The 57,671-nt window shown below is 56.5% G+C and carries 50 protein-coding genes and 1 pseudogene (1 of these 51 running past the window's edge); 26 read left to right on the top strand and 25 right to left on the bottom strand.

From position 1 onward, the window contains the following. Window positions 1-1,000: the 3' portion of an ROK family transcriptional regulator gene (locus tag I9182_RS00255; protein ID WP_209504344.1), read on the top strand. Its footprint begins 218 nt before the window's first position; the window shows 1,000 of its 1,218 coding nt (coding positions 219-1,218); its start codon lies off the left edge, out of view; it ends in the stop codon at window positions 998-1,000. Beyond that, entirely contained in the window at window positions 990-2,501 is a 1,512-nt protein-coding gene (locus tag I9182_RS00250; protein WP_209595780.1) for a CRTAC1 family protein, read from the top strand. Before I9182_RS00255 ends, I9182_RS00250 begins: the two co-directional genes overlap by 11 nt. On the opposite strand, the gene I9182_RS00245 is transcribed toward I9182_RS00250, so the two are convergent. From I9182_RS00245 to xylB, 3 genes are read right to left on the bottom strand one after another with little or no spacing between them, the layout of a single operon-like run. Continuing rightward, on the bottom strand, window positions 2,502-3,800 hold the full coding sequence (locus tag I9182_RS00245) for a cytochrome c peroxidase (RefSeq protein WP_209595778.1): 1,299 nt from the start codon (window positions 3,798-3,800) through the stop codon (window positions 2,502-2,504). After that, window positions 3,797-4,744 carry an aldose epimerase family protein gene (locus I9182_RS00240; protein ID WP_209595776.1) on the bottom strand — a complete coding sequence of 316 codons (948 nt, stop codon included), beginning with the start codon at window positions 4,742-4,744 and terminating at the stop codon, window positions 3,797-3,799. Before I9182_RS00240 ends, I9182_RS00245 begins: the two co-directional genes overlap by 4 nt. Next, complete coding sequence (xylB, locus tag I9182_RS00235; RefSeq protein WP_209596694.1) at window positions 4,744-6,201, bottom strand: xylulokinase; 1,458 nt, start codon at window positions 6,199-6,201, stop codon at window positions 4,744-4,746. The genes I9182_RS00240 and xylB overlap by 1 nt, the downstream gene beginning before the upstream one ends. Before the next feature lie 343 nt (window positions 6,202-6,544). On the opposite strand from xylB, the gene I9182_RS00230 reads away from it, so the two are divergent. Together I9182_RS00230 and I9182_RS00225 are read left to right on the top strand one after the other, a co-directional pair. After that, on the top strand, window positions 6,545-8,974 hold the full coding sequence (locus tag I9182_RS00230) for an FAD-dependent oxidoreductase (RefSeq protein ID WP_209595775.1): 2,430 nt from the start codon (window positions 6,545-6,547) through the stop codon (window positions 8,972-8,974). A 28-nt stretch (window positions 8,975-9,002) separates the two neighbouring features. Continuing rightward, window positions 9,003-10,016 (top strand): Ldh family oxidoreductase, encoded by a 1,014-nt coding sequence (locus tag I9182_RS00225; protein ID WP_245222448.1) that lies wholly within the window; start codon window positions 9,003-9,005, stop codon window positions 10,014-10,016. 167 nt (window positions 10,017-10,183) lie between these two features. Here I9182_RS00225 and I9182_RS00220 read toward each other — a convergent pair whose 3' ends face one another. Further along, window positions 10,184-12,109: an FAD-dependent monooxygenase gene (locus I9182_RS00220; RefSeq protein WP_209595773.1), complete on the bottom strand. Its 1,926-nt coding sequence runs from the start codon at window positions 12,107-12,109 to the stop codon at window positions 10,184-10,186. A 135-nt stretch (window positions 12,110-12,244) separates the two neighbouring features. On the opposite strand from I9182_RS00220, the gene I9182_RS00215 reads away from it, so the two are divergent. The 12 genes from I9182_RS00215 to speB all read left to right on the top strand — a co-directional run bounded on the left by I9182_RS00215 (window position 12,245) and on the right by speB (window position 25,108). Next, the gene (locus I9182_RS00215) at window positions 12,245-12,688 is read left to right on the top strand and encodes a MarR family transcriptional regulator (protein WP_209595771.1); all 444 of its coding nucleotides are present in this window, start codon (window positions 12,245-12,247) and stop codon (window positions 12,686-12,688) included. Window positions 12,689-13,026: 338 nt separating this feature from the next. Further along, window positions 13,027-14,067, top strand: coding sequence for a TRAP transporter substrate-binding protein (locus tag I9182_RS00210; protein ID WP_209595769.1), 1,041 nt, complete (start codon window positions 13,027-13,029; stop codon window positions 14,065-14,067). Between the two features lie 58 nt (window positions 14,068-14,125). After that, window positions 14,126-14,710 (top strand): TRAP transporter small permease, encoded by a 585-nt coding sequence (locus I9182_RS00205; protein WP_209595766.1) that lies wholly within the window; start codon window positions 14,126-14,128, stop codon window positions 14,708-14,710. Beyond that, a complete protein-coding gene (locus tag I9182_RS00200; protein WP_209504353.1) occupies window positions 14,707-16,020 on the top strand; it encodes a TRAP transporter large permease in 1,314 nt (437 codons plus the stop codon). The genes I9182_RS00205 and I9182_RS00200 overlap by 4 nt, the downstream gene beginning before the upstream one ends. A 91-nt stretch (window positions 16,021-16,111) precedes the next feature. Next, a complete protein-coding gene (locus tag I9182_RS00195; RefSeq protein ID WP_209595764.1) occupies window positions 16,112-16,876 on the top strand; it encodes an SDR family NAD(P)-dependent oxidoreductase in 765 nt (254 codons plus the stop codon). A gap of 10 nt (window positions 16,877-16,886) precedes the next feature. Next, entirely contained in the window at window positions 16,887-17,654 is a 768-nt protein-coding gene (locus I9182_RS00190) for a crotonase/enoyl-CoA hydratase family protein (RefSeq protein WP_209595754.1), read from the top strand. A 4-nt stretch (window positions 17,655-17,658) separates the two neighbouring features. After that, a complete protein-coding gene (locus I9182_RS00185) occupies window positions 17,659-18,141 on the top strand; it encodes a MarR family transcriptional regulator (protein WP_209595752.1) in 483 nt (160 codons plus the stop codon). A gap of 2 nt (window positions 18,142-18,143) precedes the next feature. Beyond that, window positions 18,144-19,961 (top strand): feruloyl-CoA synthase, encoded by a 1,818-nt coding sequence (locus I9182_RS00180; protein WP_209595750.1) that lies wholly within the window; start codon window positions 18,144-18,146, stop codon window positions 19,959-19,961. 15 nt (window positions 19,962-19,976) lie between these two features. Beyond that, a complete protein-coding gene (locus I9182_RS00175; protein ID WP_209595748.1) occupies window positions 19,977-20,852 on the top strand; it encodes an amidohydrolase family protein in 876 nt (291 codons plus the stop codon). A gap of 100 nt (window positions 20,853-20,952) precedes the next feature. Next, a complete protein-coding gene (locus tag I9182_RS00170; protein WP_209595738.1) occupies window positions 20,953-22,482 on the top strand; it encodes an acyl-CoA dehydrogenase family protein in 1,530 nt (509 codons plus the stop codon). Between the two features lie 69 nt (window positions 22,483-22,551). Continuing rightward, window positions 22,552-23,832, top strand: coding sequence for a flavin-dependent oxidoreductase (locus I9182_RS00165; protein WP_209595736.1), 1,281 nt, complete (start codon window positions 22,552-22,554; stop codon window positions 23,830-23,832). Between the two features lie 298 nt (window positions 23,833-24,130). Continuing rightward, a complete protein-coding gene (gene speB, locus I9182_RS00160) occupies window positions 24,131-25,108 on the top strand; it encodes an agmatinase (RefSeq protein WP_209595735.1) in 978 nt (325 codons plus the stop codon). A gap of 32 nt (window positions 25,109-25,140) precedes the next feature. Here the strand turns inward: speB and I9182_RS00155 are convergent, their stop codons facing one another. From I9182_RS00155 to I9182_RS00115, 9 genes are all read right to left on the bottom strand, one after another. Next, entirely contained in the window at window positions 25,141-26,361 is a 1,221-nt protein-coding gene (locus tag I9182_RS00155; protein WP_209595734.1) for an aminopeptidase P family protein, read from the bottom strand. Between the two features lie 162 nt (window positions 26,362-26,523). Next, window positions 26,524-27,735, bottom strand: a complete 1,212-nt coding sequence (locus tag I9182_RS00150) for an ABC transporter permease (RefSeq protein ID WP_209504363.1) — start codon at window positions 27,733-27,735, stop codon at window positions 26,524-26,526. A 5-nt stretch (window positions 27,736-27,740) separates the two neighbouring features. Continuing rightward, window positions 27,741-29,015 carry an ABC transporter permease gene (locus tag I9182_RS00145; protein ID WP_209504364.1) on the bottom strand — a complete coding sequence of 425 codons (1,275 nt, stop codon included), beginning with the start codon at window positions 29,013-29,015 and terminating at the stop codon, window positions 27,741-27,743. 70 nt (window positions 29,016-29,085) lie between these two features. Continuing rightward, window positions 29,086-30,177 carry an extracellular solute-binding protein gene (locus I9182_RS00140; RefSeq protein WP_209504365.1) on the bottom strand — a complete coding sequence of 364 codons (1,092 nt, stop codon included), beginning with the start codon at window positions 30,175-30,177 and terminating at the stop codon, window positions 29,086-29,088. A 103-nt stretch (window positions 30,178-30,280) separates the two neighbouring features. After that, window positions 30,281-31,381, bottom strand: coding sequence for an ABC transporter ATP-binding protein (locus I9182_RS00135; RefSeq protein WP_209595733.1), 1,101 nt, complete (start codon window positions 31,379-31,381; stop codon window positions 30,281-30,283). A 139-nt stretch (window positions 31,382-31,520) separates the two neighbouring features. Beyond that, the gene (locus I9182_RS00130) at window positions 31,521-32,228 is read right to left on the bottom strand and encodes an aspartate/glutamate racemase family protein (protein ID WP_209504367.1); all 708 of its coding nucleotides are present in this window, start codon (window positions 32,226-32,228) and stop codon (window positions 31,521-31,523) included. After that, complete coding sequence (locus I9182_RS00125) at window positions 32,225-33,370, bottom strand: Xaa-Pro peptidase family protein (RefSeq protein ID WP_209595732.1); 1,146 nt, start codon at window positions 33,368-33,370, stop codon at window positions 32,225-32,227. The genes I9182_RS00130 and I9182_RS00125 overlap by 4 nt, the downstream gene beginning before the upstream one ends. Then, the gene (locus tag I9182_RS00120; protein ID WP_209504369.1) at window positions 33,367-34,410 is read right to left on the bottom strand and encodes a pyridoxal-phosphate dependent enzyme; all 1,044 of its coding nucleotides are present in this window, start codon (window positions 34,408-34,410) and stop codon (window positions 33,367-33,369) included. The genes I9182_RS00125 and I9182_RS00120 overlap by 4 nt, the downstream gene beginning before the upstream one ends. Window positions 34,411-34,489: 79 nt before the next feature. Continuing rightward, entirely contained in the window at window positions 34,490-35,362 is an 873-nt protein-coding gene (locus I9182_RS00115; RefSeq protein ID WP_209504370.1) for a LysR family transcriptional regulator, read from the bottom strand. A 107-nt stretch (window positions 35,363-35,469) separates the two neighbouring features. Between I9182_RS00115 and I9182_RS00110 the strand changes: the two genes are divergently transcribed. Genes I9182_RS00110 through I9182_RS00090 form a run of 5 tightly spaced genes read left to right on the top strand, consistent with a single transcriptional unit; the run spans window position 35,470 to window position 40,269 of the window. Next, window positions 35,470-36,069 carry an amino acid synthesis family protein gene (locus I9182_RS00110; protein ID WP_209595731.1) on the top strand — a complete coding sequence of 200 codons (600 nt, stop codon included), beginning with the start codon at window positions 35,470-35,472 and terminating at the stop codon, window positions 36,067-36,069. Further along, window positions 36,041-36,829: an alpha/beta hydrolase gene (locus I9182_RS00105; protein ID WP_209595730.1), complete on the top strand. Its 789-nt coding sequence runs from the start codon at window positions 36,041-36,043 to the stop codon at window positions 36,827-36,829. Before I9182_RS00110 ends, I9182_RS00105 begins: the two co-directional genes overlap by 29 nt. Beyond that, complete coding sequence (locus I9182_RS00100) at window positions 36,826-37,743, top strand: flavin reductase family protein (RefSeq protein WP_209595729.1); 918 nt, start codon at window positions 36,826-36,828, stop codon at window positions 37,741-37,743. The genes I9182_RS00105 and I9182_RS00100 overlap by 4 nt, the downstream gene beginning before the upstream one ends. 3 nt (window positions 37,744-37,746) lie before the next feature. Beyond that, a complete protein-coding gene (locus tag I9182_RS00095) occupies window positions 37,747-38,781 on the top strand; it encodes an LLM class flavin-dependent oxidoreductase (RefSeq protein ID WP_209595728.1) in 1,035 nt (344 codons plus the stop codon). Window positions 38,782-38,790: 9 nt separating this feature from the next. Beyond that, window positions 38,791-40,269, top strand: a complete 1,479-nt coding sequence (locus tag I9182_RS00090) for an aldehyde dehydrogenase (protein ID WP_209595726.1) — start codon at window positions 38,791-38,793, stop codon at window positions 40,267-40,269. A gap of 83 nt (window positions 40,270-40,352) precedes the next feature. Here I9182_RS00090 and I9182_RS00085 read toward each other — a convergent pair whose 3' ends face one another. Together I9182_RS00085 and I9182_RS00080 are read right to left on the bottom strand one after the other, a co-directional pair. Next, a complete protein-coding gene (locus I9182_RS00085; protein ID WP_209595724.1) occupies window positions 40,353-41,060 on the bottom strand; it encodes an amino acid racemase in 708 nt (235 codons plus the stop codon). A gap of 3 nt (window positions 41,061-41,063) precedes the next feature. Next, the gene (locus I9182_RS00080; protein WP_209595722.1) at window positions 41,064-42,077 is read right to left on the bottom strand and encodes a D-cysteine desulfhydrase; all 1,014 of its coding nucleotides are present in this window, start codon (window positions 42,075-42,077) and stop codon (window positions 41,064-41,066) included. A gap of 122 nt (window positions 42,078-42,199) precedes the next feature. On the opposite strand from I9182_RS00080, the gene I9182_RS00075 reads away from it, so the two are divergent. Further along, window positions 42,200-43,105: a LysR substrate-binding domain-containing protein gene (locus I9182_RS00075; RefSeq protein WP_209595720.1), complete on the top strand. Its 906-nt coding sequence runs from the start codon at window positions 42,200-42,202 to the stop codon at window positions 43,103-43,105. A gap of 133 nt (window positions 43,106-43,238) precedes the next feature. Here I9182_RS00075 and sulP read toward each other — a convergent pair whose 3' ends face one another. From sulP to I9182_RS00040, 7 genes and pseudogenes are all read right to left on the bottom strand, one after another. Beyond that, window positions 43,239-44,975 (bottom strand): sulfate permease, encoded by a 1,737-nt coding sequence (gene sulP, locus I9182_RS00070; protein ID WP_209595718.1) that lies wholly within the window; start codon window positions 44,973-44,975, stop codon window positions 43,239-43,241. A gap of 100 nt (window positions 44,976-45,075) precedes the next feature. Continuing rightward, window positions 45,076-46,758, bottom strand: coding sequence for a bifunctional protein tyrosine phosphatase family protein/NAD(P)/FAD-dependent oxidoreductase (locus I9182_RS00065; protein WP_209595715.1), 1,683 nt, complete (start codon window positions 46,756-46,758; stop codon window positions 45,076-45,078). 15 nt (window positions 46,759-46,773) lie between these two features. After that, window positions 46,774-47,658: an MBL fold metallo-hydrolase gene (locus tag I9182_RS00060; RefSeq protein ID WP_209596690.1), complete on the bottom strand. Its 885-nt coding sequence runs from the start codon at window positions 47,656-47,658 to the stop codon at window positions 46,774-46,776. A gap of 92 nt (window positions 47,659-47,750) precedes the next feature. Further along, complete coding sequence (locus I9182_RS00055; RefSeq protein WP_245220422.1) at window positions 47,751-48,371, bottom strand: hypothetical protein; 621 nt, start codon at window positions 48,369-48,371, stop codon at window positions 47,751-47,753. Between the two features lie 150 nt (window positions 48,372-48,521). Further along, window positions 48,522-49,187, bottom strand: coding sequence for a Crp/Fnr family transcriptional regulator (locus I9182_RS00050; protein ID WP_209595713.1), 666 nt, complete (start codon window positions 49,185-49,187; stop codon window positions 48,522-48,524). Continuing rightward, complete coding sequence (locus tag I9182_RS00045; protein WP_209504381.1) at window positions 49,184-49,654, bottom strand: Rrf2 family transcriptional regulator; 471 nt, start codon at window positions 49,652-49,654, stop codon at window positions 49,184-49,186. The genes I9182_RS00050 and I9182_RS00045 overlap by 4 nt, the downstream gene beginning before the upstream one ends. A 296-nt stretch (window positions 49,655-49,950) precedes the next feature. After that, window positions 49,951-50,658 (bottom strand): annotated as a pseudogene (locus tag I9182_RS00040) (IS6 family transposase). A gap of 200 nt (window positions 50,659-50,858) precedes the next feature. Here I9182_RS00040 and I9182_RS00035 point away from each other — a divergent pair. Together I9182_RS00035 and I9182_RS00030 are read left to right on the top strand one after the other, a co-directional pair. Next, window positions 50,859-51,671: an SDR family oxidoreductase gene (locus I9182_RS00035; RefSeq protein ID WP_209595711.1), complete on the top strand. Its 813-nt coding sequence runs from the start codon at window positions 50,859-50,861 to the stop codon at window positions 51,669-51,671. 36 nt (window positions 51,672-51,707) lie between these two features. Continuing rightward, window positions 51,708-52,550, top strand: coding sequence for an SDR family NAD(P)-dependent oxidoreductase (locus I9182_RS00030; protein WP_209595709.1), 843 nt, complete (start codon window positions 51,708-51,710; stop codon window positions 52,548-52,550). Window positions 52,551-52,807: 257 nt separating this feature from the next. Here I9182_RS00030 and I9182_RS00025 read toward each other — a convergent pair whose 3' ends face one another. Both I9182_RS00025 and I9182_RS00020 read right to left on the bottom strand, forming a co-directional pair. Then, window positions 52,808-53,041: a type II toxin-antitoxin system RelE/ParE family toxin gene (locus tag I9182_RS00025; RefSeq protein ID WP_348540373.1), complete on the bottom strand. Its 234-nt coding sequence runs from the start codon at window positions 53,039-53,041 to the stop codon at window positions 52,808-52,810. A gap of 56 nt (window positions 53,042-53,097) precedes the next feature. Beyond that, complete coding sequence (locus I9182_RS00020; protein WP_209595705.1) at window positions 53,098-53,343, bottom strand: type II toxin-antitoxin system ParD family antitoxin; 246 nt, start codon at window positions 53,341-53,343, stop codon at window positions 53,098-53,100. A gap of 378 nt (window positions 53,344-53,721) precedes the next feature. Between I9182_RS00020 and I9182_RS00015 the strand changes: the two genes are divergently transcribed. Together I9182_RS00015 and I9182_RS00010 are read left to right on the top strand one after the other, a co-directional pair. Then, window positions 53,722-54,918: an adenylate/guanylate cyclase domain-containing protein gene (locus I9182_RS00015; RefSeq protein ID WP_209504386.1), complete on the top strand. Its 1,197-nt coding sequence runs from the start codon at window positions 53,722-53,724 to the stop codon at window positions 54,916-54,918. Window positions 54,919-54,992: 74 nt separating this feature from the next. After that, window positions 54,993-56,141 (top strand): hypothetical protein, encoded by a 1,149-nt coding sequence (locus tag I9182_RS00010; RefSeq protein ID WP_209595703.1) that lies wholly within the window; start codon window positions 54,993-54,995, stop codon window positions 56,139-56,141. A gap of 223 nt (window positions 56,142-56,364) precedes the next feature. Here I9182_RS00010 and I9182_RS00005 read toward each other — a convergent pair whose 3' ends face one another. Beyond that, window positions 56,365-57,294, bottom strand: coding sequence for a methyltransferase domain-containing protein (locus I9182_RS00005; RefSeq protein ID WP_245222447.1), 930 nt, complete (start codon window positions 57,292-57,294; stop codon window positions 56,365-56,367). Between the last annotated feature and the right edge of the window lie 377 nt (window positions 57,295-57,671).

Here is a 57,671-nt window from a genome sequence, read left to right as displayed (position 1 = left end):
CCGCGGCAGACCACGTGTGTTGCTGAAACTGCATGGCGGATGTCACCTGATTGCCGGTGTGAAAGTGGCCCGGCACCAGATTTCAGTCATCCTGGTCGATTTTGAAGGCACCGAGATCACCTCTTACACTCACCCGCTGGAAGAGGCCCGGATGGCCCCGGAGGCTTTTGCAAAAAAGATATACGCGGCGCTGGAACAGGCCTGCACCTCTGCAAGCAGGTCCCTGACAGAAGTTTCCGGCGTCTGTATCGGAATTGCCGGGCTGGTCGACGCAGAGCGGAATTTTGTACATTGGTCATCTTCGCTGACAGTGCGCAATGTGGATCTGAGCCCGCTTCTGTCCCAAGTGCTCCCTTGCCCTGCGTTTATCGAGAATGACGCCAATCTGGTTGCAAAGGCCGAACAGCTTTTCGGGCTTGGCAAAGGGCTGAAGAACTTTCTGGTTGTCACGATAGAACACGGCATTGGTTTGGGCATTGTGTTGGATGGCAAACTATATCGCGGCGAGCGCGGCTGCGGCGCGGAATTCGGGCATGTCAAAGTTCAGCTGGATGGCGCGTTATGTCAGTGTGGGCAACGCGGATGCCTTGAAGCTTATGTTGGGGAATATGCTCTGATCCGCGAGGCAACCATTGCTAGCCGGGCTACTGACCCGCACACTCTTGCTGATATTCACGCAGCCGCCCAATCCGGTGATGCCCGGTCCATTTCAGTTCTGTCCCGCGCTGGCCAGATGTTTGGAATGGGGCTTTCCAACCTGATCAATCTGTTCGATCCGGAATGCATCATTCTGTCCGGCACCCGAGGCAGCTTTGAATACCTGCATTCCGACGCAGTGATGACCCGCATCAATAACGGTGTTGTCAGCGTTGACGCGCCACTGCCTGAAATCAACGTAAACCATTGGGGGGATTCAATGTGGGCAAAAGGGGCAGCGGCCTATGGGATCGAACAAGTCTCGATCCTGAAAGTCAGGGAACTGGCGGAAAATGCAAGTTGAACTGACGATCCTGCTAGCGACAGCTTCCACCGCCATGGCTGACATCAGCCTGCCGCAGTTTCACAGTATCGACGTCCCGAGCCATGTTTACGACGGAGGATGGGAGCACTTCGTCGGCGGAGGCATCGCCGTTTTCGATTGCAACGGCGATGATCGGCCCGAGCTGTTTGCCGCAGGGGGAACCAATCCGGCGCAATTGTTTGTCAACACATCAGGACCCAATGTCAGTTTTCGGTCAGAAACGCCAAGCGCACTGTCCCTGACCGGCGTGACCGGCGCCTACCCACTGGATATCGACGGGGACGGGTTTGTGGACTTGGCGGTTTTACGCGTTGGCGAAGACGTTTTGTTACGTGGCAAGGCGAATTGCGCATTCGAACCGTTCACCTCGTTGAAATTCCAGTCTCAGGAACACTGGACCACCGGTTTTTCCGCCACCTGGGAAACCGGTCAAACCCTGCCGACACTGGCTTTTGGAACATATGTCGACCGAACCAACCCCGATGGCCCGTTTGAAGCCTGCGGGCCGACGCTTTTGTATCGCCCCGTGGGGGCCGCCTATGGCCCACCTTTCCACCTGGTACCGGGCCATTGTTCCTTGTCCATTCTGTTTTCCGACTGGGCGCGCAGCGGGCGCGCGGACCTGCGTGTCAGTAACGACCGCCATTACTATGTACGCGGCGGGCAAGAGCAGCTTTGGGCTATGGAAGACACGCCACGCCTTTACGCGCCGGAAGATGGATGGGTGTCCTATTCGATCTGGGGCATGGGGATTGCATCAAGGGATGTATCAGGGGACGGCTTTCCTGATGTTTACCTGACCTCGATGGGGGACCAGAAGTTTCAGATCTTTGATCCCACGGCCGAGGGACCGACATGGCGCGACGCGACTTATGACCGGGGGACAACGGCGCACAGGCCGCATGTTGGTGGCGATGGTCGCCCCTCAACCGGCTGGCATGCGCAGTTCGGCGACGTCAATAACGACGGGCGCGACGACATATTTGTCGCCAAGGGCAATGTCGAACAGATGCCCGATGCGGCGCAAACCGACCCCAACAACCTGTTGCTGCAATCCGCAAATGGCCAGTTTTTCGAAGCTGCCTCAGCGGCGGGTGTCGCCTCCATGGGCAAGTCCCGCGGTGGGGCCTTGGCCGACCTGAATGGGGATGGATCACTTGATCTGGTCGTGGTCAATCGCGGGTCAGAGCTTGAGATATTTCAGAACGAACAACAGCTTGGAAACTGGGTTCAGGTTGATCTTGGCCAGGATCGTCCCAACCGCGCAGCTGTCGGCAGCTTCATCGAAGTCAAAACCTCCGACAGAGTCCAAACGCGGGAAGTGACCATTGGCGGTGGTCACGCAAGTGGCATCTCTGGGCTTCACCACTTTGGTCTGGGCAACGCGGACGAACTGGAGCTGCGGGTTATCTGGCCGGACGGTACAGTTGGTGATTGGCAGACCTTCAGAAACAATCAAGTGCTTCGCATCGACCGCTGATCATTGATCTACGGGCAAACCGCTGGGCACGCGCGCGGGCACACCCAGCCTGGCTGCCGGGTCTTCCAATGTGCTGAGAAAACTCAGAATGGCGTTTACCTCATCATCACTCAGGTTGATTGGGGGCAGATCATTCGACGCCGCAATCGCCTCGGTCAGCGTGGGGTCGAGCAAGGCTTTTTGATCTTCCGCGCCCGGAAACTCTGGCAGCGCTGCTTTTTCGACCGAGTAGCTGCGCAAAGCTGCGACCGGATCCAGATGATGACGGACAACATCTTCAAGCCGCGCGTAGGCTCCGTTGTGACCATAAGGTGCCGTCAGAGTCACATTGCGCAAGGATGGCGTGCGAAATTTGAAGGCGTCATCCACATTGCCCGTCACACGCAATCGCCCGTCATCGCGAACATGGTTCTCGAACCGGGCGGCTTTTCCCGGTCCGATTTGCGGCATGGCTATAGAATGAAATCCATGATCCGTCTGGAACCAGCCGGAATGGCAGGTGCTGCACCCGGCCTTGCCGTAAAAAAGGTCAAGCCCCATTTGCGCCCGCTCGGGCAGCTCCTCTTTCCCCTGCATCGCGTGATCAAACAGGCTGTTGTCAGCGCGCCATTCAAAGGCGATGAAATCAGCAATGATATTGGCGATTGCGGTAAAAGTGACCTCTTCTCCGGGTGCGAGCTGGTCAAAGCGCGTCCTGTATTCCGGGATTGCGGCAACACGCGCCGCGATAAGGTCCCATGCGCCGTCCTTTTGGGTCAGAAAACCAAGACGTACGGCTTTGCTCACTTCGTTTTCCGAATAGTGGCCGGCCATTTCGTCAGCCGACAAGACCGGGAACATCGCTTGCGCGGCCAGTGCAGATTGGAAGCCCGGCCTCATATCCGTGCCCAAGGGTGTCCTGAACCCGTTAAGCTGGGACGGGTCGACCTCAAGACGCCCGTCATGAAAGAAGGTGGTGAATTCCAGCGCCCCAAGGTTCCACAGCCCCGGTGCATTTCGGGGAATGCGCTGCTCGGGCATGTTTTCCTGATCAAGCCTGCGCGCTGCCCCCAGCCCCACACCGCCTTCGCCGATACCCAGAGACAGAGCGTCTGACGTTCCCAGTTTCGGATGATGGCAAGTGGCACAGCTGATGTTTTTGTTCCCCGACAGGATCGGGTCGTAAAACAACAACTGCCCCAGTTCGACCTTGGCAAGATCCGGTTCTACAAATTGCGGCAGCGGCCCGAGGTCCTGCGCCTGCGCCCCCGATAGTGTCACGCAAAGGGCCAGAGCATATACCGATATCGCAACTTTCATACCTGATCCTCTGCGATTTCCAACGTCAGAACTTGTTTATACGGTCGGTTCGGTGAATGGATAACGGACGGAAACAAAGGATGGTTCACAGCGTCCGTGTAACCGGAAGGTTCAATGCAAAGCCCTGCGCATGGCGTGAATGGATCAGACAGATGCGCGGCGGAATAGACCTGCGCGCCCGGCTGATCAGAGTAAACATTCATGCGCAAACCTGACGGTGTTTCGACTGTGGCAACCGGTCGATCGAAATTGCCCGCCTTTTCAAACACGAAGTAGTGGTCAAGGCCGCGCCCTTCATCACCGATAACGCGCGGGGATGAGAAATCCAGCGCTTGCGTTTCAAGCTCATTCACGACGCCTGTCGGAATGGAGTTGTCGTCCAGTTGCAGTACCCGCTTGGAATTCAGGGTCAAACGGCTGTCAAGAATACCGCTTTGGCACCCCAGAGTATAGTAATTGTGCTGCGCAATGCTGATCGGTGTAGGCCGGTCCGGCCATGCGGTGATCGTGTAAGTCAGCCGTGGAAAAGCCAGCTCGACATGAATCTCGAACCTGATTTCTCCGGGAAAACCGTCAGCGCCGTCAGGTGACGTCAAGGACAGAACTGCACGGTTCTGCTTGGTCTTCCTGATAATCCAGTGGCTGCGTGACAGCCCTACCACACCGCCATGCAGCGTGTTTTCCCCCTCATTCGTTGACAGGTGATAAGCGGCATCCTGTATTTTAAACTTTGCGCCACCGATCCGATTGGCGACGCGACCCACGATTGCGCCTATATAATAAGGGTCGGTCAGATATTCCTGCGGGTTTGGATAGCCCAGGATCAGGGGCGTTTCACCGATCCACCACCCTTGTGTGATCGCCCCATAGCTCAGCAGGGAAACTGACATCGCGCCATCTTCCAGAACAACCTGTTCGATGGGTACGGAAGTGGCGCCCTTCATCATGGCGCAGACAGGGGGGATAGAGCGGCATAGAACCGGCGGTATCTTTGATATTCAGCCTCATAGGCGTCGAATAACCCCGCGCGCGGCTGAACAATTTCTGAGGTTTCTGGCGATGTCATGAGCTCCGCCGGGTCTGCACCATTTACTGAGCAGGCAGCAAGGCGCGCCGCTCCGATGGCGGCTCCGAATTCACTGCCTTTGGGCAATGCAAGCGGAATGTTCAGAACAGTTGCCAGCGTCTCGACCCAGAACCGGGATCGTGCACCCCCGCCGACGACCATCAGGCTTTCAGGCTTTGTTCCCGTGCTCCTGAGGGCTTCAAGGCAATCACGCAGCGCGAACGAGACACCTTCCATCACGGACTGTGCAAGATCCGCTGGATCTGACGCAATATCCAGCCCCATGAACGCCCCCCGGATGGCGCTGTCATTATGAGGGGTACGTTCCCCCGACAGGTATGGCAGGAACAATGTCTTCGACGGCCCGGCGACGGTATCCGGCAACGCCGATGCGAGTGCATCAACGGATTGGCCGAGATTCCGGGACAGCCAGTTCAGGCTGTTGGTCGCCGACAGGATGACACCCATTTGAATCCAGCGCTCCGGCACCGCGTGGCAGAAGCAGTGAACCGCCGTTTCCGGTGCGGGCGCGTAACTGTCCTTGGCAACCAGCAGCACACCCGACGTTCCCAGTGATAGAAAACCGCTGCCTTCGGCGATGCTTCCAATGCCACAGGCCGCCGCCGCGTTGTCGCCTGCCCCGCCGGCAACAACAACGGGTCCGGTCAGGCCCCAGTGCTGCAAAATCTCCGCCCTCAGCTCGCCCCCGGCGGCGCTGCCTTCGACCAGTACGGGCATCTGATCCCGACGCATGTGGCTGAGTTCAAGCGCTGTTTCCGACCATTCGCGGCATCCGACGTCCAACCACGCGGTACCCGCGCTATCGGACATGTCGCTGATGTAATCTCCGGTCAGCCAGAAGCGCAAATAATCTTTGGGAAGCAAGACTTTGGCCGTCTTTTCAAGAACGTCAGGTTCATGCCTGCGCACCCATTCCAGTTTAGGCGCAGTGAAGCCGGGAAAAACGATGTTTCCGGTGATCGATCGCATCGCGGAAAGCGCATCCAGTTCGGCAGCTTCACGGGCAGACCTTGTGTCGTTCCAAAGGATACAGGGCCTCAAGACGCGACCCTGTCGGTCCAGAAGCGTTGCGCCATGCATATGTCCGCTCAGACCAATGCCCCGCACTGCCGAAAACGCAGCGCCGTTTTGCCCGCGCAACTGGGCAACGACCTTTTGACACGCTTCAACCCAATCCGCAGGTTCCTGCTCTGACCAGCCCGGATGCGGTGTCGATGTGTTCACGCTCGCTTCGGCCTCGGCAACGACGTCGCCGTCTTCACTGACCACAATTCCCCGAAGACCTGACGTCCCCAAATCAAGACCGAGATACACCTGTTCCTCCCACTTGTAAGCCGCAATACTGTAGGCAACAGAAACCCAGTTTTGCAAAGGCATCAGGTTTCACTGGCATAGTTTGCGCTAACATAACAGGGTGAAACAAGACAAGGCACATAAAAATTGATGCCGGTCTGGACGGCACTGAATGACCGGGAACCAGACAGCGACCAATACGAAGGGGCCCGGTAAGAGGTGACCTGAACTAAGCCGCAGGAGAAATTTTTTGCGATTGTCTGGCGCCATGTTTCCGTAAAAACTTCGGAACGTTCTCATCTTACTGATTTCGGGCAGGCAGAGCGTCTGACACCATGATCAGTCGCAAGAAGGAAATCGGCAAATGAAGTCACATGCCAAAGTTGTTGTCGTTGGCGGCGGATGTTTGGGCGCGTCCATTCTGTATGGGCTGACACAGCACGGCTGTAGCGATGCGGTGATGCTGGAACGGACCACGCTGACCTCAGGCTCGACCTGGCATGCCGCAGGTCTGCTGGTCACCTTCGTGCGGTCCCATAACGTGTCGAAGATGACGATGGAAACCATCCGCATCTATTCCGAAGTCGAACAGAAGATGGGTGCATCGGTAGGCTTGCGCAAAGTGGGTCAGCTGCGCGTTGCCAACACCCAGGAACGTTGGGATGAGTTCCAGTCATATATCTCGATTGCCGAGGCCGCCGGTGTGCCCTGCAAACTGTTGACGCCGGCGGAAATTGCCGACGTTCACCCCCTTTTGAACCAGTCCGAGCATATTCGCGGCGGTATTCTGCATACCGAGGACGGCTATGTGAACCCGGCCGACATCACCATGGCAATGGCAAAACTGGCGCGGGACGCAGGTGCCAAGGTCTTTCAAAACACCGAAGCACGGGCGTATGAAAAGCTGGAAAGCGGACATTGGAAAGTGACCACCAATCAGGGAGAGATCACGTGCGAGCACCTGGTTTTTGCCACCGGAAACTATGCCCGCGAAAATGCCCGGCGCGTTGGGCTGGACCTGCCCTGCATTCCCATCGTTCACCAATACTGGACCACGGAAACCGTTCCACTGCTCAAGGAACGTCGCGCGCAGGGGCTGCCCGAGTTCCCGATCTTGCGGGATGAGGATTACGGCGCATACCTGCGCGAAGATGTCGGTGGCATTCAGTTCGGGCCCTATGAATTCACCAAGGACCTGAAGCTGTTTGCCGAAGACCGCGTGCCGCCTGACTTTGGCGCAGACCTCTTGCCCGAGGATTTCGATGCCGTGGAAACCCAATGGGAACGGGCAATCGAACGGGTGCCAGTTCTTGGCGAGGTGGGCATCAAGGCCAACACGCGCGGCCCCTTCCAAATGACGCCGGACGAATTGCCACTTGCCGGGCCAGCGCCGGGGTACAAAAACCTGTGGCTGGCCGAAGGGATGCCCGGTGGCATTCTGTGGGGCGGCACCGTGGGCGAACGGCTGGCTCGCTGGATCGTCGACGGTGATCCGGGCATGGACATGTCGGAGCTGGATCCGCGTCGTTTCTCTGACTACGCCTCCAAACGCTGGACCATGGACAAGGTTCGCGAAACCTGGGGCACACATATGAACGCGCACATCCCCGGCGAAGATTTCCCGGACGCGCGCCCAATGAAAACCGTGGGGTCTTACGATCTGCTGACGGCGCATGGCGCAGTCTGGACCAGCTTCAACGGCTATGAATTCCCGCGCTGGTTCGCCAAACCGCCGCAAGAGGCGATCCCCGAACATTCTTTCCGCCGCACCAACCACATGGAACGCGTTCAGGAGGAAGTACGTACCACCCGCGAAGAGGCCGGGTTCATCGAGATGTCGCCGATGACCAAGTTTACTGTACGCGGACCCGACGCAGCGCGGTGGCTGGACGGTCTGATGGCAAACAAAATGCCCAAGGTGGGTCGGATGAGCCTGTCGCTCTTGTTGAACCCAAAAGGTGGCATGGATGCGGAATACACAGTTGTCCGCTATGCCGAGAATGATTTCTATCTGGTCTCGACCCCGAATTGGCGCGCCTATAACTGGGATCAGCTGCAACGTCTGTTACCACAAGATCAATCGGTTATCCTTGAAGACGTTTCGGAACAGTTGGGTGTGATCGCTCTGGCCGGTCCCAAGGCGCGCGAGATTTTGCAACCATTGACCGACAACGATTTGTCGAATCCTGCTTTTCCCTGGCTCTATGCGCAAAAGGGTGAAGTGGGCTATGCCAAAGACGTACACCTGCTTCGGGTATCTTACACAGGCGAGCTGGGTTGGGAACTGCACCATCCTGTCGGGTATAACCGCCATCTTGTCGACCTGCTTTTGAAAGCCGGTGTAAAACCCTTCGGTCTTGAGGCTTTGGAGTCCATGCGCCTTGAAAAATCCTATCGCGCCATCAACCGCGAGATTTGCAAGGACATGACACCGTATGAGGCCAGCCTTGATCGGTTTGTCGTCACCGAGGGGCGCGAGTTCATCGGAAAAGCGGCGCTGGAGAAGCAGAGAAGCGAGGGCAATCACAAACGGCTGGTCACGTTGAAACTTCCCTTTGGCGAAACTTCGGTGATGTTCGATGAGGGTGTTTATGCAAACGGTGAACTGATCGGGCGCGTTACGTCGGGTGGGTTCTCTTATTATTGCAACCACGACATAGCGATGGCACTTGTACCAAACGATATGACCGCGCCGGGTACAAGGATGCAGGTGTTGGTCCATAACGAAATGCGCGATGCCGAGGTGATCGATACTTGCGCCGTTGATCCCACCAACGCGCGTGCGCGTGCCTAACCCCTGAAGTAAAAAGACTGGATTTGAAATGATGACCGAACAATCGACCAAAACGCTTTCTCTTGCCGAGGTTCGGGCGCTGGCGAAATCCGTACTAGCTTCTGCTGGTGTAAACGCACAGGGCAGCGATATTCTGGCCGACATTGTTACCCGGTCCGAGCGGGACGGACCGCGCAGCCACGGATTGCGTATGCTACCGGTCTATGTCCAAAGCTTCACCTCGGGCTATGCAAACGGCAATGCGAAACCCAAGATAGAAAAGGCTGCCCCGGGCGTTCTGCGCGGTGATGCCGATAACGGATATTATCAGGTCGCCGCAGCAGAAGCCCGCGACACGTTGATCGAAATGGCGCAGGAATACGGCATTGCCGCGTTCACCTGCGCAAATTGCCACCATCTGGGCGCGTTGCGGTTTGACACCGAACCGCTGGCCGAGGCTGGTCTGGTAGCTTTCGCCGTGATCAACTCATTGTCCATGGTGGTGCCGCAAGGCGGGGTGCGCCCGGTTTTTGGCACCAACCCGATGTCTTTTGCCTGCCCGCGCGAGGACGGTGCGCCGATAGTCTGGGATCAGGCGTCTTCAATGGTTGCTTTGATGGATATCCGCATGGCCGCAGCCGAGGGGCACGACCTGCCCCGCCCCGCCGGGCTGGATCCTGACGGCCAACCCAGTACGGACCCGAACGCCATCCTGGAAACCCGCAGCCTGTTACCTTTTGGCGAGCACAAGGGCGCCGCAATCGCTTTCATGGTTGAGGTGTTGGGTGCCGCCCTGGCTGGTGGAACCCTTTCCGTGGACAATCAAGAACGCGAGACGTTCGGAGCCCTTAACATCAAAGGCGGTGCGACACTGATAGCGATTGATCCGACGCGGTTCGGCAACGCGGACTTCAATCAATATATCGCGCGCATTTGCGCAGAAATTGTCGGCAATGGGAACGCCCGTGTTCCGGGTGATGGGCGTCTGGCCAAACGGGCGGCAGCCGAGGCTGACGGTGTTGTGGTGAGCACCGAGGTTCTGGCCGCGTTAAACGCGTCCTGAAATACCCGCGCTTAGCTGACTGGCTAGAGAGCCTTCCTGCGACACGGGCGGCTTCAAGCGCCAATCCAGATTTGCCCAGGCGGTAATCTTGCCGAACCATGCACCGATGCAACAATCCATTCTCCCCCCGGAGCCTCTGTCCATTGCGGTCTAAGACGTCGCACTTATCAACCGCCGCCCGAAACAAACAGCCTGGAGAAGAAGTCAAACAGGTCAGCGTGACACTCTAATGGCAGGATATGCGCCACATATTGGTCCGGCCTGACGACGACCATACAGCCCTTTATCCGGTCAATTCCGCGCATTTCGTAGATGTCTTCGCGCCTCTTGTGATCAACACAAAAAACCTTTTCGAAGTCGCGCAGGCGGTACCTGCCCTTCTCGGGTTTCAAAAGAGACGGCATATCTTCATAATTCAGCGATTTGAAATCCTGCGGGAAGATGGCCCGAAGGTCTATCAAACCGTCGATGTCTTCGTATGGGCGCGTAAACCGTCGGAGCGGAGAGTTCGAATCGCTTTGCAAAGCCTCGCAAAGCCGATGGATCGATCCGCCTTGCGTACCTGCGTCTCCCTGTCCAGCGAAGGCATAGAGCCTCCAACGCGCATCCGTTTCGGCCACATGTCCCAATTGCATGGGCATGGCATCCGCAAGCCGGACAACTGGTGCGGAATGAAATCGCTTGCCTATTACCAGCCCACGCGCCAGATGCTGGTGAACCGGTTCGGCGACCAAGTCCGAAGGCCCATAGTGAACAGATAGCCCGCCGGTGAATTCCAGATTTTCGATAAACTGTTTTTGAAATCGGGGCATATCAGTGCTGTCAAGCTCTGACTCGCCTGGTGGTGCACTCATGATCCGGGCCCATTTATGGTCGGTTTCGACCAGTCTTTTGGCCTCTTGCAAACGCTCGGCCGAGTAGCTGTGAAGAAGATCAGGCTTTGATCTTCCCGTCAGCACATGCACCAGTTTCCAGCCCAGGTTGAAAGTATCGCCCATCGACACGTTCATCCCCTGACCTGCCTTGGGACTATGCGTGTGGCAGGCGTCGCCCGCCGTGAACACGCGCGGGGTGCGTGTTGCAATTTCATGCTGCGGGACATCGTCGAACTTGTCGGTCAACCTATGCCCAATCTCGTAGACCGACCACCAAACGACTTCTTTTACGTCGATGGAAAAAGGACGCATGATCCGGTTCGCGGCAGCGATGATATGGTCAGCTGTCAGATTGCGGTTGGCGACCCGCTCATCCGGGTTCAGCTTGTCAAGCTCGACATACATTCGGAACAAGTATCCGCCCTCGCGCGGAAGGATCAGAACGTTTCCTTCCGAAGCCGATTGAACAAGGCATTTCCGCCGCAAATCGGGAAAATCGGAATTCGCCAATATGTCCATAACGCCCCACGCCTGGTGTGCGGCGTCGCCTTGCAGCTTACCCCCGATAGCCCTGCGCACATTGCTGCGTGCACCGTCACAGCCTACGACATAGTTCGCACGTACTGTAAGCCGTTCAACCACGTCGCCATCATCGCCCAAGCGTTCAAGCTCTGCCGTGACGGGATGATCCGTGGAACCGGTATCAATCGTCAAATCGCTGACACGAAGCCCGTAATGGGGTTGCAGCCGCGTTGGAGCGTTTCTCATCACGTCCAGAAACAGCTCATGAATCCGGGCCTGATTCATCAAGGTATGTGGCATCTCGGATTGATCGTCGGCCACGTCCTGCACCGTGCCCGCCCGGCGGATGTGGCCCGGGCTTGTGGGATCGGGCGTCCAGAATGCCGTTTGGTTGACCCAATATGCTTCACGCTTCACTTTCTCAGCGAAACCAAACGCCTGAAACATCTCCATCGAGCGGACGTTGACGCCATCCGCCTGGCCTTTCTCCATCGGACCCGGCTTTTGATCCACGATCATTGTCGAAATTTCGGCGAACCCGGCCAGTTGCGCTGCAAGGCAAAGTCCGGCCGGTCCACAACCCGCGATCAGAACATCAACCTTTTCGGGGATAGTTGCGGGGTGGATGTGGTGACCGAACGCAGCCGGTTTGATATCCGGATCACCCGGACGAAATCCATCAACGTAATATTGCATTGTCCCCTCCTCCGCAGGTTCTCGCAATTTTAATAACTATACTTACTATTTCCTGTCAACAAAGATATGTACACTCACTAATTGCCGCGGTAGTTCTGGAAAAGTGACGGCGTAAAGTGATTTCGGAGGTTTTGAATGAGTATTTACGGAATGGCGGGCCACCTCATCCGCAGACTTAATCAGATTTCAACCCACGTTTTCTCGGTCCGGATGCAGGAGGCCGGGATCGACCTTACATCCGTTCAGTTCGCAGCGCTTGAAACAATTCGCGCCGAACCCGGCATTGATCAGGCCACAGTCGCGGCGAAAATCGCCTATGACCGCGCAACAATCGGCGGGGTTATCGACCGACTAGAGCAGAAAAACTACGTCAAACGCTCGGTCAGTCAACGTGACAGACGCGCGAGAGAGGTCACCTTATCCGAAAAAGGTAAAGACATCCTTGCGGCAGCTATGCCAGTTGTAATTGACCTGCAAAACGAGATCCTCGGAGGACTTACTCCGAATGAACGCGAAACTTTCCTGAAACTCGCAGGCAAAGCAATTGCAGCTGTCACCGACGATAACACACAGTCTTGAATACCATCGCGGACGCTAGCTCAATTGAAACATGGAAAGCAAATCCACTCTTTTAGCAATTTAGTTTCCGAAAACAGAAACTAAAATCTAAGAAATCTCAATTTACCTTTGAGCCAACCGAGGGCAATGTAATCCTGAGAAGATAACTTGGCGTCTGCGCATGACCTGTCTGATGCGTAGCGTTTCGACGAAAAGGTTCACATGTGTGAGCATTCTGCTTTCCGAAAAGGACCTGAAACCAAACACTAAAAAAGTGGATTAAAATCGTTATAAAACATAACTAATATGAGCAATCATGAACAGGGGATGATACTCATAGGTCATCTAGGGAGGAGACCATGACCAACTTGCGCAGAACCATACTCAAATCTGCAGTGGCGGCGATAGCTTTTAGCGCCATGTCAACCACTGCCATCGCGGCCGAAGTGACACTGCGGATGCACCAATTCCTGCCGGCACAAGCCAACGTACCCAAGAACGTTCTGGATGTTTGGGCCGACAAGGTCGAAGCGGATTCGGATGGCCGGATCGAAATTCAAAGGTTTCCGTCCATGCAGTTGGGGGGCAAACCCCCCGAACTGATCGACCAGGCCATTGATGGTGTGGCCGACATTGTCTGGACGGTGTCCGGATATACGCCGGGCCGCTTTCCCCGAACCGAAGTGTTCGAACTTCCGTTCACTATGACCAATGCCGAAGCCGTCTCACGCGCCTATTGGGATCTGGCCGAAGAAACCATGATGGACGATGACTTCAAGCAGTTCAAAGTTCTCGGGCTCTGGGTGCACGGGCCCGGCCTGATCCATTCAAAGGAGCCGATCGAAAGCATCGAGGATCTGAATGGCGTAAAACTGCGTGCACCGACACGCGTAACCAACGGCCTTTTCAGCTCGCTTGGGGCAACCCCGGTTGGCATGCCTGTTCCTGCGGTACCTGAAGCGCTGTCCAAAGGCGTGATCGACGCCACTGTGATTCCCTGGGAAGTAACCGGCGCCCTGAAGGTCAACGAACTGGTCGGAAACCACACGACTTTTGGCGATGACACGCTATACACCACCACCTTCATCTTCGCGATGAACAAGGACCGCTGGGATGCACTGCCGGATGATCTGAAGGCCGTCATCGACGCCAACTCGGGCGCTGAATTCTCGGCCTTCGCAGGCAAGCAGATGCAGGCCGATGATGACGGACCACACAAGCAGGCGATGGAACGCGGCAACAACATCATCACGCTGAGCCCGGAACAGGTTGCAGAGTGGAAGGCAGCTTCGCAGCCGACCACTGACGCCTGGATCGCCGAGATGGATGAAAAAGGTCTGGACGGAACCGGCTTGCGCGCCCGCGCGCTCGAACTGATTTCGCAATACTCGGGCAACTGATCCGGTCGCTCTTCCGGCGCTATTTCCCGCTGGGAGAGCAATCCCTTTGGAGCTGATCATGCAGAAACTGGTAGAGCGCATCGCGCGCTTCATGGCCGTTCTCGGCGGTGTGGTTCTGACTGCGCTGGTCCTGCTGACCTGTGTCAGCGTGCTGGGGCGCGGCCTGAACACGCTGGGCCATTCGGACATTCTGACGTCACTGTCGGAAGCGGCGGCAAATGCGCTGATTGCATCCGGCGTCGGGCCGGTGAATGGCGATTTTGAACTGGTCGAGGCCGGCGTTGCATTCGCCATATTCTCGTTCCTGCCGATCTGTCAGCTCTACGGCTCTCACGCCACGGTCGACGTATTTACCAACGCCCTTCCGGCAAAGGCGAACAAAGTGATCATCACGTTCTGGGAAATCGTCCTGTCGCTTGTCATCCTTTTGATTACATGGCGCCTGTTTGTCGGCATGCAAAACAAGCTGGACTATGGTGAAACGACCTTTCTGCTGCAATTTCCGGTTTGGTGGGCCTATGGGCTAAGCTTTGTTGCCGCCCTTGTCGCATCACTTGTTGCTGTCTATTGCGCCGTCGCGCAGGTCATCGAGCTTGTCACCGGGCGTCATATCCTACCCTATCGCGGGGAGGCCGCACATTGACCATGCTCGAACTGGGCTACGTGTCCTTTCCTGTACTTCTGATCATGATTTTCCTGCGCGCACCGATTGGCCTAGCCATGTTGCTGTGCGGGATTGGCGGGCTGTATTTTGCCATGGGTGGAACCAGCATGTTCATGGCCAAGCTCAAAACCGAAACCTACTCAACCTTTTCCAGCTATTCGTTGACGATCATTCCGATGTTCTTGCTGATGGGGCAGTTCGCGACATTGTCGGGCATGTCTTCGGCCTTGTTCAAAGCGGCTGAAAGCTGGCTGGGCCACCGCAAAGGAGGCGTCGCCATGGCGGCAGTCGGCGCTTGTGCCGGATTTGGCGCAATCTGCGGGTCCTCCCTTGCCACCGCCGCGACGATGAGCCGTGTCGCGCTACCCGAACTGCGCCGTTACGGCTATTCCGGCGGGTTTTCAACCGCAACGCTTGCTGCTGGCGGCACATTGGGCATTTTGATTCCGCCTTCGGTAATCCTTGTGATCTATGCGATCCTGACGGAACAGAATATCGCCAAGCTGTTTCTCGCGGCCTTTGTCCCCGGCATTCTGGCAGCGCTCGGCTATATCATCACGATTTCGATCTATGTGCGCATGTATCCTGACGCCGCAGGCACCCGCGAAGCGATCCCATATCCTGAACGCGTTCGGGCACTGCTGGATGTCTGGCCTGTCCTGCTGGTTTTTGGCCTTGTTGTCGGTGGCATCTATCTTGGCTGGTTCACCCCAACCGAAGGCGCAGCCGTGGGGGCGGCGGGAACCGGGTTGATCGCTCTGATCTCGGGCAATCTGAACTGGCAGGTCTTCGTCGAAAGCATCATTGCCACGGCCTCAAGCACGGCGATGATCTTCTTTATCGTGTTGGGCGCAGGGCTGTATAACAGTTTCCTCGCGCTCACTCAGGTACCGCAAGAACTGTCTGGCTGGGTCGTTGGGCTTGGGCTCAGCCCGTGGATGGTGTTGTGCCTGATCCTGGTGTTCTATCTGATCTTCGGATGTCTGATGGACAGCCTGTCAATGATCCTGCTGACAATCCCGATCTTCTTTCCGGTCATCAGCGCACTGGATTTCGGCATGAGCCCCGAACATGTGGCCATCTGGTTCGGTATTCTGGTTCTGATCGTTGTCGAGGTCGGGCTGATCACCCCCCCTGTCGGGATGAATCTGTTCATTATCAACGCCATGGATCGTTCAACCCCGATGACCCAAACTTACAAGGCGGTGATGTGGTTCGTCACCTCTGACATCATTCGGGTCATGATCCTGGTGCTGTTTCCGGCCATTACTCTGTTCCTGATCCCCTAGCTAAATCACCATCAGCGGTCCGAGGCGGGCTCATCCGACAATAGATATGAGGAACAACAATGATTGAACATACCAAACTGGAGAGAGCACCATGCAGTTAAGTGGATGTATCGCCCTGGTAACCGGTGGCGGAAGCGGACTGGGTGCTGCAACGGCAAGGCATTTCGCCGCCAGCGGAGCAAACGTTGCCGTTTTGGATTTCAATGCTGAAGGTGCGAATGCAGTCGCTGACGAAATTGGTGGCCTTGCCCTGCAAGCCGATGTCAGTGACGAGGCCGCCGTGAGTGCCGCGTTTGGGAAGGCAATAACCCATTTCGGGTCGGCGCCCAGAATCGCCGTCAGTTGTGCAGGCGTCGGCATGGCGGCCAGGATCGTCGGGCGCGAAGGCAAGCTGTCCTTCGACGTGTTCGAGAAAACTCTGCGCGTAAATCTTTTTGGCACTTACAACGTGATGAGCCACGCAGCGATACTCATGGCCGAGCTGGACCCGCTGGCTGACGGTGAACGCGGTGTGATCATCAACACGGCGTCGGTTGCGTGGCAGGACGGTCAATTGGGTCAAGCGGCATATGCCGCGTCCAAAGGGGCAATCGCTTCGATGTGCCTGCCTGCCGCACGGGAACTCGCACAGTCGGGTATTCGGGTGATGGCCATCGCACCTGGCCTGTTCCACACGCCAATGATGGAAGGCTTGCCGGAAGAGGTCACTGCCAAGATCACTGCGAACATTCCCTTCCCGGCCCGCCTTGGCGAAGCGCGCGAGTTCGCAATGCTCGCCGAACAGATCGTTGAAAACCCGTTTTTGAATGGCACCACTATTCGACTTGACGGCGCCGTTCGTCTGCCGACCCGGTAAGGAGTTCCCCATGGACAGCCAAATCCTGAACATTGAGGTCAACGGATCCATCGCGACCCTGACCATGAACCGCCCCGACAAGCGGAACGCGATGTGCGAGGAACTGTTGGGCGCGCTGGATGATTTCTTTTCTGCACCACCCAAAAATGTACGTGTGGTGATCCTGACCGGAACTGAAGGGCACTATTGTTCCGGATTGGACCTGTCCGAGCATGTTCATCGTTCGGCCGAGGAAAACCTGCATCATTCCCGCCACTGGCACAGTGTCATGGACAAGATCCAGTTGGGCGGGCTTGCGGTTGTCTCGGCCATGTTTGGTGCCGTGATCGGCGGCGGGCTGGAACTTGCCGCGGCAACACATGTTCGCATCGCTGAACCGTCAACGATCTTTCAGCTTCCCGAAGGTCGGCGCGGAATATTTGTCGGCGGCGGTGCGACCGCGCGGGTCGGTCGCCTGCTGGGGGCCGATCGGATGACCGAGATGATGTTGACCGGCCGCAATTATAGTGCCGACGAAGGGGTATCGCTGGGGCTTGCACATTATAGCGTGGGTGAAGGCGAGGCTTTGGCGCTGGCCCAAAAGCTGGCAGGTAAGATTTCCCGAAACGCGCCACTGTCAAACTATCTGATGATTCAGGCGGTCGCGCGGATCAATGAAATGTCGCAAAACGACGGGCTGTTTACTGAATCGCTGGCTGCGGCCCTGTCGCAAACAACACCGGATGCGCAGGAGGGGCTGCGGGCCTTTCTTGAAAAGCGCGCCCCGAACTTCAGGTGAACAGATGAAAAGGAAACATGAACACACGCCAGAAGACAGCGCGCCAAACATGATCAGCGATGCCACGCTGCGGGGCTTTGTCGGTTATCGCATGAAACGGGCCTTCAATGTGGTGCAGGAAGACCTGACAACAACTCTGCGGCCCTTTGATCTGCGAATGCTGACGTATACGGCACTGGTTCTCATCGTCGATAACCCCGGTTTGCGGCAGTCCCAACTGGCTGACGCAATGGATATCGAGCGCCCAAACCTGGTCGTCATCATTGACGAGCTGGAGCGCAGGGAACTGATCGTCCGCGACCGGGTACCCACCGACCGGCGCGCCTATGCCCTCAGGACGACACTGGCGGGCAGGCAATTATATGAAAAGGCAGTCGCCGCAGTGACCGCCCACGAAGGCAAGCTGCTGGCCGGTTTGGATGACGCAACCATCACCACCGTATTCGATGCCCTCAGGACGATCGAAAAAGCGAGGAAAAGGGGCTGATCATGCAACGCACATCGGAATACCTGGTACATTCTGTTTCGCGCGAAGATCGGGCCGACGGTTCCATCCTGCTGAAATCGAAGCACACTCTTGGTCCTGTCGTCGACAAAACCGGTGTCTGGCTGCACGCCTGGGCCTCGGACGCGCCTGACCGCACGTTCATTGCTGAACGCAGCGGCGCGGGCTGGCGCAAGGAAAGCTATGCGGCCACGCTTGAAAAGGTGCGGGCCATCGCAAGCTCGCTATTGGCGCGAGGGATGGGGTCTGAAACACCGATCCTGATCATGAGCGGTAACGGCGTGGATCACGGCCTGCTGAGCCTTGCTGCTCAGTACATTGGCGTACCGACTGCGCCCGTGGCCGAACAATACGCCTTGATCCACGGTGCGCATGGCCGCCTGCGCCATGCCATCGAACTGGTGCGCCCGAAGATGGCCTATGTCGTAGATGCGGATCAATACCGAGAGGCGCTGGAACTGGATGCGCTTCAAGGCGTCGAAATCGTAGCCAGCCGAAAGGGCGGGAACAGCCAGGTCACAGCATTCGACGAACTTCTCAAAGGCGATGCCAGTGTCAATCTGAAGGCCGCCTATGAACAGGTTGGCCCCGATTCCGTCGCCAAGATCTTAATGACCAGCGGGTCAACCTCGGCCCCGAAGGGTGTCATCACGACCCAACGCATGATGTGCGTGAACCAGACCATGCTGGCCGACGCGTTACCATTTCTGCGCACACGTCCGCCCCGTGTGGTCGATTGGCTTCCATGGAACCACGTCTTTGGCGGATCACATAACTTCAACATGATGCTCGCCAACGGCGGAAGCTTCTACATCGACGACGGCAAACCGGTAGCTGGTTTGTTTGAGCGGACGCTGGAAAATCTGTCTATGGTCACCGGCACGCTCAGCTTCAATGTTCCCGTAGGTTACGGCATGCTGCTGGGCGCATTGCAGCGGGATGGCGATCTGCGTCGGCGGTTCTTCGAAGAACTTGATCTGATCTTTTATGCGGGAGCGTCACTGCCACAGGATATCTGGTCTGGATTTGAACAGATGGCGCTGGATGTCAAAGGTGAGATACCGCTGATGACCTCGTCCTGGGGACTGACCGAAACAGCGCCCGCCACAATGATGCAGTCCGAGCCCATTGATCGTTCCGGGGTTGTTGGCGTTCCGATGAACGGCGTGACACTCAAGCTGATACCGGATGAAGACATGCGGTGCGAAATGCGCATCAAAGGGCCAAACGTGATGCCCGGGTATTTCAACGAGCCGGGCAAGACAGCCAGTGTTTTCGATGAAGAAGGGTTTTTCATTACCGGCGACGCCATGCGGTTCATCGACCCGCAGGACGTAAACAAAGGTATGAAATTCGACGGCCGGATATCTGAAGATTTCAAGTTGCTGACCGGAACATGGGTGCGTGCCGCGCAATTGCGGATGGACTTATTGACCTGCCTTTCGCCTCTTGCCTCAGATCTGGTCATTACAGGTGCCGACAGAATTGAGATCGGCGTCATGGTCTTTCCCGATGTCGCCGAGCTGAAGCGGGAAGGATTTGACCTGAGCGACGACAGTGGCGCCTACCGCTGCAAACTGCTGCAAGGTGAAATCCACCGCCGCCTGGCAGAGCGCGCACGCGAGCTATCGGGCAGTTCCACGCGGGTGGGGCGTGCCATTGTTCTTAGCGAGCCCGCCTCGATGCCCGAGGGCGAAATGACCGCCAAGGGGAACCTCAATTTCCGCAAGATACTGACACGACGGCAAAATTTACTTGAGCGTCTTTATGACGACGCCGACCCGGCAATCGTAAAGATCTGAGAAAGGAACGAACAGATGGTCGATATCACCAAGGTTCGCGCGATCGACATTCACACCCACGCTGAAGAACCCTGCGGGTGCCACTCGGACGATGGCTATGACGACCTGCAGGCAACCATGGCCAATTACTTTGGCGCCCCGTGGAGCCACCCGCCCACGGTTCCCGAAACTGCACAGCACTATCGCGAGCAAAACATAGCCGCGGTGATCTTCCCGGTCGATGCCGAGCGGGAGACCGGCTATCGGCGCTACAAGAACGAAGAAGTTGCCGCATTGGCGGCGGAAAATGACGATGTGCTCATCCCGTTTGCGTCAATCGATCCGCACAAGGGCAAGATGGGCGCACGCGAGGCGCGCCGCCTGATCCGCGAATTTGGTATCAAAGGATTCAAGTTTCATCCGACGATGCAGGGGTTCTACCCCAATGACCGCATGGCTTATGACCTTTACGAGGCAATCGCCGAGGAAGGCTGCATCGCCCTGTTTCACACAGGCCAGACCGGTGTCGGTTCGGGCATGCGCGGCGGTAACGGAATGCGGCTTAAATACTCGAACCCGATGTTCATGGATGACGTCGCCGTCGATTTTCCGGATATGAAGATTATCCTCGCCCATCCGTCATTTCCCTGGCAGGAAGAAGCTCTGTCCGTGGCGCAGCACAAGCCCAACGTCTATATCGACCTGTCCGGCTGGTCACCAAAGTACTTCCCCGAGATTCTGGTGAAATACTGCAACTCGATCCTCAGGAAAAAGGTCCTGTTTGGGTCCGACTGGCCAATGATCACTCCTGAACGCTGGCTGTCGGATTTCGAGAAGATCAATATCAAGGACGAACTGCGCCCGGACATCATCAAAGGCAATGCCGCGCGCCTGCTGGGATTGACCCCGTAATGCTGCCTTACCCAGTCACTTTGAACGTCGACAGTGCCAAACCGCCAGAACCGGGCCGCGTCGTGACCACCGAAATCGCTAGCTGTCGGGTAATATGACCATGAAGCCATTCGAAGCCCCGCTTGCGGACATCTTATTCACGTTGAACCACGTAGCCCGGGCTACCGAGATTCCAGACTGGGACGCTGACCTGGCTGGTGAGATCGGCGAACATTTTGCAGCCTTCGCGCAAGGTGAAATCGCCCCGCTGGACGAGCCGGGAGACAGGCAGGGATGCTCGCTGGAAAACGGTCGCGTATCCATGCCCGACGGCTTTGGCCAAGTTTACGCAGCATATTCGGAACAGGGCTGGCCCTCACTCACCGTGCCTGAAGAATATGGAGGTCAAGGGCTTGGTGCCCTGATGCTGGCAATCACCTCCGAGGTGTTTTCGGGCGCAAACCACAGCCTTCAGATGGTTACGGGGTTGGTTCCGGGCGCGGTGCGTACCTTGTTGCGCTTTGGCATGAAAGATCAGCAATCCCGGTACGTTCCCTCTCTGGCCTCGGGTGAAACTCTGGCCACCATGTGCCTGACTGAACCCGGGGCCGGGTCTGACCTTTCACGCGTGCGCTGCCGGGCGGAACCTGCTGAGGATGGCTGGACGATCACGGGCGAAAAAATCTTTATCTCTGGCGGTGACCAGGACATGAGCGATCACATCCTGCATCTTGTGCTTGCCCGCACGTCCGATGGCGGCGCCAGAGGTTTATCGCTGTTCCTATGCCCCAGCACCTGCACTGACGGCAGCCGCAACCACGTTACCGTAACGCGCATCGAGGAAAAGATGGGCCTGCATGCCTCACCCACGTGCCAGCTGGCATTTGATGGGGCCAAAGCCGAATTGATCGGAACCGAGGGTGAAGGCCTGATGGCCATGTTCACCATGATGAACCACGCCCGGCTTGATGTCGCCCTACAGGGCGTCGCGCACGCCGCACGGGCCTATGACATTGCCAGTGATTATGCCAGTGAAAGGGTGCAGGGACGCAATGCCGACGGCCAACCGACAACACTGGATCAACATGCCGACATCCGCCGCATGCTGGATCAAATCGACTGGCTGGCAATGAGTAGCCGCAGTCTTGCACATCTTGCATTTGTCACCTTGGAACGGGCTACGTCACCTGACCTGGTTGATTTTCTGACCCCGGTTGCCAAGGTCTATTGCACCGAAGCCGGTATCAAGGCCGCCGAATTGGGTATGCAGGTACTGGGCGGCTATGGCTATTTGCGCGAATACCGGCTAGAGCAGACCTATCGTGATGCCCGAATTACCTCGATTTACGAAGGGGCCAACGGCATACACGCGCGCATGCTGGCAACACGTCTTGCCACAGGTCCTGCGGGCGACGCCTTTGCCGAATTTGTTTCGCAAGAAGCCGAGCATTGGACATGCAATGCGATCTCGGACGCACTGGATACTTGGCAATCCGCTCGCAGAAAGCTGAAACAGGGTGACAGCGCGGCGATGGCGCATGGGTTCATGCAAGCGACGATTGATACCGCTCTGACTTGCTTGCGGGCGCGGCTGCGCAATGCCGCAAGCCTTCATCCATCCCCGGAACGGATCAAACGCATTTGTGGTTGAGGGTTGATCCACACGCGCCGATTATCGACAACCAATTCCCGCCACCAATCGGACTGAAAGGCACACAACATGACAGATCCAAAAGTGCTTATCGCGGGCGGTGGAATTGCCGGGTTGTCGCTGGCACTGACACTGCATCAGATTGGCATCGACTGCACCGTCTTTGAAAGCGTTCGGCAACTGCGCCCGCTGGGTGTCGGAATAAACCTGCAACCCAACGCCGTGCGCGAGTTGTACGATCTGGGTTTCACGGCTCAGGATCTAGACGGGTTCGGCGTCCCTGCGCAGGAATGGGCGCTTGTCGGGTTGAATGGTCACGAGGTTTACTCGGAACCGCGCGGAACTTTCGCCGGTTACAACTGGCCGCAATACGCAGTGCATCGCGGCGCGTTTCACATGGCGCTTTACCAGCGGTTTATCGAACGCGCAGACCCGGATGCCGTGCGCCTTGGGTCTCGGGCCACGGGGTACCAGACCAATGCGGACGGGACGGTTACAGTGCGGCTGCAAACTGATAAAGGGGCCACCCACGAAACCGGTGCCATTCTGATCGGCGCCGATGGTATCCATTCAGCCATCCGCGCCCAAATGCATCCAAGCCAACCTCCGATCCATTGGGGCGGAGCCGTCATGTGGCGCGGCACAACATTGGAAAAGCCCGTGCGCACGGGTTCCTCATTCGTCGGACTGGGCACGCATAAGAAACGTATGGTGATCTATCCAATCTCGCACCCCGACCCCGGAACCGGCTTGGCGCTGATAAACTGGATTGCCGAAGTCACTTACGATGACCCGACCGCGCATGCAGCAACCGGGTGGTTCCGGCAGGTCGAGGCCAAGGATTTCGCGCATCATTTTGACGGATGGACCTATGACTGGCTGGATGTTCCTGCCCTGATCCGCGGTGCGGATGTGACATATGAAAACCCGATGATCGACCGCGATCCGGTTGAAACGTGGGTTGACGGGCCGGTTGCCCTGATCGGAGACGCCGCGCACCCGATGTACCCTACCGGTTCAAATGGGGCCAGCCAGGCGATCATGGACGCCCGCTTATTGGGGGCCAGCTTGCTCAAGCATGGCGTGAGCCCAACCGCGCTGGCGGCTTATGATGACACGCTGTGCAGTCCGGTGTCAGACCTTGTCCTTCGCAATCGGGGCGCCGGGCCCTTTGGCCTGTTGAATTTGGTCAATGACCGCTGTGGCGGTGTGTTCGACGATATTGAAACGGTCATTCCCTTGGCTGAAAGGGCCAGTTTCATGGCCAAGTACAAGGCTGCCGCCGGTTTTGCGCGCGACGCCCTGAACAGCGCACCGCCAACGATTGCGCCCGGCTCGCAGCTGGCGTAGCAGGCATGATGTATAAGCCGTCGGGGATTGAACACCTGCGCCCGTGAAAACACCGCTTCGCCGGACCTGTGTATCGCCCGCAAAATCGCGCGCTTCCGTGAATAATTATGCGGTACCCCAGCGCGTCCCACCGAAATCTCGTTTGTGGCGAAACGACCAACAGCTAAACGGAAGGAACGCACCGGATCAGATCTGCCTGAACGTCAGACATGTATTGGACGAAGAAAACCAATTTCATTGCACCGCCTTCTCATGTTCAATTGCACACAGGGCGGCAAGGCCACTGAAAGGATTGATAATGCAGGATCATGGATATGCGTCAGGACGACTGAACCTACCTTTCGTTGGGATATCGACCTTTGGAAAATCTCCGTATCTCGAGGATTGGGACAATATTGATGCGGATGTTTGTGTCCTTGGTGCCCCCTTTGATTTCGGCACCCAATGGCGCGCCGGGGCAAGGTTCGGCCCTCGGGCCGTGCGCGAGGCTTCGACCCTGTTCAGTTTTGGACATGCTGGAGCATATGACCACGAAGACGATGCAACCTATCTGGACAGTTCCGTGCGTATCGTGGACTTGGGGGATGCGGATATCGTCCACACAATGACCGAGGCCAGCCACGAAAACATCGCCTATGGTGTTCGCAGAATTCTTGCCGCCGAGGCGCTGCCGCTTGTGATCGGCGGCGATCACTCTGTCAACATTCCCTGCATTTCCGCGTTTGAAGATGATTGTGCACAAAACGGCCCGATTCACGTGGTTCAAATTGATGCGCATCTGGATTTCGTGGACGAGCGTCACGGTGTCACCAATGGCCACGGCAACCCCATGCGGCGGGCAATCGAGAAAGACTATGTCTCGGGGATGACCCAGTTGGGTATTCGAAACGTCTCGTCAACCGCCAAGGAAGGATACGAGGACGCGCGCGCACGTGGATCAGACATCTTGTCCGTGCGTCAGGTGAGAAAGCTGGGAACCGAGGCTGTTCTTGAGCGAATTCCTGAAGGTGCTCGGTACTATGTGACAATAGATATCGACGCCTTTTGCCCCTCTATCGCGGCAGGGACGGGGACGCCCAGCCATGGGGGGTTTCTGTATTATGACGTACTGGAAATCCTTCAGGGCCTCGCTAGGCGCGGCAATGTCGTCGGCATTGACCTTGTCGAAGTGGCGCCAGCCTATGACCCCAGTGAAAGCACGCAGATACTGGCCGCGCAGCTATTGTTGAATTTCCTGGGTTTTATCTTTCACGAACGCGCCGGTCGCGAGAAATGAAGGGGGGAGCGTTTGCTCCCCCCCTCTTTGTATCAGGCATCGATGATGTTGTGGCCAGGCCCATATGGGAAGCCGGTGATGTTCTCGGCGCCGTCTTCGCCCACCACCAGAATATCATGCTCGCGGTAGCCCCCTGCACCGGGTTGCCCTTCGGGGATCCACAGCATGGGCTCGATTGAAACGACCATGCCAGGTTCCAGCACGGTGTCGATATCCTCGCGCAGTTCCAGACCGGCCTCGCGCCCGTAATAATGGCTGAGGATGCCGAAAGAATGGCCATACCCGAACGAGCGGTATTGCAGCAGCCCCTCATCGGCAAAGAAACGGTTGATCTCGGCGGTGATGCCTGAACAGGTCGCACCGGGTTTGATCAGGCTCAGACCCAGTTCATGGGCCGCCACATTGGCTTTCCAGAGGCGCAAGCTGTCAGCGTCCGGCTCGCCCAGAAACAGGGTACGTTCCAGCGCAGTGTAATAGCCTGAGATCATCGGAAAAGTGTTCAGCGACAGGATATCGCCTTTTTGCAGGGCGCGTTTTGTCACCGGGTTATGCGCGCCATCGGTGTTCAGCCCGGACTGGAACCAAACCCAGGTGTCGCGATATTCGGCATCTGGATAGGCGCGCGCGATTTCCTCTTCCATTGCGTCACGGCCCGCCATGGCAATCTCGATCTCAGTTGCGCCTTCACGGATGGCCGCATGGATTGCCGCCCCGCCAACGTCCGCGGTGCGTGCCCCACCCTTGATCAATTCAATCTCTTCGGCGGATTTGACCATGCGCGCGGTCATTGTATCCGGCGCGATGTCAACCAGTTCGGGGGTACCCAGCATCCGCAGGGCGGTGTCGCGGGCGGCCAGCGTCATGTGGTCACATTCAATGCCGATCCGCTTAACATTGCCGATCAGGCTTGCAACCGCACGCCAATAGTTGTCGCGCTTCCAGTCAGTATAAATCACGTTGTCTTCGACCGACCGGCGCCACGGTTGCCCGGCGTCGATGTTGGCCGAAACGGTGGTGCAGGCCTCTTGGGTGACCACGCAGCCATACGGACGGCCAAAGGAACAATACAGAAAGCCCGAGTAGTAGGCGATATTCTGCATCGATGTCAGCAGAATCGCAGGAATATCACGTGCGGCCATGATGCTGCGAAGCTTGCTGAGACGGCGATCATACTCCCCCTTGCTGAACGGCAAAGGCGCTTTGTCACCATTGTGGCAGGTAAAGAATTCGGGGCGTTTCGTTGTGTCGGTCATCACTTGGTCTCTCATCTTTGCCGGGCGACAAATCCCGGCCACATGTCCCGGCGTTCAGGACAGGCGGTCTCGGGGTCCGAGAGCCGATCATCCCCTTAGACGCCGCGACGCCATCGCAGCGGAGATGAACACGTGAATCGTTAGATCAGACAGAATGCTCCGTCAAGCGGGTGAAAGCCCCCGCAAACGTTCGGACCGGCGCCGCAGCAACTCAACCGTAGTCAGCAGCGCAATCGACAGAACCACCAGGATCGTCGCAACCGCCAGAATGGTCGGGCTGATCTGTTCCCGCAGGCCCGTGAACATCTGCCACGGCAGAGTCTTCTGACTGGCTGAGCCAACGAACAGAACCACCACAACTTCGTCGAACGAGGTGATGAAGGCGAACAGGCCACCCGAGATCACACCCGGCAGAATCAGCGGCATCTGGATCTTGAAGAAGGTCCGCACCGGCCCTGCCCCCATATTCGCAGCCGCTCTCGTCAGCGAACGATCAAAGCTCACCAGCGTGGCGGTCACAGTGATGATCACGAACGGGATACCCAAAACGGCGTGCGCCAGGATGACTTTCAGATAGCCCACAAAGTTCTTGTTCATGCCCAGCGTCCCTTCAAGGAACCGTCCGATATCGCTGTAGAAAAAGAACATGCCAGTGGCCGATATAATCAGCGGAACGATCATCGGCGAAATCAGGATGCCCATGATAGCACGGCGGCCGGGTACGTGGCTCTGGCTGAGGCCAATGGCAGCCAGAGTGCCAAGCGAAACCGAGATGATTGTGGCAATCGGGGCAATGATCAGCGAGTTCTTGAAGCTGCGTTGCCATTCGTTGTTGGTAAAGAAATCACGGTAGTGCTTGAGTGAATACCCTTCAGGGTCCAGTCGCAACATCTCGGGCGTGAAGGTAAAGAAATCCTGCGCATTGAACGACAGCGGCAGAACCACAAGGATCGGTGTGATCAGGAAAACGAAGATCGCACCGCAGATCACCCGGAACAGGTAGTGGTAAAACACCTGCTGCGCGGTCAGGTATGGCAATAGCTTGCGCCGGTATCGCCCTTCGTACAACCAATAAGTAAACCAGGCGAAGAACCAGCCGCCCAGCAGGCCAAGTACTCCGCCCATTGGGCCCGACATCAATAAGCCCGCGATGCCAAAACCAATGATGTTGATCCAGCGGGCCATCTTCTCGTTCTTCAAAACGGTGATGTAGACCCAAGCGAGCGCAGAAATCAGGACAGCGCCGCCAATGATGCCCAAAAGAACCGAGCCGTTACCCGCGCCGACAAAGACACCGGCGAAGGCGCCTGCCAGCGCGACACTTGGCAGAACCATGGACAAAGGTTTGCGGGATATCGGAGTAAGTGCGGCCATGTCGATTATCCCAGCTTCACGTTATCAATGCCCACGATCTTGTCGTAGACCCAGTAGAGCAGCAGAACGACCGCCAGAAGTATCGTTCCCAGCGCCGCCGCCAGTCCCCAGTTCAGTGAGGACGAGATGTGATAGGCGATCCGGTTCGAGATGAAGACACCTTTTGTACCGCCCACGATTTCAGGTGTGATGTAGTAGCCAATCGCCAAAATGAACACGAGGATTGAACCCGCGCCGATACCCGGAATGGATTGCGGGAAGTAGATGCGCCAGAACGTTGTCCAGTTGGTCGCGCCCATGGATTTCGCGGCACGTGTGTAAGATTCCGGAATAGTCTGCATCACCGAATACATGGGCAGGATCATGAATGGCAGCAGGATATGTGTCATCGCAGTGATCGTACCGATCTGGTTATTGATGATCACCAGTCGTGCATCGTCAGCCACCAACCCCAGCCAGACCAGCGTTTCGTTGATCACGCCTTGCTGTTGCAACATCACCTTCCACGCCGACGTCCGCACCAGCAGTGACGTCCAGAACGGCAGAAGCACAAGGATCATCAGCAGATTTGAGACACGCATCGGCAACGTCGCCAGCAAATAGCTGACCGGATAAGCCAACAGGATACAGGCACCCGTTATTACCAGAGACATAAACAGCGTTCGACCGAACAGCTTAACAAGGATTTGCTTGTCTTCGGGTTGTGCCTGCGCGCCGTCGGGGGTTCTGCGCATATCTACCGCATTCAGAAAATACCCGTTGGTGATCTTCGGCGAATGGGTTTTGATCACGCGCCACGTTTGTGTATCGCCCCATCCGTCGTGAATATCTATTAGTTGCTCTTTGAACGGGCCATCCGTTTCAGGATCCAGTTTCTTGATCTGACGACCTGACTTGCGGAACATCGAAGACATACCGGTTTCTTCGTAGTTCAAACGCGAACCAAGCCGTGTGTGCTCTTTATTGTCAATCGCAACAATCATGTCCCGCACAAAGGCATCATACACGCCCTCGCCCGGCAATTCTCCAGATTGTTCATCCCAGTTTTGAAGCGCCTCGACGGTAAGAGGTAGAGTGTCGGAGACGATATTGTTTTCTACTGAACGGAATAGCATCGCAGCTATTGGAACAATAAAGGAAAACAGAACGAACAGAAGCAAAGGAGCGATCAACAGCAAGGCACGCAGCTTTTGCCGCCGCAACGAGCGTGCCAGCGATAGCTTGAGCGGTGTTCCATCCGCTGCCAGCATGGGTCCGGCGTTTTGGCTTGCGTCAGTCATTGGAGCCCCTTGGATCTGTCTTGGTTCAGGGGCGGCGCACCGCCCCCGACTGTGTCATGAAATCAGACGTTTATTGCGCCAGCCACGCCTGGAATTTGGCGTCGATGTCGTCACGGTAATCCGCCCAGAACTCGTAGTTATACAAGAACGTGTTCTTGGCATTTTCCGGATCGGTCGGCATATGCGGGGCCATGTCGATCCCCAGATCGGCGTGCTGACCTACCAGCGGAGCTGACGAGGCGCGGGCCGGACCGTACGAGATGTACTTGGCCTGATCCGCCAGACGCTGGGTGTCGGTTGCAAACATGATATAGTCGAGCGCGCGCTGCTTGCGCTCATCGCTCAGACCGGCAGGAATGATCCAGCCGTCCAGATCGAACACCTGCGCGTCCCACAGCATTGCGACCGGCTGTTTCTGCTCTTCGATCACGCTGAACAGACGACCATTATAGGTCGAACCCATAACAACTTCACCGTCAGCCAGAAGTTGCGGCGTGTCCGCACCAGCAGACCACCAGACAACGCTGTCTTTGATGGTGTCCAGCTTGGCCAAGGCCTGATCCTGACCTTCCGACGTTGCCAGAACGTCATAGACATCATCCTTGGCGACACCGTCACACAGCAGCGCCCATTCCATGTTGTTGATCGGGCGTTTCTCAAGCGAGCGTTTACCCGGGTAGGATTCCAGATCGAACACCGCACAGATGTCGGTTGGTGGGGTGTCACCTACCAGATCGGTACGATAGCCGAACGTAGTCGAATAGACGATCTGCGGGATAAAGCAGTCGCTGACCAGAAGGTCGCCGAAATCCTCAGAGGCGGGCGTGCCATCCGGAGCTGCTGCCAATTGGCTGTCGAAATCGATCTCGAGGGCCAGACCTTCGTCGCAAAGACGGATCGCGTCAGCTGCCACAACATCTACCACATCCCATGTGATGTTGCCCGCTTCGTTCATTGCGCGCAGTTTGGCAACGGCTTCGGCCGAGCTGTCATCGTTCAGAATGGTGATACCGGTCTTTTCCGAATAGGGCTCGTGATACGCCTTCAACTGCGACTTTGAATAGGCACCGCCCCAGGAAACGATGGTCATCTCCTCGGCTGAAACAGTGCCCGCAGCCGTCGCAATTGCAGCCGCAGTGAGCATGATCTTGGTTGGTTTCATGTGTTACTCCCAGTTCATCCCGTTTTATGTGGTGGTCAGCCGATGCACGGGTTTTCACCGGCCGGTCCCTCAGCTTAACCGCACTTGTCCCGCGCGGTTTGGTCTATGCGTCGAGCGCACGACAATCCTGTGCCAGCCAGCCAATATCGATCTCTTGACCGGGGGTCAGGCGTACGGCATCAGGCGCATTTCGAGTTTTGGCGATGAATTCGTTGTTTCCGGCAACGGACATGCGGAACCGGAATACGTCGCCCATGTAAATGAACTCTTCGACCCTTGCTTTCAAAGTATGCGCGTCAGCGCGCAGGCGGTCTTTGTTGAACTCCACACGTTCGGGGCGGATCGAGACTTTGGTCCGGTCGCCTGCCTTGTGGACATTGATCGGAACCGCGTCGATTTCCGAGCCATCATCCAGGCGTACGACGCAAGTGTTGCCATTGATTGACTTAACAACGCCTTCCAACGTATTGTTTTCACCGATGAATTGTGCGACGAAACTGTTTTCCGGCTCTTCATAAAGCTGATCAGGCGGCGCCAGCTGTTGAATGCGACCATCATCGAAGACGGCCACACGATCCGACATGGTCAGTGCTTCGGTCTGGTCGTGGGTCACGTAGACTGTTGTGATCCCAAGCTCATGGGCCAGACGCGTGATTTCGAACTGCATATGTTCACGCAGCTGCTTGTCCAGTGCCCCCAATGGCTCGTCCATCAAGACCAGCTCGGGTTCGAATACCAAGGCACGTGCCAGAGCTATCCGCTGTTGTTGTCCCCCCGAAAGCTGAGCGGGACGTCGGCCACCAAAGGCACCCATCTGAACCATGTCCAGAGCGCGCTTGACCTTTTCATCCCGCTCCGACTTGCCCAGTTTACGGACTTCCAGTGGAAACGAGAGGTTTTCGGCCACCGTCATATGCGGGAACAAAGCGTAATTCTGAAAAACCATTCCAATACCGCGCTTGTGAGGCGGGATATTGTTGATGGGCTTGCCGCCCAGAAGGATTTCGCCATGTGTGGCAGTTTCAAATCCGGCGAGCATCATAAGGCAAGTCGTCTTGCCCGAGCCTGACGGCCCAAGCATTGTCAGAAACTCACCTTTGGGCATTGCAAGGTTTAGGTCTTTTACGACGAGGTTCTCGCCGTCATAAGACTTCTGTACGCGTTGGAATTCGACAAACGCGGCGTCGTTCGTTGTATCGGCCACAAGACCCCCTGTTAAGTCAAATGATTACCCGTCTTCTGCGGATTTCATTGATCTGTATCCGACAGTTAAGACCAAGCGATGTTCACATTGCAACAATGAATTCCGGTTTTGTTGTACAATATCCGGACATAATATCTCATCAGGTCTCGTTCAGAACACGCATATGCCACGCAAGACTTTGATTACTCGACAAAACTGGCTTGCCAATCCGTGCGCGTATCTCGGGAATAGCCTTTTGCGTGCGAAGGTTTGTGCAACTCAGAAAAACCGCATCAACCGACGGGTCCGAGCCCAGTTTCGTGGCGGCGTCGATGACGGATTGCACCGAAATCCGAACAACTTTGGCCTCTTCTGATTCCCCGAATGTCCCAAAAACATCCATCTCCACTCCGCCTTGGGCAAATGCCCGGCGCAGGGGTAGGTTTACTTCTTCAATATAGGGCGACAGCAGCGCGAATTTCGAAACATCCAAGTGTCGCGCACAGGCCAAAGCAGCACGCAAAGGGTTTGTAACCTCGGCAGCCTGACAGGTCTGCTTGACAAGTTCTGCCACACGGTCGGACCCGATAACCGAGCTTGCAGACGTGCACCCATACCCGACAACGCGATAAGATCGCGCACTGGGCAGCAATCCGGCGGCAGCTGGCAGTGCCCGCTCCATTTCCGCAAGGCTTTCAGTCGTCACCTCGATCCCGCTGGGAATACGCGTCACGTAGATTGGATATTTGCGGTCCGAAAAATACGAGCTGAACTCAGGCTCCAACGTTTCATCGGTCTGCAACACGATCAGACCAAGCGGGCTGGCCTCGGGATCGTCTTCATCAAGGGCGTAATGGATCCGGGTCATATTGCGATCACCTCCGGCCCGATGCGTGGGCTTAGAAAACGTGGGGCACCTTCGGTGATGACAATGTTTTCTTCATGGACAAGTATTTTTGTACCAACGGCAATGCCCGGTTCCAACGTCAAAACCATGCCGGGTTCCAGCACGGTCTGGTCTGCCGGAATAAGGGATGGCCACTCTGTAAGTGACATCCCCAACCCATGACCCAACCGCCCTGCATCTGTGCCTTCGGCGTCTTTGGTAAGTACCGTGTTCATGGCATGAAACAAATCCGAGGCAGTTGCACCGGGTCGGGCGATCTCGAACGCGGCATCTGAGGCTTCTACCAGTCGGGCGTGCGCTGATCTCACCTCGGGCCGGGCAGGGCCTACAGACCAATTGCGATCAAAATCACTGAAATACCCATCCCAAACCAGCCCTGTATCCAGCATAAGCACGTCGCCAGTTTCCAACAGTACCGAAGTTGCAGGTGATATTACATCACTGTAGCCACCCTGCTCTGCCCCGCCTGCAAGATACGGCACCCAATCGGCCCCTTCCTCAAGGCAGAGCATCTGGAAGCGGCGAAAAACCGTGTCCAGAGGCACCCCGGCGCGGGCCATCTCGGGCACACGGACGAAGGCGCGTCCGGCAATATCACAGGCTGTTTGGATCTTGGCAATTTCAGCCTCGGATTTGATCATGCGCAACCGGCGCAAGATACCCTGATCTCCGGTGATGCGACGCGCACCGAGAGCGCCGCGCAAGTGTTCAATGTCCGCCATGGGCATCCGCACATGTGTCTCATGTCCGTCCGGCATACCGACATTGCCCGAAACCGGCGTCAGTTCGGCCAGGACATCGGCCAGAAGCGAGATACCGTCGTCCTGCAAATCGGGCGCGCTCCAGGTTCGGATGTCATCAATCCAGGTCTGTCCCATGAGCGCGGCTCCGATCGAAGGGATCACAGCCACCGGTTTGCCCGTGACCGGCACAACCAGAAACCATGGTCGGGTTGGGCTTTCCCAAAATCGGGTCAGATAGCCGGTAAAATAACGTACGTCAGTTTCCGTCGTCAGCAGCAGCGCCGACAAATCCGCGGCTCGCATCAGCTCCTGCGCGCGTTTGGTGCGCACCTCGAACTCTGCCTGATCGAACCCTCTCATTCCGCGATCTCCGACAGAAAGCATAACACGCGTGAGTGTTCGGCGATCCCCATGGCATTCCGTGCGGTTTCGTTCATCACCGCCGCAAGGCCTGCCCCACCGGATGCCGTGGTGGCCAGCCCGATCTTAGCCATCGCGTCAAGCTTTGCTGCCACATCGTCATCTGAAAGGGTCAGGAACAGGTCTGCATCGCGGGCCAATCCGTTTAACGCGATCAACGACGGTTCCTTGCAATCCAGACGCCCCATGATGCTGTCCGGGCCATCCGCGAAAACACATTCTCCGGCAGCTATGCTGGCCTGCAACGCAGGTGCCGCTTCGGGTTCAACCACAACGATCTTCGGTGCGTCGCCCCAGGTTTTTCGCGCATAAGCCGCAACAGCTCCAGCCAAACCACCCACGCCTGCCTGCAACAGAATATGCGTCGGAACCTTGGGGCACTGCCTGACAGCCTCTGCCGCCATTTGCAAATACCCTTCCATGAGAGTCCATGGCAGGTCAAAATATCCATCCCACGAACTGTCCGACAGCAATATCCATCCGTTTTCGTCAGCAGCCGTTCTCGCTGCCTCCATACTGGCAGCATAGTCAGCACCACTTCGAACAACCTCGGCTTTTTGGCCTTTCAGACGTTCCGCAAAGGTTTCGGGCACCGTTTCAGAAATGTAGACGACAGCCTTCGCGCCGAAAATTCTGGCACCCGCCGCAACACTCATGCCGTGGTTTCCCGCGCTGGCGGTCACATAGGTTGTGCCAGCCAGTGTTTGTTCATCCGGTTCGCTTGACCGCTCGGCCGCATGACGCGCAATTACGTATGCTGCACCTAAAGCTTTGAACGAACCAAGGTTCATACGCGCCCGTTCATCCTTCACCCAAAGCTGGGATACAGGGGCAAGTTTCCCGGCATCCACCATCGGTGTTTCTTTCGCGACAGGACACTGAGCAAGCAAATCCGCAACCCGGGCTGCATCGGTCGAAGGATAGGGTGCAGATGGTGCAAGCTTTTGGCCCGCGCGATGTGGATTGGTGATGACCTGCATACTTCTCCCCTGAGTTTAGGCCCGTTGACGTGATCCCATCGGTGGAGCCCTGTCAACCAATGTCTGCCAATGTCTGACGTCAGTCAGAGACGTCGGCGACCTTTGGGGCTTGTTCTGCAACCAACGCCACCAGCCAGTCGTGAAACAAACGGGCAGCCGGGTTGGCGGCGTTGGACGAAAGGTAGTACCCTTCGTTGCTGTCAACCGAACACGCATGCGCGCGTTCGACCAGACCAGCGGCAATCGCGTGGGTCGTCAGTAATTCGCTGACCAAAGCGACACCGCTGCCATGAACGGCCAGTTGCAGAGCCATCCCAAATGTATCGACAAAAACGCCAGGTTGGCGGCGTAAGCCCTGTTTTTCAAACCACGTGCCCCATCCGCTTGATGTCCCGACAGCCTCGATCAGAGGCAGGTCAAACACATCTCCCGCGACCGTCGGGGATTTCACGGGAACCAGCCGATCAGGCATCAGGCGCACCGCGCCCTGCCCCACCTGTTTCTTTGACCCGAACCGAACCTGAACATCAGCGTGGGATGCGTGGAAATCGTCGGGCCAGATCGCACTGAGAAGCCGAACGCGAACTTCAGGATGGCGTCTGGTAAAATCTGACAGATATGGGGCAATAACCCACTGGGCGATGCTAACAGACGTTGCGACGGTCAAGATGTCTCCGGACGCGCTGGCGTCCACGCGCCCGGCAGCCGCGGCAAGCGCTTCAAGCGCGCTGCCAACCTCGGGCAATAGTTTGCGCCCCGCATCCGTCAGCGCCAAGCTTCTGGGGCGCCGCACAAAAAGGGCTGTTCCCAAACGCATCTCAAGCGATTTCACCTGTTGACTGACCGCCGATTGCGTCAACCCAATCTCTTCGGCAGCCGCCGTAAAGCTAAGGGTTCGTGCTGCTGCTTCGAAGGATCGGATCCATGTCAGCGGTGGAAGAGATTTGCCCATTTGATCAAGCTATCCATTAGTCTTTTTAATGGCAAAGCACATAATTCAATCATTTGTCAAAAACCCCGTCCGTTTTTAACGTTTGCGAGCGCGACAGGAGAATTTTCATGCAACCGGAAATACGCAAGATCGTCACCTACGATGAGGAGGTCCTTGTCGAGGGCTTCCGAGCCGCCAAGACCCCGTGGCGCATGTTTGCCGTGGCCGCAGTGGTTCACAACCCTTGGGCGGGCCGGTTTGTGGAAGACCTTAAACCCGAAATTCAAGCCTACGGCCCTGTTCTGGGCGAGATGATGACGAAACGCATGATCAAACTGGCCGGGAGTGGTGAGGCAATCGAAGCCTATGGCAAAGCCGCTATGGTCGGGCTGAATGGTGAGGTCGAGCACGCTTCGGGTCTTATTCACACGTTGCGCTTTGGCAATCACTACCGTGAGGCCGTCGGCGCGAAATCCTATCTGGCGTTCACCAACACACGTGGTCCGGCAAACGCGCCGATCATGGTGCCGTTGATGGATAAAAACGATGCTGGGCGGCGGTCGCACTACCTGACAATTCAGTTCTCGATTTCTGACGCACCGCGCGATGACGAAGTTGTGGTCGTATTGGGCGCAGCAACCTCGGGCAGACCGCACCACCGTATCGGTGACCGTTATCAGGATCTCAAGGATTTGGGCCATGACCTGGACAACCCGGCCGCGGTCTGAGATCGGTGGGCTGGCGGCCATCCAGACTGGTTCGGGACAGAATATCATTCTGTTGCATGGTGTTGGCTTGCGGGCTGAAGCCTGGGGCGCACAATTGGACGGGCTGGCTTCCGAGGGTTGCCTGACCGCCCCGGACATGCCCGGTCATGGAGACAGCCCATTAACTGACCTGAGCATCAGGCTTTCGGCGTACACCGAAGCGGCACGGGGTGTTCTGGACTGCCTGAGTGGTCCGGTCGTTTTGGCCGGCCATTCGATGGGGGCCATGATCGCGCTGGATCTTGCCGCCAAAACGTCAGACCGGGTTTGTGGGGTCGTCGCATTGAACGCGGTTTTCGAGAGAGACGCGAATGCGGCACAGGCCGTGCGCGACCGTGCGGCGCAGCTGGATGGCAAGTCGATCGCTGATCCCACCAGCACATTGCATCGATGGTTCGGAGACGTCGCCTCGGCCGAGCGCGATGCCTGCCGTAGATGGCTGACGGCCATGGACCCGGCTGCGTACAAATCGGCCTATTCCGTCATCGCCCACAGCCGATGCCCCCGACGCGATACGTTGGAGAAGCTAAGCTGCCCGGCGCTTTTTCTAACCGGCAGTCTTGAGCCCAATTCGACCCCGGAGATGTCACGTGTCATGGCGGACACCGCGATGAGCGGACGCGCGCAAATCATTGAAGGCGCTGCACATATGATGCCGATGACGCATGCAGATCAGGTCAACGCCGCCATTTCCAGCTTTCTGAATGAGCTGCGCCCATGACCGCTCTTGATCCTCGTGACCTTCGTCGTGCTTTTGGACGCTTCATGACCGGTGTGACGGTTGTGACGACGCGCGATGACGCAGGTACTCCACTCGGCTTTACGGCCAATTCCTTCACTTCGGTTTCTCTCGACCCGCCGCTGCTTTTGGTCTGCCCGGGAAAAAACCTGTCTTCATATCACGAATTTGCAACCTGCGCCCGTTTCGCGGTGAACATTCTGGCCGAGGGGCAGGAAGATGTATCCAATACGTTTGCCGGGTTCAAAGGTGATCGATTTGCCAAAGTCGATCACTGCTTGGATACGCATGGCATCCCTTTGATCAGAGGGGCAGTCGCAATGTTTTCCTGCCGAACCCATCAAATTATCGAAGCCGGGGACCATTGCGTTTTGATCGGACAAGTCGAAACGTATTCTCAGGACGATGCCCCCGGCCTCGGCTATGCGAACGGGCAGTATTTCAGCCTCGGGCTGGAACGTGGCGCGCTGGAACCGTCCGGGCGAAATGTGGTCTGCGGCGCAATCATCGAACAGAACGGGCACATCTTGCTGGAGAAAACAGATGCCGGTTTCCTCCCGCCGCAAGTTTCGCTGTCAGATCGGCAGAACCTGCGAAACAGCCTTGTGCAGAACCTGACGGCCAGGGGTATCAATGCGCGCCTTGGCGTCGCGTATTCCGTCTATGACGATGCCACCACGCATCATGTTTACATTCTTGCGTCTGCGCCCGCCCTGCCCCGGCATGGCACGCTACAGGCAATCGCAATCAAAGACCTGGCGACCCTGCCTTACGCGTCAGCACCCATCGCGACCATGATGGCTCGTTTTGCGCTGGAAAGCCGAACACGCAATTTCTCGCTTTATCTGGGTGACGCCCAGCGGGGCGATGTGCACAGCCTGTCGGAAAGGACCTGAAGAATGGAGTTTTCCCTTTTTGCCCATATGGAACGGCTGGGCCCCGAACAGTCGCATGAGAAACTGCATGAAGAGTTCATCGAGCTGTGCAAAATGGCGGATCAGGCAGGAATGCGTGCGGTCTGGACTGGTGAACATCACGGGATGGATTTCACCATCGCACCCAACCCTCTGATGTCGCTGGTGGACATCGCGCATCATACCAAAAACGTGCGCCTTGGCACCGGCACTGTAATCGCGCCGTTCTGGCATCCGATCAAACTGGCGGGCGAGACAGCCGCAGCGGATCTCATGACCGGCGGCCGGATCGAGCTGGGCATAGCGCGCGGGGCCTACTCTTATGAATATGAGCGGCTTATGCCCGGTCTGGACGCATGGACCGCCGGTCAGCGAATGCGAGAGATCGCTCCTCTGCTGCCCAAATTGTGGGAAGGCGACTGCGCGCATGACGGTGAGTTCTTTCAGTTTCCCGCCACCAGTTCGGCCCCAAAGCCGGTTCAACCCGGCGGCCCGCCCATCTGGATTGCCGCGCGGGATCCGAACAGCCACGAGTTCGGCGTTCAGAACGGATTCAACATTCAGGTCACCCCGCTCTGGCAAGGCATCGAAGAAATCGAAACACTGATGACCCGTTTTGAGACCGCCTGCGCCAATCACGATGGAGCGCGCCCCAAGATCATGCTGCTTCACCACACCTATGTCGGGCGCGATGACGCTGAACTGGATCAGGCAGCGCGGGATTTGTCCCGGTTTTATAACTATTTCGGCGCGTGGTTCCAAAACAAGCGACCAGTCCGACAGGGATTGATTCAGGCGCTGACCGAAGAAGAAATGGCGGCCAACGCAATGATGACACCCGAAAATCTGGCGCGTGATCTGACAATCGGCACGGCGGACGGAGTGACAGAGCGTCTGAAACGCTATGAAGACCTTGGATATGATGAATACTCGTTTTGGATTGACAGCGGCATGAGCTTCGAACGCAAACGCGCATCGCTTGCCCGGTTCATCGACGATGTAATGCCAAAGTTTCAGTGAGGGGCCGCAATGCACCAGAAGCCACATTACCAGCTATTTATCGACGGCACTTGGACCGAAGGCGCACGTGGGCAAGTGATGGCCTCGTTGAATCCGGCAACGGGTGAGGAATGGGCCAGTTTCGCCTGCGCGGCACCCGAAGACGTAGAGCACGCCGTTTCTGCAGCGCGCCGGTCACTTGATGATCCGGCGTGGCGGGACATGACGCAAACCGCACGTGGCAAACTGTTATTCCGCCTTGCAGAACTGATCGAACAGAACGCAGAACGCCTTGGCGAGATCGAGACAAAGGACAGTGGCAAGCTGCTGGCGGAAACCGCGACCCAAACGGCATATGTCGGCGATTATTATCGCTACTATGCGGGGCTGGCGGACAAAATCGAAGGCGCGGTTCTGCCGATCGACAAACCAGACATGCATGTCTTTACGCGGCGCGAGCCCATTGGCGTGGTGGTCGCAATTGTCCCCTGGAACGCGCAGATGTTTTTGACAGCTACCAAGCTTGGGCCAGCTCTTGCCGCGGGGTGCTCGGTTGTGCTGAAGGCGTCAGAGATTGCGCCCGCCCCAATGCTGGAGTTCGCCCGCTTGATCGACAAAGCGGGTTTCCCACCCGGCGTCGTCTCCGTCATTACCGGGGACGCAGGAAACTGTGCGATCCCTCTCACCCGGCATCCTGACGTGGACCGGATCGCGTTCACTGGCGGCCCGGAAACGGCGCGCCATGTGGTGCGCAACTCGGCTGAGAACTTTGCCGTAACCACATTGGAGTTGGGTGGAAAATCCCCGATCATAGTTTTCGATGATGCCAATCTGGATGGCGCCGCCAACGGCCTGATCGCGGGCAATTTCGGTGCTTCAGGTCAAAGCTGCGTCGCAGGATCACGCGGGCTGATCCATCGTCCAATTATGGAATCTCTTATCGCCAAAATCGAAGAAAAGATGTCGGGCATTGTCATCGGCGATCCATTGGAACCTGAAACTCATATTGGCCCGCTGTGCACAAACGCCCAGATTGTCAGAATTCAGGCGACGCTGGCCAAGGCCAAGGAACAGGGCGCCCGTATTCGTTTCGGAGGCGCGCCACTGGATCGGTCTGGTCATTTCATGGCCCCAACGCTGGTGGAATGCATCAGTGCCGAGACAGAGACCCTGAAGGTCGAAATGTTCGGTCCCGTCATGTCCTTGCTGCCCTTCGACACTGAAGAAGAGGCAATCAACCTGGCCAATGACACGCCATTCGGGCTTGGTTCGGGTATCTTCACCGAAAATGTCGCCCGTGCTCACCGTGTTTCATCCCGCCTGCAATCGGGCATCTGCTGGATCAACACCTACCGCGCCGTCTCACCCATCGCGCCCTTTGGCGGCTTCAACCAATCCGGTTATGGCAGGGAAGCGGGATTAGAGGCCATTCACGACTACACGCGGACCAAGACCGTTTGGCTGAATACATCGGAAAAACCGATGTCGAACCCCTTTGTTATGCGCTGAGGTGATCTGCAAGACGATCAACGATCGCAACTGCACAGAACCGCTGTCTTCCAGCCTTTTCACTTGCCCCACTTTCAGCCAGATCAAGGGTGGGTGCGATTTGCTTGGGAAAACGCGATGATTGCATCAACCAACAGGTCAATCGTATCGACGGCAATTACGTCCGCGGCGACACTGTCGGCGATTATCGAAAACTCTGAACACGCGATAAGTTGCATAACTGCCCCGGCACCAATCAGTTCCGCAGATACTGTATTCAGAGTTTGGCGTGCCTCATTGTAAGAGTCACCGGCCTTGATCCTGCGGATGGCCGCAAGCATCTTGCCCTCATCTGCTGGCCAGACAACTGACATTCCCCGCGCCTGGAACGCAGTGTCGAAAAGACCTACGCGCCGCAGCGCGGGCGACGCCAGCATCCCGACACACCCACCCGGTCCGATCATCTGGGCGGCACGATCCACTGCCAATTCCACCATGTTCAACAAGGGAATAGTCGCGGCATCCGTAATCGCAGCAGCATAGTAATGTGCGGTGTTGCACGGCATAGCCAATGCCACAGCCCCGGCAGCTTGAAGACGACGTGCCATCGCAGCAAGCACAGGCCCCGGATCCTCGCCCGTTCCGTCAATCAGGTGAACAATACGAGACGGCACCTGCGGGTTCATATCGATCAACAACGGGATATGGTCACGATCATCGCTTGCCGGCACTGCCTCCACCAACTTGCGCTGGAGGAGGATGGTCGCCTCGGGACCCATGCCACCAAGAATACCGATCGGGGCCCGCGTCATTGGTCAGATATTGACCCAGCGGTTCTGATGATCAAATACAAAGTCATACCCTCCCAGGGCCGCTGCACCGCCGGTGTGCAGGAATACGACACGCTGGTCCTGGAACTCGCCTTTGCGTGCAAGATCAATAAGACCTGCCGCACCTTTTGCCGAATAGCAGGGATCCAAAAGTATTCCCTCCAGCTCGGCAAACATTCGGATTGCCTCGATACCACTTTCGGTTGGCAGGCCATAACCCTGCCCGACATAGTCGGTATTGGCCATCACGTCTTCGCGGTTCACGACGCCTGCGCATCCCAGCTTCTCGGCTGTTTTGCAGGCTAGATCGTAAACCATTTGTTCCTGTTTAGGCTGGGGCGCCCTGGTCCCGATCCCCAGAACCGGCACCTTCGCGTTCATGGCGCACATGCCGGTCACCAGCCCCGCCTGCGTTCCCGAAGAGCCGGTCGCGTGCACCAGCCGGTCAATTCTCAAACCACGGTCGTTGGCTTGACCCAAAAGCTCAAAAGCTGCGTTCACATAGCCAAGGGCACCTGTCGGGTTTGATCCACCGCCGGGGATGACGTAGACGTTGCGTCCTTCTGCCCTTTTCTTCTCTGCTGCTTTTTCCATCTCGGCCGGCATGTCATGCCCGCCGGGAAATTTTTCGGTGGTTGCACCGTGCAGGTGATCCAACAGGACATTGCCGTTGGTGTTGTAGTTTCCGTCCTGATAACCGGTGCGATCTTCCAGCAGGATATGGCAATCAAATCCCAGCTTGGCCGCAAAAGCGGCTGTCTGTCGGCCGTGGTTGGTTTGTGTCGCCCCTTGCGTCATGACCATATCCGCGCCCTGCGCCTCGGCTTCGGCCATCAGGAATTCCAGCTTTCGGGTCTTGTTGCCACCGGTCGACATACCGGTGCAGTCATCGCGTTTGATCCAGATTTCCACCCCCAGCTCCTTGGACAGTCGCTTCATCGGCTCCAACGGCGTCGGCAGATGGGCAAGGTGCACACGGGGAAAGCGGGCGAGATGCATGTGGAGGCTCCTAACATTGACTTTCGGCAATTTATCATCGCTTGAACCGCGTATCTAATTCGAAATTCAACTCATAACTTGCATGAATTGCATATTAGATATCCTTGGTCTATTTAAACCCCATGCGCTTGGAATGGATCGATGACATTTTGGCTGTTTTGGATGGCGGTTCGTTGACACGAGCCGCTGAAAAGCGGCTTCTCACTCAATCGGCCTTCACCCGGCGGATACGGCTTATCGAAAACAGCGTCGGAGCCACCCTGTTTGACCGCCGCCGCAAGCCCGTATCACTTATGCCTGGCATTCAGTCATTGGAGCCCGAACTGAGAGAGCTTAGTACGCGGCTGCACAAACTGCGACATGTGCTGAAGACAGCGAATGACCAAACCGGGAAGTCACTGTCGTTTGTGTGCCAACATGCTTTGACGACCACGATTTCGCCAAGGATCGTGCAAACGCTGACCGAGAATGACGATATCTCAATTCACGTGCGATCGGGGAACCAGGACGAATGTCTTTTGAACCTGATCTCAAAACAGGTCGATTTCGCGATCATGTATTCGGTTCCGGGCGACGAAATAAGCAGTATTGGTGACGCATTCGAAGCCAAAACACTTGGCACGGACACTTTGATTCCCGTTTGCGCGCCCTCTGTTCGCAACAAAATCACCAGTGCGGCACTTCCGGTCATAGGCTATCCGCCCGATGTGTTTCTGGGTCAAGTTTTCGCTCGGAAAATCGCGCCGCGATTACCAAAGGAAACCACACTTGTGACCAGAGCTGAAACAGCCCTGACACTTGCGATGCAACAATATGCCATGAATGGAATTGGCGTTGCCTGGTTACCTCATTCTCTGGTTGCTGCGTCCCTGGCAACAGGTCAGCTTCAACGCGCTGACAGCACGCTTCCTTCACAGGAACTGACAATCAGGATGGTTCGTTTTGCGGTTGCTCAGTCCGAGTATTGTGAGCAAATCTGGCAAAGCTTTGATGCGCTTCCGCTCGATTTCGCTACGTTGCATTATTGATCTGACGTCGTAGCAAATCCCTTCCTGAACGTGGATAAGTGCCACCCACCGCATCCTACCCATTCAAGTTGAACCCGAGTGTTAAACCCGCATCGGCACTTCCCGCGGGACTCTGACCTGAATGCGTCTCCGGTTACTCTGCCGCTGCTGTTACTCTGTCCGGTGCGGTCAACCGCTGCCATGCGTCGTACTGAGCCAGAAAGATTTGCCCGTTGAGGTCGTCGAGGAAATGCGACTGTTTCAGACGGTCCATGACGGGGCCTTTGACTTCGGACAGGTGCAGACCAACGCCCATGTCACGCAGGCGATGGTTAATGGCCTCAAGGCTTTCGAGGGCTGAAAAGTCGACCTCGTTCACCGCCGAGAACATCAAAACCACGTTGCGGATTTCGCAGCCTTCGGTCACTCGCGCCTGGATCAGGTCTTCGAGGAAACGGGCGTTCACGAAATACAGGCTTTCATCCACCCGCAGCGTCACCAGTGACGGCTCGGTGGCGACCTTGTGGCGATTGATGTTGCGGAAGTGTTGCGTACCCGGCACAAGCCCGACCTCGGCCACATGCGGGCGCGAGGTTTTGTAGAGATGCAGAAGGATCGAAATTGCCACGCCGCTGGCCACGCCAGTTTCGACCCCGGCCAGCAAAGTCAGAACGATGGTGGCGGCTACGGCGGTAAAATCGGCGCGCGAATATCCCCATGTCTTTTTCAGGATCGACAGGTCCACGAGGCTCAGCACCGCAACAATGATCGTCGCGGCCAGCGTGGCCTTGGGCAAAAAGTACACCAGAGGTGTCAGGAACAGTGCAGCAATCGCCAAACCACCAGCGGTGTAAATGCCTGCCGCTGGAGTTTCCGCCCCCGCATCGAAGTTCACCACCGAGCGTGAGAACCCGCCGGTGACCGGAAAGCCGCCGGTAAACGCCGCGCCCAGGTTTGCTGCACCCAGACCGATCAACTCCTGATCGGGGTCCACGCGCTGGCGTTTCTTGGCAGCCAGCGTCTGCGCAACCGAGATGCTTTCGACAAAACCGATGATCGAGATCAGGATCGCTGGCACCAGCAATGCACCGATGAGGTCCGAGGACAGCCCCGGCAAAGTCAGCGGCGGAAGGTTCTGGGGCACGTCGCCAACAATCTTGACGCCCCGCACATCCAGCCCGAACCCCCAGACGACCACTGTGGTCACCACCACGGCAGCCACTGGTCCGGCCTTGGTCAGCACGTCAGCCAGCAGGGGCGGCACCCCCATGCGCCGCAACGCGGGCTTGAGGTTCTTGCGCACCCAGAACAGAAACGCAGTGGCCAGCACGCCGATGATTACCGTCAGCCAACTGATTTGCCCGAGGTTTTCGAAGATTGAACCTAACATCCCCGGCAGGGTATGCCCATGGGCGTCGACACCCAGAATATGCTTCAACTGGCTGGTCGCGATCAGGAGACCCGATGCGGTAATGAAGCCTGCGATGACAGGATGGCTGAGGAAATTGGCCAGAAAGCCCAGTCGAAAAACGCCCAACAACACCAGAAACCCACCCGACAGGAAAGCCAGCGTCAGTGCCGCCACCATGTATCCAGCTGTGCCCTGCTCGGCCACCTGCCCCACAGCGCTGGCTGTCAGCAGTGACACTACCGCGACAGGCCCCACCGCTAACGCCCGACTGGTGCCAAAAACCGCATAAAGGATTATCGGCAATATCGAAGCATAGATCCCGGCCTCGGGCGGCAGCCCTGCCAGCAAGGCATAGGCCAAGGACTGTGGGATCAGCATTATCGTGACGATCACAGCGGCGATCAGATCATTCGAGAGCGACGCACGGCTATACTGGCGACCCCAGTCCAGAATTGGAAGGAAACGTAAAAGGCTCTGCATAGGTTCACGTCCTGAAAAAGCGGCGGCCCGTTGCACATTTGGCGGCGGCGGGACAGGCCAGAACTGACACCGGTTCTTCCGGTGTCAGTTTCGAAAGGAGTTAATCGGTCGCCACCTTCAGTGGTTCGGGCTTGGCCAACCACTCTTTGCCCTTCAGCATCGCGGACCAGTAAATCGGTGGCAGCAGCTTCTCTTTCAACAGCCACGCCAACCGGCTGGGTTGGGTTCCGTCGATCAGGAGTTTCGGGAAGCTGGGTGTCATCACCCCACCATAGGCAAACTCGGCCAGAACGATCTTGCCGCGCTCGACCGTCAACGGGCACGAACCGTAGCCGTCATAGGCGGCAACTGGGCCGCGGCCCTGAATGTCTGCCACGATATTATCGGCCACGGTCGGTGCCTGTTTACGCGCCGCCGCAGCGGTTTTGGCGTTGGGCGCGTTCATCACGTCGCCCAGCGACCAGATATTGTCGAAGCTCTTGTGGCGCAGCGTCGCCTGATCAACATCGACCCAGCCCGCCGCATCCGCCAGCGGCGACACGCGAATAAAGTCCGGCGCGACCTGTGGTGGGCAGACATGCATCATGTCAAACTCGACTGTGACCAACTCGGGCTCGGTGTCGGGTACTGCAACCTTAAAGGTCGCTTTTTTTGCCGTCCCATCTACCGACACCAGATTGTGAAAAAAATTCAACGAGGCGTCGTATTTTGTGACATATTCCATTAGCGCCGGGACATAGTCCTTGACCCCGAACAGCACGCCGCCCGCGTTCATGAACTGGATGTCGATATCCTTCAGAACGCCTCGCCGGAACCACGCATCGCCCGACAGGTACAACGCTTTTTGTGGCGCACCCGCGCATTTGATCGGCATTGGCGGCTGTGTGAACAGCGCCCGGCCTTCCTTAAGCCCTTCGACAAGCTGCCATGTGTAGGGCGCCAGATCATAACGGTAGTTCGAAGTCACCCCGTTGCGGCCCAAGGTTTCTTCCAGCCCTTCGACCGCGCCCCAGTCCAGCTTGAGCCCCGGAGACACGACAAGACGGTCGTATTTCACCACGCGACAGCCATCAAGAATAACGGCATTGTTCTGCGGCTCGAAGGCCGCAACTGCCGCCTTGATCCACTTCACCCCGCGCGGGATCAGCGACCCCATCGTCTTGGCGGTCTGTTCTGCTGAGAAGACACCCCCGCCCACCAAAGTCCAGCCGGGCTGATAATAATGTACGTCAGACGGATCAATTATGGCAATGGACAGGTCGGATTTGCGCGCGTGCAGGCTGGCCGCAGTGGCGATACCGCCTGCCCCACCGCCCACGATAACCACGTCAAAGGATGCGTCGCCTGTGTCGGTCGGCGTTTTCCCACCATTGGCAATACGGCGGGCAACGCCGCTCATGTCATAACCGGCGACCTTGGTGGCTGACAGAATCTCGGACACCGGACGCTTGTGCGCCGCCTCGTTCAGCGACCACAAAGTGGCCGAGCGCGTGCCGGTCCGGCAATATGCTAGAACCGGACCCGGCAACTCGGTCAGTGCACTGCCAAAGGCCTCGGCGTCGGCATCCCTGACGATCCCGGTTTGCACCGGAACATAGCGCACCTCGAGACCCAGTTTTTCCGCTGCTGCCTCGATTTCCTCGAAAGTCGGTTGATCGGCACCTTCGCCATCGGGGCGGTTGCAAATGATGGCACGAAAGCCCGCGCCTTTTATCGCCTCGATGTCATTTGGCGTAACCTGCGGCGACACCGAAACTGCGCCTGATATCTTTCTGATGTCCATGAGTGCCTCTTGCGTTCAGAGCTTGTTGACTGGAACTTTGAGCATCTGGTTCCCATCCTGGTCCGTTGGAATGCCGCCCGCCCGGATGTTGACCTGAATCGAAGGTACGATCAGCGTCGGCATCGCCAGCGTCGCGTCGCGCTCGGACCGCATTTTGATGAACTCGTCCCTAGTCTTGCCACCGCCCACGTGAATGTTGTGGGCCTTCTCCTCGGCTACCGTGGTTTCCCACTGGATGTCACGCCCGTTGGGACCATAATCGTGACACATGAACAGCCGGGTTTCGTCCGGCAGGCTGAGCACTTTGTGGATCGAGTCAAATAATGTCCCCGCGTCACCACCGGGGAAATCGGCCCGCGCCGAGCCACCGTCAGGCATGAACAACGTGTCGCCCACAAAGGCTGCATCCCCGACAACATGCACCATGCAGGCGGGTGTGTGGCCCGGCGTATGCATGGTAAAGGCGGTCATGTTGCCGATCTTGTAGGTCATGCCATCGACGAACAGGGCGTCAAACTGGCTGCCGTCCCGCTGAAATTCGGTGCCTTCATTGAAGATCTTGCCAAACACGTCTTGCACGATCTTGATGTTTTCACCGATGCCGATCTTGCCGCCCAGCTTTTGCTGGATGTAAGGCGCGGCTGACAGGTGGTCGGCATGGGCGTGGGTCTCAATGATCCATTCCAGCTTGAGGCCCCTCTTCTCAACCTCGGCAATCAGCATGTCGGCATGGCCAAACGTTATGCGGCCAGCGGCATAATCGATGTCCATGACACTGTCGATAATCGCACAGGAAATCGAGGTCGGGTCCGCAACGATATAACTGATCGTCGCCGTCGCCTCGTCGTAAAAACCCTGAACATCGGGTTTCACGCTCAGATCCACTGGGTAGCTTCCAATCGGCGTCGCTATCGCGTCGGCCATCTTTTGGTTGTGTATCTCGATTGACTTCTGATCATTCATGATCTTGCCTCCTAACTGGCGCGGATCCGTTACCCGTTTCCGCCGCGTGTCATCATCATTTCGTGGACGGCGTCCATGCCGCGATCCGCCATCGCGCTCACTTCGGCCGCATGGATATGCATGGCTTTGGCTATTTCCGGATCGTCGGATGTTTGCACCACTACGATCCCTTCAGAGGTCACTTCGATATCCGACGTGATCTTGTCGCCATTTTTAAAAAATATGTCGAGGGTCGGGCTCTGAATGATGATCATCGGATCATCCTTGCGGCCCACCCGATCGATCATCCCGGCAACATGGGAGACCAGAGCATCCATGACATCCGGGTCGGAAGATCTTGTGACAGTGCGAATTCCATTGGGAAGGTTTTCAACCTCGCGCGTGATCGTATCGAAATTGCGGAACATCACAGCCAGCTCGGCGCTTTCCTCGGGCGTCGCGTTCTCGCCCCGCAGCCCCGGCATGTTGACCTCGTCGTGGCCTTGCCCGTCTGCACCATGACGATGCTCTGCCCGTTCACCGGCCATGCCCTGGCGATGCCCGTGCCCGGACATCAGAAAGATGTAACTGCCAGCCGCGCCGACCAAAGCAGCAACAAGCAACGCAATGGCGATGCCGCCGAACGTCCGGGCGGGATTGCGGTCCTTCATCTTCGCCTCCTCCGTTTCTGCCAGCCCACATCCGGCCTTCGCGTGAGACCTGCATTCACCGTGGCGGCATGAAAAGTTGAGGAGTAAATATAACTTTGAAACCCCGACTTCAGTGACAAAGTCACGAAACCGGAAAATTTCCCGAAATGGTCAGGTGCTTTGCGCCAACTGTTTCAAAGCCGCCTTGTCGGTTATCGCAATGCGCCCCCGCGATTGTGTAATCATCTCGCGCTTTTGAAAGTCCTGTAATATCCGCGAAACAACTTCACGCGCGGTGCCCAGTTCGCTGGCGAGTTGCTGATGCGTTGCCTGAATGTATTCCCGCCCCCCGGCCAGAACCAGAAGACGTTCAGCAAGGCGAATATCCAAGTGCCCGAATGCCACGTCATCCACCACCCGCAACAGATCAATCAGCCGGCGCGAGTAGGCCTCAAACACAAACTCGCGAAATGCGTCTTCTTCCGAGACCAGTCGATCGAAGGCATGTTTCGGCAAGGTCACCGCCGTTACGTCGGTTTCGGCAATACCTTCAGCGTTATATGCTTCTTCTGCCAGCATGCAAGCCGTCGTCAGCACACAGCTTTCCCCCGCCTCGACCCGATAGAGCACGATCTCGCGGCCCGAATCCGAACTTTGAGAAACGCGTATCCGTCCGTCATACAGGAACAACAGGCTGTCGGGGACGTTGTCGGGTCCGAAAACCTGGCCACCTTTAGGGCACCGCACGATACGGGCCGCCGTACGTAACCTATCCCGCACAGCTTTCGGAAGGCGACTTGTCCCGTGAAATCGCTCAGTCCAGTCCAAAATTGTCATCTTGCGTTGCGCATGGGTGCCACGATGCCCTCTTCAATCGGCGCGATACGGTTCAACAACTCGTTTCTGTTTGAGGCGATGTCAGCCAGCGTCAGATCATCAAGCACAGCCATGAATGCCCCTGTTGCCTTTTGGATCGCTTGAGACAGTTTACATATTCCGATCAGAGGGCAGGTGTTTTTTTCAGGGTTAAAGCATTCGACCACATCCAGGGGCCCTTCGGTCAGGCGAATTACATCGCCGATTTTGATCTGTTCCGCCGGTTTCGCCAACCAGAAACCACCGCCTCTGCCGCGTGCTGTTTCCAGATACCCGGCCCGACCCAACTCGTGCACGATTTTTACGATATGCGGCCGGGCAAGGCCATGCACCCGCACGACATCGTCAACGCGAATGCGATCCGGGGCCTTGAGCGCAGCCAGTTGCAAAGACCGCAGCGCATAGTTGGAATAGGATGTCAGTTTCATACGTGCCTCCGGCAAAAGCTGTAGGCGCAATATAACTTATTTGCAATTTCTGTGTGTTTTCACGGACCACGTGGTTCGCTGAATGTGAAGTCAGACCAACTTACCGAACCTGCGCAGCGACTGGGTGGCTGACTGGGACGCAACGAACATCACGGCATTTTTGATCCGGAAGCTGTTGGCGTCCGGCCGGCGCGGCAGTTCGACTCTCTGCAAAAAACGCTGAACAAAGACGGTGTGAGTGGCGGTGCTGTCAGACGAATTCGAACCATTCTCAGTTTGCCGCAGAAACCACGAACCTATCCAGAACAAAGCTGACGCCACTCGGCGAGAGCGGCGGTGCGTGTCAACTTGAAGTTGTCTCGGCTGGCTAGCGATCTTTCCTGGTTGAAGTGGTTGTAGACGGACGCGTGGACGGCGGCGAACTTCTGCAAACTTTGCATGCGCCTGAAACGCTGCATCGCGCGTTCTCTTCGTCGGAAAGGCAGGTGCGAGTTCTCGACGCGGTTGTTGAGCCACCTACCCGTCCTTTGTTTTTCGGTAGAGCCAAGCTTTCTGAGAGCGGCCCGGTACGATGCGAAGCGACCCGTGGCGACGGTTTCCGCCTTACCATGTCGCTTCATCAATTTCTTGAGGAATTTCAGTGCTGCAGCTTTGTTTCTGCGTTTGGCAACAACGGCCTCCGGCACCTCGCCGTCATGATCCACAGCCCGCCAAAGGTAATGCCGCTTGCCATTCACCTTCACGAAAACTTCGTCTACGCGCCACTTCCATTTGCAGTATGCTCTCAATTGCTGAACACGCATTCTTCGAATTTCAGCAGCAAACACTGGGCCAAACCTGTTCCACCAATACCGGACAGTTTCGTGGCTCACGTCGATGCCTCGCTCGTGCAACATGTCTTCGACATTCCGAAGCGAGAGCGGGAAACGGATTTACAGCATCACTGCGAGGCGGATGATCTCGGGACTGGATTTGAAATACTTGAAAGAGGCAGGATTGGTCATGGGCAAAAGCTGCGCAACCGCCCTGCCCCGCTCAAGCAAAGTTCTTCTGATAAGGCCTTTGCCCTCCTTTTGCATGGACGCAGACTTAATTCTTAAAAAAATTCCGTTTCCAGAGAATTGTGCAAAAATTTTGGAGTATAGAAAAAGAGTCACGCAGATTTCTTGAGTATTGTGCTTATAGGCACCAGGGGATCGATGATATGAAGACCATTCTAATTACCGGCGCGTCGTCCGGTATCGGCGCGGCAACGGCCGGGTATTTTCAGGCCAGGGGATGGAACGTCGTTGCCACGATGCGGACCCCTGCCAGCGGCTTGGATCTTGCCAATTTGGAGAACGTCCACCTGGCGCGGCTGGACGTGACGGATGCCAAATCAATCGCGACGGCCGTGGCAGAGGGCATCGATCGCTTTGGACAGATCGACGTTTTGCTGAACAATGCAGGCTATGGGGCCTATGGCGCGCTCGAAGCCTTTACGATGGACCGCATCCGACGCCAGTTCGACACCAACGTTATCGGCTTGATAGAGGTGACCAAAGCGGTGCTTCCGCACTTTCGTCAAAACCGTTCCGGCACGGTGATCAATATCTCGTCCATCGGTGGGCAGATCACCTTCCCACTGGGCGCGCTTTATCACGGCACCAAGTTTGCGGTGGAAGGTCTGTCCGAAGCCCTGCACTACGAGTTGGAACCGTTGGGCATACGGGTGCGTATTGTTCAGCCTGGCATGATCCAGACGAATTTCGGCGGCAGCTCGTTCGATTTTGCGATGGATGAAAATCTGTCAGGCTACACGCCGATGGCCGAAGCCATGGGGCGCCTGTTCGGCAGACTCGCATCGAACCCTTCTGCGCCGGAGACGGTTGCTGAGGTGATTTGGGACGCGGCCAACGATAGCAGCGACCGTTTACGGTATCGCGCAGGACCTGATGCCGAGGCTTTGCTGGATGCCCGCAAACAACAGGACGATGCGGTGTTCATCGGGGGCATTAAACAAAAGATGGCGCCCTGAAACACGACGTGACCCGTCATCATGAGAGGAAAAAACATGTACCAAAAAGCAGTCGAAAAAGGCGGCCTGGCCGTTGTCACCGGGGCGGCAAGCGGCGTGGGTCTCGCTGCGGCCAAACGGTTCCTGCAGGCGGGTCTGGGTGTTGTGCTGGTCGATCTTCCGGGAGAGGCGCTGGACAAGGCCGAGGCGGATTTGATCGAACTGGCGGATACGTCCCAGACGGTTCGGGCGATCCCCGCGGACGTGACCAACGCCGCAGCCATGACGGATCTCGCCGATCAGGTCTTTGAACTCGGAGAGGTGGCTGTTTTGATGAACAATGCCGGGATTGCGCTGCCGACCGGCAGTTGGGAAAACAGTGAGAACTGGCGGAAACTGATAGAGGTCAATCTGTTTGGCGTCATGAACGGAGTGCACGCCTTCCTGCCGCGGATGATCGCCGCAGCACGCCCTGCCGTGGTTATCAACACAGGCTCGAAACAGGGGATCACCACGCCACCCGGTAACGCCGCCTATAACACCAGCAAGGCCGCTGTGAAGGTCATGACCGAGATGCTGGCCCACGAGCTGCGCGAGGCGGGTGCCGAAATCAGCGTCCATTTGTTTGTGCCCGGCTTTACCTATACGGGCATGACCCAGAAGTTCATGCCCGAAAAGCCCGCGGCGGCATGGTCAAGCGTCGAGGCCATCGACTATCTGCTGAAGCGCATGTCGAACGGAGATTTCTATATTCTCTGCCCCGACAACGATGTCTCAGAAGCCCGCGACAGGAAACGCGTCGAATGGGCCCTGGGTGATATTGTCCATAACCGGCCCGCGCTGTCGCGCTGGCATCCTGACTATGCGGATGCCTTTGCCACCCACGAGGTCTCGGAATAGCCGCTCCAAAAGTGCGGCCGTAAATGGAGCCAACGAAACTGCTATCCAAATCACAGGGCTTACACCTCGTCGAAATACCTAGCAAACATTCGTACGAAGCGCGGCATCTGAGACTTTGGGCTCAATGTCGTCGTTCTCGGCTTCGCAGCATTAAATTGGCCATAGTCAAATCCGGCCTTCGCTCCGGCTCGAAGGATACCTTGGACAATGCGATCAAATGCTGTGTGTGCAGCCCGCATTTCTGCCATTCGCCGAGACTACAAGTGCTGTTCCACATCCATACTTTGATGCAGTATTCTGATGATCGCGATCAACTCGCCTCGAATTTGATAGTAAATCGCATGCCTGCCGATCGATGTCTTGAGATATCCCTCGCGGACTAAAGATGGTCTGCCCGCCTTCTTCCCCGCCGCGATATCTTCAAACGCGTCGATGATGTCGTTGGTATACATCTCGGCTTGTTCGCGTGACCATTCTTGCGCCGTGTAAATTCAAATCCCTTCGAGATCAGCTTCCGCCATCGGTGAAAGCACATATTTTTGAGATATCAGGTGCTGTTCTTCTGGCGCATGCGTTCCTGAAACGCCTCGCGGTCAAAGGCACGTGGTTCACCCGAGTTTTCACCAGCGATCAATGCGTCCTTCAGCGCCTGGACTCTGGCTTCATGCTCCTCGAGAAGCCTTAGGCCTGCCCGTACGACATCGCTTGCCGAGCCGTAGCGTCCGTTGCTGACCTGAGTGTCGATGAAACCGGCAAAATGGTCCCCAAGGGACATCGGAGTGTTCTTTGCCATGTTTGCCTCCTAGATATCACATATACCAATATTCGGTATTTTTTTAATATCTCCGGATACGTGGTACAGTGGCACGTCATCGAACTGACGATGGGGAGGCATGCGGCGGATCGGAGGATCGGTCAAGCGCTGCGGCATAGCTTCACCAGACCAGACTTTCGCTGCAGTGGCAAAATTGAGCGTACGGCGAGCTGGTGGTCTGCGGATGTAGCTGGCACTCACCTCGAAGCAAATAAGCTACACGAACGCCTGATCATTGGAAAACCGCGGGAGTTGGAAATGAGAAAGCGCTAGATTTTCGATTTGGTCTCGGTATTTTTTGGTAAGCGTTAGTCGCGAACGTAACACTCTTACCATTGCATCAGAAGATGATGAATTTTGCCGCAAGATAACGAAACGCAAGCGAGTTCTAACAAGATTGCAAGACGTCTTGCAGCGATACTGGCTGCCGACGTTGCCGGATATAGTCGTCTTACCAGCATCGATGAAGAAGGCACTGCTAAAATGCTCTTAGAGCATCGATCAGTGACTGATGCGCTTATTGAGAATTTTGGTGGTCGGATTGCCAACACCGCAGGTGACAGCATTATTGCTGAATTTGCGAGCTCTGTCGAAGCGGTGCGATGTGCCGTTGAAATTCAGGAAGCAATACGGACACGCAACCTCTCGGTTCCGTCGTCTTCTCAAGTTCAGTTTCGCATCGGGATAAATGTCGGAGACGTGATCCTTCAAGATGGTGATCTTTTAGGTGACAGCGTAAATGTGGCCGCTCGACTAGAAAGCCTCGCTGAACCTGGTGGAATCTGCTTGTCTGGCGAGGTACACGACCAGATACAAGGCAAGCTATCCCTTGGATTCCGTGCCATGGGAACCAAGCGATTAAGGAACATTGATCGTCCGGTGCGCGCTTACAACGTTGAAGGCGTCCAAGATGTCAGTGTGCGTAAAGAAAATAAGCTGCGCATTCTGGCCGCGGGAGGTGCCTTTTTCGCTGCCGCCTGCTTGGGTCTTGTGTATGTTCTTACTGCTCGTGACAGCACTACAACGCTTTCTGGTGGATCGCCGCCGTGGACGTCTGAAAGCAACCTGGATGCACCTCCACTGCCTCAGATGTCTGACGTAGTTGCATCAGGCGAATGGAATGAACATTCCTATTATGCAATTTTGACATGGGGCAGTTCCTGGCAGTCAGCTGTTGCAGATGCCAAAGAGAGGGGTGGCTATTTAGCTTCCATTACATCCGAAGCTGAGAACAGTTTTGTTTTCGAACTCATTAAGAACGATGAGCGCTTGTGGGATATGCATCAGGATGGGCAAGCTTTCGGACCTTGGATCGGCACATATCAGGAGGAAGGTGCTATTGAGCCAGACGGTGGGTGGGCGCTGGTCAGCGGCGAACCGGTTACGTTTTCGAACTGGTCAGAAGGCCAGCCAAACAATCATGGCGGGAACTCGGACGTCGTTCGGTTCCACAATTACGTTCATCAGCCTTCACCGTATTGGGACGATGCAAACGGCACCGGATCATCACGAGGGTATATTTTAGAAGTTGAGCGCGTGGATAGTACTAACTGAAAAAAGCGGGCCTTTGACGTTGTAAATATCATTACATTCCAATTCTCTGAATACGGGGAACCTGAAGAAGCAAAATGCAAATATTCTTTAGACATTGGATCTTATCCGTTTTTTTAGTGTCGTCGATCATTGCGACGTCGGCAAGTGCGCAAAACGTGACGTTCCCAACGGACTTCTTTGCTGAACGCCTGCAAGGCTCTGCATGCTCGAAGTTTTTTTCTTCATCTCGCCTGAACAGTGACCTTAAGATGATTTCAGCACTAAGTTCAGCGAGCATGACGAGCACCAATTCTCTGAACGTCAACCACGATGCCTTCTCCAAAAGGTGGACAAAGCTCTTAGAAGTTTCATATGGCGCGGCGGCAAAAGGTGACGCCGCGGCCAGCAAAAAAATCTTGGGCACTCTGGTCAATCTTGGGAAAGCGAACGCCCTGCTGAATGCCCCATCATATAATAGCGCAAAGAAAGTGGAGTGCTGGAAAGGTGGCCGAAGCGACCAACCATGTCCACTGCATGTTGTGCAACACACTGGCTATACTGGCGTTGCAATGTTGTATTCGGCCATTGTGCTTGAGGAATACGCGACACCAGACCAGAAACGAATACTGGATACGTACTTTGACAAGATCTACAAGAAATTCCTTTCCCCACTGGCGTCAAACGGCGCGCAAAGTGACGGATTGTATGAATTTGGAGACTATGGTTTGGGCGTGCTTGCCTACGCTAGGTGGAAACGTGATGCATGGCTCGCCAAAAGCGAAATACGCAAGCGCCGCTCCTCTTTCATCAAAAAGATAGATGCCCAGGGCATGCTGAAAGAAAACTCATTTCGCGGCTACCGCGGCTATTGGTATCACACTCTGGGAGCAGAAAGCGCCTTTGGTTACGCGCTAGTTGCCAGAAGTTTCGGTACCGACTTTTTCAAGGACGCCAAACTTGGTCCAAGGCTTCAGAACCTAGCCAATCAAACGGTGATTGGTGGGCAGAGTTACTCTGATTTTCGCGAGCGCGCCCTGCAAAAATCTCCGAAAAATGCAATCAAGGACCCAAGCGCAGAAATCCCCCACATGCATCAGTTCGCCGTTGGCTTACCGATCATCTTAAAACGGGAATATGGCTACGGTATAATAACAACGTCAGCTTACAGATCAAAGGGCCGTCTCGAAACGATCAGCAAAATAACAGGTTTCAACGCTGATTGTTACTACTCCAGTTTACGCTGAATTCGGCAGCGTATCTGTTGCAGCGTGGCACACTGAGAAAATCTAACGTTCTGCTTAGGGCTCTCTCGGAACCTTCGCTGCGCCAGGCTTGAATGGCCGCCCTTCGAGATAGGGGCCGTTCACCTGGTCGCGCGTGAATTGGCGGTGAGCGGACATTTCTGCCGCTCGTTGCAAGAGAATTAACGTCAGCTTTGAACAACGTCGCTGTACCAACCCGACGTTCCTAAACCGCTTTCGCCGCGGTTACCACCGCAGGTATTGGCACTTCCCATTCGGGACCTGAACCATGTCTTTCTAAGACTTGGGATACAACCGCCTTCCTGATCGCTTCCGCATTGTCCGGCGGCTGAGGGCGCAATAATGCGCCGCCCCGTGCCGTGCCCTCTAAGAAGAAATCAAACGGTGCACCGGGGTCACTAACCACCCATTCCGAAGCGACTATAGATTGGTGAAAATTGGCGAATCCTGCTTTCAGAAGTGCTGGAAAGGCGTTTTCCGGATCAGCATAATCATTTGCTCCGGGTCCTGGCGGCAATACAATGTCCGGGGCTCCGTATTTGCCGATTGCACCGAAGACATATCCAAGTGCCGTATCCACTTCCGGACCACACCAAACCGAAAACGCAAGGCGTCCTCCTGGACGAAGCACGCGGCGGGCTTCAGTAAATACTCTCGGCGGATCAGGGACATGCGGTATTCCAAACCCAATTGTCACGATGTCAAAAGTGCCATCGTCGAAGTCCAACGCCATCGCGTCTCCTTCAACGAATTTGGCCTCCGGAACTGACGACCGGGCCATCTCCAGCATAGAAGACGAGAAATCCAGTCCCGTTACACTGGCACCAGCTTTGATGAGACCTTCGGTTACATTCCCGTGACCACAGCACAGGTCGAGTGCTTCGGTACCTGAACGGGCTTCAACCGCCTTTACCAAGGTGGGCACCACCATATCTGCAGCTTTCGCAAATACTTGCGCATAGGATTTCGCTACGTTTGTTTTAGCCCACTCGCGTTTCTCCAACGCAGCGAAGGTGTCGGATTGTTCAGATTCTCGCATCCCACTCTCCTGCAAATCTTTGATGTAGTGAACACTCTGAGTAGACTGATCGTCAACGAGTGTTCCCTGAAGACGACATTCGCCGCCACGCAGCATTCGTCAAAGTGGGCTCGCTCACGACCTTAGCTGCAAGGCGTTCGGATGGCTGCAGGGCGGGACAAGCGGATTTTGGTTGTTTGTGATTCAATGTCCGCTTCAAATGATCACGTGCGATTTCTATTGCTCCTGTAGCCAAAACAGGACTCAGAAGAATCTCGTGCTTCCGTAGCTTCCGGCACCTAAGGTGATAGCCAAGCAGGGTCGGGAAGCGTATGGAAGTTCAACTTGATTTCATGGAACTGTACTTGGTGACACTGGTGATCCTTAACGGATCAGCAAGCCAGGCTGCCATTGGCATGGGACTGAACCTTATCGCGATTGGACCTGTCCCATTTTTGTGCCGCCCCAAGTGCTCGTTTAGGCCACTTTCCGTT

This window comes from Ruegeria sp. HKCCSP351 (assembly GCF_017872535.1).
Taxonomy (GTDB): Bacteria; Pseudomonadota; Alphaproteobacteria; order Rhodobacterales; family Rhodobacteraceae; genus Ruegeria.
Note: the sequence above shows the minus strand (reverse complement) of the source record. Positions and strands in the feature narration are given on the sequence as shown.

What these genes read in the sequence shown, in the direction of transcription:
- I9182_RS00065 (WP_209595715.1), bottom strand. Translation starts at nt 46,758, where the DNA reads ATGGACATCAGAAAGATATCAGGCGCAGTTTCGGTGTCGCCGCAGGTT.
- I9182_RS00220 (WP_209595773.1), bottom strand. Translation starts at nt 12,109, where the DNA reads ATGCAATATTACGTTGATGGATTTCGTCCGGGTGATCCGGATATCAAA.
- I9182_RS00240 (WP_209595776.1), bottom strand. Translation starts at nt 4,744, where the DNA reads ATGAAGGGCGCCACTTCCGTACCCATCGAACAGGTTGTTCTGGAAGAT.
- I9182_RS00010 (WP_209595703.1), top strand. Translation starts at nt 54,993, where the DNA reads ATGCAAATATTCTTTAGACATTGGATCTTATCCGTTTTTTTAGTGTCG.
- I9182_RS00130 (WP_209504367.1), bottom strand. Translation starts at nt 32,228, where the DNA reads ATGACCCGGATCCATTACGCCCTTGATGAAGACGATCCCGAGGCCAGC.
- I9182_RS00225 (WP_245222448.1), top strand. Translation starts at nt 9,003, where the DNA reads ATGATGACCGAACAATCGACCAAAACGCTTTCTCTTGCCGAGGTTCGG.
- I9182_RS00150 (WP_209504363.1), bottom strand. Translation starts at nt 27,735, where the DNA reads ATGGCCGCACTTACTCCGATATCCCGCAAACCTTTGTCCATGGTTCTG.
- speB (WP_209595735.1), top strand. Translation starts at nt 24,131, where the DNA reads ATGCAGGATCATGGATATGCGTCAGGACGACTGAACCTACCTTTCGTT.
- I9182_RS00210 (WP_209595769.1), top strand. Translation starts at nt 13,027, where the DNA reads ATGACCAACTTGCGCAGAACCATACTCAAATCTGCAGTGGCGGCGATA.
- I9182_RS00105 (WP_209595730.1), top strand. Translation starts at nt 36,041, where the DNA reads ATGACCTGGACAACCCGGCCGCGGTCTGAGATCGGTGGGCTGGCGGCC.
- I9182_RS00165 (WP_209595736.1), top strand. Translation starts at nt 22,552, where the DNA reads ATGACAGATCCAAAAGTGCTTATCGCGGGCGGTGGAATTGCCGGGTTG.
- I9182_RS00145 (WP_209504364.1), bottom strand. Translation starts at nt 29,015, where the DNA reads ATGACTGACGCAAGCCAAAACGCCGGACCCATGCTGGCAGCGGATGGA.
- I9182_RS00110 (WP_209595731.1), top strand. Translation starts at nt 35,470, where the DNA reads ATGCAACCGGAAATACGCAAGATCGTCACCTACGATGAGGAGGTCCTT.
- I9182_RS00190 (WP_209595754.1), top strand. Translation starts at nt 16,887, where the DNA reads ATGGACAGCCAAATCCTGAACATTGAGGTCAACGGATCCATCGCGACC.
- I9182_RS00250 (WP_209595780.1), top strand. Translation starts at nt 990, where the DNA reads ATGCAAGTTGAACTGACGATCCTGCTAGCGACAGCTTCCACCGCCATG.
- I9182_RS00085 (WP_209595724.1), bottom strand. Translation starts at nt 41,060, where the DNA reads ATGACGCGGGCCCCGATCGGTATTCTTGGTGGCATGGGTCCCGAGGCG.
- I9182_RS00120 (WP_209504369.1), bottom strand. Translation starts at nt 34,410, where the DNA reads ATGCAGGTCATCACCAATCCACATCGCGCGGGCCAAAAGCTTGCACCA.
- I9182_RS00230 (WP_209595775.1), top strand. Translation starts at nt 6,545, where the DNA reads ATGAAGTCACATGCCAAAGTTGTTGTCGTTGGCGGCGGATGTTTGGGC.
- I9182_RS00005 (WP_245222447.1), bottom strand. Translation starts at nt 57,294, where the DNA reads ATGCTGCGTGGCGGCGAATGTCGTCTTCAGGGAACACTCGTTGACGAT.
- I9182_RS00050 (WP_209595713.1), bottom strand. Translation starts at nt 49,187, where the DNA reads ATGACAATTTTGGACTGGACTGAGCGATTTCACGGGACAAGTCGCCTT.
- I9182_RS00115 (WP_209504370.1), bottom strand. Translation starts at nt 35,362, where the DNA reads ATGGGCAAATCTCTTCCACCGCTGACATGGATCCGATCCTTCGAAGCA.
- I9182_RS00090 (WP_209595726.1), top strand. Translation starts at nt 38,791, where the DNA reads ATGCACCAGAAGCCACATTACCAGCTATTTATCGACGGCACTTGGACC.
- I9182_RS00205 (WP_209595766.1), top strand. Translation starts at nt 14,126, where the DNA reads ATGCAGAAACTGGTAGAGCGCATCGCGCGCTTCATGGCCGTTCTCGGC.
- sulP (WP_209595718.1), bottom strand. Translation starts at nt 44,975, where the DNA reads ATGCAGAGCCTTTTACGTTTCCTTCCAATTCTGGACTGGGGTCGCCAG.
- I9182_RS00125 (WP_209595732.1), bottom strand. Translation starts at nt 33,370, where the DNA reads ATGAGAGGGTTCGATCAGGCAGAGTTCGAGGTGCGCACCAAACGCGCG.
- I9182_RS00055 (WP_245220422.1), bottom strand. Translation starts at nt 48,371, where the DNA reads ATGAAGGACCGCAATCCCGCCCGGACGTTCGGCGGCATCGCCATTGCG.
- I9182_RS00035 (WP_209595711.1), top strand. Translation starts at nt 50,859, where the DNA reads ATGAAGACCATTCTAATTACCGGCGCGTCGTCCGGTATCGGCGCGGCA.
- I9182_RS00140 (WP_209504365.1), bottom strand. Translation starts at nt 30,177, where the DNA reads ATGAAACCAACCAAGATCATGCTCACTGCGGCTGCAATTGCGACGGCT.
- I9182_RS00180 (WP_209595750.1), top strand. Translation starts at nt 18,144, where the DNA reads ATGCAACGCACATCGGAATACCTGGTACATTCTGTTTCGCGCGAAGAT.
- I9182_RS00100 (WP_209595729.1), top strand. Translation starts at nt 36,826, where the DNA reads ATGACCGCTCTTGATCCTCGTGACCTTCGTCGTGCTTTTGGACGCTTC.
- I9182_RS00175 (WP_209595748.1), top strand. Translation starts at nt 19,977, where the DNA reads ATGGTCGATATCACCAAGGTTCGCGCGATCGACATTCACACCCACGCT.
- I9182_RS00075 (WP_209595720.1), top strand. Translation starts at nt 42,200, where the DNA reads ATGCGCTTGGAATGGATCGATGACATTTTGGCTGTTTTGGATGGCGGT.
- I9182_RS00245 (WP_209595778.1), bottom strand. Translation starts at nt 3,800, where the DNA reads ATGAAAGTTGCGATATCGGTATATGCTCTGGCCCTTTGCGTGACACTA.
- I9182_RS00215 (WP_209595771.1), top strand. Translation starts at nt 12,245, where the DNA reads ATGAGTATTTACGGAATGGCGGGCCACCTCATCCGCAGACTTAATCAG.
- I9182_RS00045 (WP_209504381.1), bottom strand. Translation starts at nt 49,654, where the DNA reads ATGAAACTGACATCCTATTCCAACTATGCGCTGCGGTCTTTGCAACTG.
- I9182_RS00155 (WP_209595734.1), bottom strand. Translation starts at nt 26,361, where the DNA reads ATGACCGACACAACGAAACGCCCCGAATTCTTTACCTGCCACAATGGT.
- I9182_RS00185 (WP_209595752.1), top strand. Translation starts at nt 17,659, where the DNA reads ATGAAAAGGAAACATGAACACACGCCAGAAGACAGCGCGCCAAACATG.
- I9182_RS00030 (WP_209595709.1), top strand. Translation starts at nt 51,708, where the DNA reads ATGTACCAAAAAGCAGTCGAAAAAGGCGGCCTGGCCGTTGTCACCGGG.
- I9182_RS00080 (WP_209595722.1), bottom strand. Translation starts at nt 42,077, where the DNA reads ATGCATCTCGCCCGCTTTCCCCGTGTGCACCTTGCCCATCTGCCGACG.
- I9182_RS00020 (WP_209595705.1), bottom strand. Translation starts at nt 53,343, where the DNA reads ATGGCAAAGAACACTCCGATGTCCCTTGGGGACCATTTTGCCGGTTTC.
- I9182_RS00195 (WP_209595764.1), top strand. Translation starts at nt 16,112, where the DNA reads ATGCAGTTAAGTGGATGTATCGCCCTGGTAACCGGTGGCGGAAGCGGA.
- I9182_RS00170 (WP_209595738.1), top strand. Translation starts at nt 20,953, where the DNA reads ATGAAGCCATTCGAAGCCCCGCTTGCGGACATCTTATTCACGTTGAAC.
- I9182_RS00095 (WP_209595728.1), top strand. Translation starts at nt 37,747, where the DNA reads ATGGAGTTTTCCCTTTTTGCCCATATGGAACGGCTGGGCCCCGAACAG.